Origin of the sequence: Thauera sp. GDN1 (assembly GCF_029223545.1) — a bacterium.
Lineage (GTDB): Bacteria > Pseudomonadota > Gammaproteobacteria > Burkholderiales > Rhodocyclaceae > Thauera.
This window is the reverse complement of sequence record NZ_CP097870.1, coordinates 1235104-1290209: the sequence shown is the minus strand read 5'-3', so window position 1 is coordinate 1290209 and position 55106 is coordinate 1235104. Positions and strand designations below refer to the sequence as shown.

The window sequence follows — 55106 nt, the reverse complement described above, 5'->3', positions numbered from 1 at the left end:
GCCTTCACGCAGGCGAGCTTCATCTCCTCGTTGATCGTGGTCGCGCCCACATCGAGCGCACCGCGGAAGATGAAGGGAAAGCACAGCACGTTGTTGACCTGGTTCGGGAAGTCCGAACGGCCGGTGGCGATGATGCAGTCCGGGCGCACCGCCTTGGCGTCGGCCGGCAGGATCTCGGGGTTCGGGTTGGCGAGCGCGAAGATCAGCGGCTTGTCGGCCATCTTCGCCACCATCTCGGGCTTGAGCACGCCCGCGGTGGACAGGCCGAGGAAGACGTCGGCGCCGACGATCGCGTCACCCAGCGTGCGTGCCTCGGTCGTCTGCGCATAGCGCGCCTTGGTCGGCTCCATGTTGGGCTCGCGGCCCTCGAAGATGACGCCCTTGGAATCGCAGACGGTGATGTTCTCGCGCTTGAGGCCGAGGCTGACCATCAGGTCGAGGCAGGCGATCGCCGCCGCGCCGGCACCCGAGCACACCAGCTTGACCGTGCCGATGTCCTTGCCGATGACCTTGAGACCGTTCAACAGGCCCGCCGCGGAGATGATCGCGGTGCCGTGCTGGTCGTCGTGGAAGACCGGGATCTTCATGCGCTCGCGCAGCTTCTTCTCGATGTAGAAGCACTCGGGCGCCTTGATGTCCTCGAGGTTGATGCCGCCCAGCGTGGGCTCGAGCGCGGCGATGATCTCGATCAGCTTGTCGGGGTCGTTCTCCGCCAGCTCGATGTCGAACACGTCGATGTTGGCGAATTTCTTGAACAGGCAGCCCTTGCCTTCCATGACCGGCTTGGAGGCGAGCGGGCCGATGTTGCCGAGGCCGAGCACCGCGGTGCCGTTGGTGACCACGGCCACCAGGTTGCCGCGACTGGTGAGCTCGAAGGCTTCGGCGGGATCGGCGACGATCGCGTCGCAGGCCGCGGCCACGCCCGGCGAGTAGGCGAGCGCGAGGTCACGCTGGTTGGTGAGGCCCTTCGTCGGCACGACCGAAATCTTGCCGCGCGTGGGCGAGCGGTGATAGTCGAGCGCAGCAGTGATGAAATCCTGATCCATGTTCTCCCCTCTCGGAACGCTGAGGTCTATGTTGTGGCTGTATGGTGAGGCCGCACCGATCCGCGCGGATCGGCGCAGCGCGTGCCGGCCGGGCAGCGCGGACACGGGTCCATCGTTCGGGATGTTCGCAAGGGCTTTCTTGTTGTGCACGCCGGAGCGGCGCGGGAACGGCCTCGATTGACGTCGCAGAAGTTTAGCGCAGCCACCCCCCCTTTGGCAGGGCCGCCGTGTAATGCCGCGTATCACGCGGCATGAAGGAGCCGCCCCGGCGTCCCCCGCTTTTGGCAGAATGCGGGCTCCGCGCGGCGATCGCACCGCGCCCGACAAAACAACATGGGGAGAGCTACATGCGGCGAGTGGTGTTCAATCAGAAGGGCGGCGTCGGCAAATCGACGATCACCTGCAACCTGGCAGCGATCAGCGCCCAAAAGGGCAAGCGCACCCTCGTCGTCGACCTCGATCCGCAGGGCAACTCCACCCAGTACCTGCTCGGCGCCAGCGGCGAGGACCTCGAGGCAACGCTCGCCGACTTCTTCGACCAGACGCTGAACTTCAAGCTCAACCCGCGCGACACCGCGGAATTCGTCGTCGCCACGCCCTTCGAGGGTCTGCACGTGATGCCCTCGCACCCGCAGCTCGAGGAGCTGCAGTCCAAGCTCGAATCGCGCTACAAGATCTACAAGCTGCGCGACGCGCTGGAAGAGCTCGCGGAAGACTTCGACTGCGTGTACATCGACACTCCGCCGGCGCTGAACTTCTTCACCCGTTCGGCGCTGATCGCCGCCGACGCCTGCCTGATCCCCTTCGACTGCGACGAGTTCTCGCGCAAGGCGCTGTACTCGCTGCTCGAGAACGTGCAGGAGATCAAGTCCGACCACAACCGCAAGCTCGCCGTCGAGGGCATCGTGGTCAACCAGTTCCAGCCGCGCGCCAGCCTGCCGCAGAAGATGGTGCAGGATCTGATCAAGGAAGGCCTGCCGGTGCTCGAGCCCTACCTGTCCGCCTCGGTGAAGATCAGGGAATCGCACGAGCAGGCCAAGCCGATGATCCACCTCGACCCGAAGCACAAGCTGTCGCAGGAGTTCGTCGCCCTGCACGACACGCTGGCGCGCAAGTACGGTACCTGAGGCGTCGCGAGCAGGCTTTCAGCGCGGCGGCGCGAGACGGTCGAGTTCGGACTCCTCCAGCCACTCGCGCCACACCGCCATCAGCACCGCCAGCACCACCGGGCCGAGGAACAGGCCGACCAGTCCGAATGCCGCCAGCCCGCCGAGCACGCCGAACATCACCAGCAGGAAGGGGATGCGGGTGGCGTTGCTGATCACCAGCGGGCGGACGAGGTTATCGACCCAGCTCACCACCAGCGTGCCCCACAGCAAGAGGCCGACGCCCTCGACGGTCTGCCCGCTCATCAGCAACCACACCCCGATCGATCCCCACGCGAACGGGGTACCGAAAGGAATCATCGCGATCACCGCGGTGATCGCGCCCATCAGCACCGGCGCCGGCACCCCCGCCCACCAGTACCCCAGCCCGGCGACGATACCCTGCCCGATCGCGGTCGCGATCAGCCCCCACACGACCGCCTTGGTCATGCCGCCCACCGCGGCGAGGTAGGAGTCGAGCCGCTCGCCGAGGAAGCGGCGCAGCACCGCCACCACCTGCTCGAGGACGCGCTCGCCGTCGCGATACAGGAAGAACACCGTGATCAGCGCGAAGCCGAGCTTGGCGGCGTTGCGCCCGACGTCGCCGATCAGCGCCACCACCAGGTTGCTGCCCTCGCGCACCCATTCGGTGAGCTGGGCGCGCAGCGCCTCGGGGTCGCGGGTGAGCTCGCCCACCATCGCCTGCAGGTCGTCGCCGATCCACGGCAGCGTGCGGATGAAGTCCGGCAGCACGAAGGCACCCTCGCGGATCTGCGTCGTGACCGCGGCGATCGCCACCCCGACCTCGGTGCGCAGCAACATGCCGATCCACAGCGCCGGCAGCACGAAGGCGGCACTCAACAGCAGCGTCATCAGCAGCGCACTCAGCGTCGGGTAGCGGCGCAGCCCGGCGCGCAGGCGGCGGAAAGCCGGCCAGGTCGCATAGGCGATGATCACCGCCCACGCCACCGGGACGATGAACATGTGCAGCACCGCATAGCTCAGCAGCAGCAGGCCGCCGAGCAGCAAGCCGAGGATGACGCGGCGGACGACCTTTTCCGCGACCTGGTCGATCATGCCTCGCCGTCCGGCTCGCCGGAGGCCGCCTCCTGCTCGGCACCGACCGCCTCCGCCGCATCGGGCAGACGGGTGGCCAGCACCTTGTCTATGCGCTTGCCATCGAGGTCGACGACCTCCAGCCGCCAGCTCTCCCAGGTGGCGACGTCGCCGGTGTTGGGCAGGCGGCCAAGCAGCCACATCACCATCCCCGACAGGGTGTGGTAGCGGCCCTTCTCCTCTTCCGGCACCGCCTTGATGCCCAAGCGGTCCTTGAGTTCGACGATCGGGATCAGGCCATCGAGCAGCCACGAGCCATCCTCGCGCTGCACCGCCCACGCCTCCTCGGTGTCGTGCGGCAGGAACTCGCCGGTCACCGACTCGATCACGTCGTGCAGCGTGACCATGCCCTGCACCTCGCCGTACTCGTCGATCACGAACACCGTGTAGGTGCCCGAGGCGCGGAACTGGTCGAGCAGCTCCATCCCGGTCAGCGATTCCGGCACGTACACGGCCGGCTGCAGGTTCCCGGTGAGGTCGATCGGTTCCTCGCGCAGCATCTGGGTGAAGATCTTCTTGGCGCTGACGATGCCGAGGATCTCGTCGAGCCCGCCGCGGCACACGGGGAAGCTGGAATAGGACGAGGACGCCACCAGCTCGAGGTTCTCCTCCAGCGGCCGGACGAGGTCGAGCGCGACGATGTCCGAGCGCGGCACCATCAGCGAGGCGATCTGGCGGTCGTCGAGGCGGAACACGTTGCGCACCATGTCGTGCTCGCTCTTCTCTATCACGCCCGCCTCGGAGCCCTCGACCAGCATGGCGTGGATCTCCTCCTCGGTCACGCTCGGCCCGCCCAGCTCGCGCTGGCCCATCAGGCGCAGCAGCAGCGCGGTCGAGCCGGCCAGCAGATGCACGAAGGGGCGCGAGGCGATCGACAGCACGTTCATCGGCCGCGCCACCAGGCGGGCAATGCCTTCCGGGTTGATCTGACCGATGCGCTTGGGGACGAGCTCGCCGACCACGATCGACACGTAGGTGATCACCACGACCACCAGCACGGTCGAGCCGACCTCGCTGGTGCGCCGCTCCATGCCCAGGGTCTGCAGCCACTCCGCAAGCGGGCCCGCGAGGGCCGCCTCGCCGACGATACCGTTGAGGATGCCGATCGAGGTGATGCCGATCTGGATCGTGGACAGGAAGCGGGTCGGATCCTCGCCGAGCTTGATCGCCACCTCGGCCGAGCTGTCGCCCTCCTCGGCAAGCCGCGCGAGCCGCGCCCGGCGCGCGGTGACGAGCGCGATCTCGGACATGGCGAAGACACCGTTGAGCACGATGAGTGCGATCAGAAAGACGATTTCCATGGAGTCGGGCAAGAGAAGGGGATGCGCCGGCCCCGCGCAGTGCCAAGCGGGCGATCCGGTCGCCATCGATCATGCCCCAGCCGGCACGGGGTGTCGACCTCGCGGCCGCAACGGCGTTCGCACGCATCGCTTGACATTACCGCAGCGCAACAGACACACTCGCGCCCATCAAGGGGAGTAGCTTTTCCGCTCCGGCATCGTCATCACGGCAGATCGGTCGCCAGACCGTCTCCCGGTGCCGGAGGCAACGGCCGTATCCGTTGCAAGCGAGACCTTGCCCGAGGGGCAAGGTCCGTGCAGCGCTGGCACGCAGGGGTCTGTGTCCTTCGGGAACAGGCCCTTTTTGTTTTTGTGTGCGGAGCGCGCGATGGAATCGATCGGAACGTGGTGGATGTGGGCGGCCTTTGCCGCCATCGTGGTAACGATGCTGCTGGTGGACCTGTTCGCCTTCGGCGGCGGCAAGCAGCACCGGGTGTCCCTGAAGGAAGCGGCGGGCTGGTCGCTCGCCTGGGTCACGGTGGCGATGCTGTTCGCCGCCGGGCTGTGGTGGTACCTGGACGGCACGCTCGGGCGTGCAGTCGCCAACGAGCAGACGACCGCCTTCGTCACCGGCTACCTGGTCGAGAAATCGCTCGCGGTCGACAACGTCTTCGTGTGGATGATGATCTTCAGCTTCTTTGCGGTTCCGCTGGAGCTGCAGCGCCGCGTGCTGCTGTACGGCATCGTCGGCGCGATCGCGCTGCGCACGATCATGATCTTCGCCGGCAGTTGGCTGATCAGCGAGTTCCACTGGCTGCTCTACGTCTTCGGCGCCTTCCTGATCGTCACCGGCATCAAGATGGCGTGGTTCTCCGAGCACGACCCGGACCTGGAGACGAACCCCCTCATCCGCTGGATCCGCAACCACTACCCGGTCACAGAGAAGCTCGAAGGCGAGCGCTTCTTCGTGATGCGTAACGGCGTACGCATGATGACGCCGCTCTTCCTCGCCCTGGTGCTGGTCGAGATCTCCGACGTGATCTTCGCGGTCGACAGCATCCCGGCGATCTTCGCCATCACCACCGACCCCTTCATCGTGCTGACCTCGAACCTGTTCGCCATCCTCGGCCTGCGCGCGATGTACTTCCTGCTCGCCGACCTCGGCGACCGCTTCGAGCTGCTCAAGTACGGCCTGGCGGCGATCCTGGTCTTCATCGGCACCAAGATGCTGATCGTCGAGTGGTTCAAGATCCCGGTGCTGGTGTCGTTGTCGGTGGTGGCCACCATCCTCGCGTGCTCGGTGTTCGCAAGCCTGTGGTACTCCGCGCGCAAGACCAGGGAAGCCGCCCCGACCCGCACGAGCTGAAGAAGATCGGGCGGGATGGCGTGGGGCGGGGGCTGCGCAAGGGCCGTCCCCGCCCGGCCATCGCACCACACCATCCCGCCCCTCATTCCTGAACCCCAAAGCATCCAACTCGCGAAATGACCGCAAGTCTTCAACGCCTCGTCGAATCTGCCGCCTTCCAGCGCTTCGTCATCATCGTGATCGTCATCAACGCGATCACCCTCGGCCTCGAGACCTCGTCCGCCGCCATGGCGACGGCCGGCGGCGTGCTGCTCGCGCTCGACCGCGCCGCGCTCGCGGTGTTCGTGGTCGAGCTCGCGCTCAAGCTCTTCGTCTATCGCCTGCGCTTCTTCCGCAGCGGCTGGAACGTGTTCGACTTCACCATCGTCGCGATCACGCTCGCCCCCACCGGCGAGGGCCTGCAGGTGCTGCGCTCGCTGCGCATCCTGCGCGCGCTGCGCCTGGTGTCGGTGGTGCCGTCGATGCGCAAGGTGGTGAGCGCGCTGCTCAGGGCCATCCCCGGCATGGGCTCGGTGATCACCCTGCTGCTGCTCGTGTTCTACGTCGCCGCGGTGATGACGACCAAGCTCTTCGGCGCCAGCTTCCCGGAGTGGTTCGGCAGCATCGGCGCCTCGTTCTACACCCTGTTCCAGGTCATGACCCTGGAGTCGTGGTCGATGGGCATCGCCCGCCCGGTCATGGAGGCCTACCCTTACGCGTGGATCTTCTTCGTGCTGTTCATCCTGCTGACCACCTTCGCGGTGCTCAACCTCTTCATCGCCATCGTCGTCGACTCGATGAGCGCGGTGGAGCACGAGGAGCAGGAGCAGACCCGGGAGCTGGTCAGTGTCGACCACGATGCAGTGCTCACCGAACTGCGCGCGATCCGCGCCGAGCTGGCAGAACTGCGGCACGCCGGCGACGGGCCCCCGCCGGGCGCATGAGCCACCCGCCCGCCTTCAGCGCTTCACTTCGAGCAGCTCGATGACGAAGTTGAGCGTGCTGTCGGGCGGAATCTTCCCAGCCACGCCGCGACTGCCGTAGGCCGTTTCCGGCGGGCACACGATGCGCACCGCGCCGCCCGGCGACATCTGCTGCAGCACTTCCTTCCAGCACGGAATCAGCGCCTCCAGCGGCAGCTCCGCCGGCCGCCCGCGGCCGTAGGAGCTGTCGAACTCCTTGCCGTCGGCGAGCGTGCCCTGGTAATGCACGCGCACGACGTCGGCCAGCGTCGGCGAGCGCGAGCCGTCGCCCTGGCGCCAGATTTCGACGCTGACGCCCGAAGGCAATATCGTCGTTTGTGGCCCTGCGGAAAAGGCAGGAGGCACTGCCAGTAATGCTAGAAACGCTATGAGTCGAGCCATGAGCCACCCCATAAATCTAACTGCGCAAGCCTGCCGACACCGCTGCTCTAGTCGCCTTCGAAATAGTCGGAGTCCACTTTCTTCAACTCATAGACACCGAGCATCGACACGCCGACATTGTGATCCACCATCAGCGTGGCAAGGCGTTCGCCGTCCAGCAGAATGATCTTCGTGTTGATGATGCTGGCGTACTCTTCCGCTTCTCGGCTGAAATTTGAAGTGGTGATGAAGACCCCTTTGGTCGCTCTTTGCCCTTGAAGGGCTCCAGCGAACTTCTGGATTTCAGGCCGACCGACAGTCCCCTCCCATCGCTTGGCCTGAATGTAGATCGCATCGAGTCCAAGCTTGTCCTCTTTGATGATGCCGTCAATGCCACCATCACCACTCTTGCCAATGGCTCGACCAGCATCACGCCGCGAACCACCGTAACCCATCGATACAAGCAGATCGATCACCAGCCGTTCAAAAAACGCCGGTGATGAGGCTTTTACCTGATCAAGCAGGTCGGCTTCGAGACTCTTCCGGAGCTTTTGATAGGCCGCGGCAAGCGCATCCTCCGGAGTGAGATCTTCGTTCACAGCTTCAGCCTGCTCGCGCGTTTCGCCTTCGCCTCGTTCGCGTCTTCGATTGCGAAATGCCAGGAAAGCCTCGTAGCGCTCAAGCGTCGAGGTATCAATTCGATCCGGCGCTCGGGCAAGTAGCTCAACCCCGGACTCAGTGATCCTGAAGATGCCCCGCTTTACCGACTTAATCAGACCAGCCTGCTTGAGGTAGGTCCTTGCCCAGCCCACTCGGTTATCGAAAATAGGCGCAGTACCACTCGGAAGAAGTTCGCCGCGCTCGGCATCCGTCAATCCGAACTGTGCAGCCAAGTACTCCACTGCATCACGAAAACGGTGTTCCCCGCCATCACCGGCGAGGCGCAGCAAAGGGAGCATTAGCGTTTGGTAGTCGGGAATCGGCATTGGCAATTTGGTGTTGGGGCTGGCATGAGCAAGCCCGCTCGGGTGCCCCACGGAGTGCCCGCTTGGCCTGAAAAAGGCATAGCTCAATTCGATCGCAGCTCCCCCACGACAGCGAGTGTCGTGGGGCTGTGCTCAAAGCAAAACGCTTACAGCTTCCCGGCGACCCACTCCTTGACCCCCGCCAGCGCCGCCGGCAGGTTCTCCGGCTGGGTGCCGCCGGCCTGGGCCATGTCGGGGCGGCCGCCGCCCTTGCCGCCGACCTGCTGGGCGACGAAGTTCACCAGCTCGCCGGCCTTGACCTTGGCGGTCTGGTCGGCGGTGACGCCGGCGATCAGACTGACCTTGCCCTCGGCCACGCTCGCCAGCACGATCGCGGCCGACTTGAGCTTGTCCTTGAGCTTGTCCATGGTGTCGCGCAGGGTGGGCACGTCGGCGCCTTCGAGCAGCGCTGCGAGCACCTTGATGCCACCGACCTCGACCGCCTGGCTCACCAGCTCGTCGCCCTGGCTGGCGGCGAGCTTGGCCTTGAGGCGGGCGAGCTCCTTCTCCAGCGCGCGCACGTTGTCGAGGATGCCGGCGACGCGCTCGGCGACCTCGTCGGGCTGGACCTTGAGCAGCGCGGACATGCCCTGCACGCGGCGCTCCTGCTCCTGTGCGTAGCGCAGCGCGTTCTCGCCGGTGATCGCCTCGACGCGGCGGACGCCGGCGGCGACGCCGCCTTCGGACACGATCTTGAACAGGCCGATGTCGCCGGTGCGTGCCACATGGGTGCCGCCGCAGAGTTCCTGGGTGCTGCCGATGGACAGCACGCGCACCTCGTCGCCGTACTTCTCGCCGAACAGCATCATCGCGCCGGTCTTCTGCGCCGCCTCCAGGGCCATCAACTCGGCCTTGGTATCCGTGTTGGCAAGGATCTCGCGGTTGACGATCTCCTCGACCTCGCGGATCTCCTCGGCGCTCATCGGCGCGGTGTGGGCGAAGTCGAAGCGGGTCTTGTCGGGGTCGACCAGCGAGCCCTTCTGCTGCACGTGGGTGCCGAGCACCTCGCGCAGCGCCTTGTGCATGAGGTGGGTGACCGAGTGGTTGCGCGCGGTGGCGGCGCGGGCGGCAACATCGACCCGGGCGACCACGCCCTGCCCCACGGAGAGCTTGCCGGTGCGCACCACACCGTGGTGGCCGAACACCGCGGCCTGGATCTTCTGCGTGTCCTCCACCCCGAAGATGCCGGCCGCAGCGCGCAGTTCACCGCGGTCGCCAACCTGGCCGCCGGATTCGGCATAGAAGGGGGTGTGGTCGAGCACGACCACACCCATCTCGCCCTCGAGCAGCTCATTGACTGGGGCGCCGTCCTTGTACAGCGCGAGGATGTTGCCTTTCTCCTCCAGCATCGTGTAGCCGTGGAAGGTGGTCTCTGGGCCGTCGTATTCCAGGTTGGCCGCCATCTTGAACTTGCCGGCGGCGCGCGCCTGCTCCTTCTGGCGCGCCATCGCGGCATCGAAGGCGACGGCATCGACGGTGACCTCGCGCTCGCGGCAGATGTCGGCGGTGAGGTCGAGCGGGAAGCCGAAGGTGTCGTGCAGCTTGAAGGCGGTGTCGCCGTCGAAGACCTTCTTGCCCGCGGCTTCCATCGCGGCGAGCTCGGACTCGACGATGGCCATGCCGTTCTCGATGGTGGCGAAGAAGCGCTCTTCCTCCTGGCGCAGCACGTCCATGATGCGGCGCTCGCCGTCCTTGAGCTCGGGATAGGCAGCGCCCATCTCGGCCACCAGGTCCGGCACCATCCTGTGGAAGAAGGCGGCGCGCGCACCCAGCTTGTAGCCGTGGCGGATGGCGCGGCGGATGATGCGGCGCAGCACGTAGCCGCGACCCTCGTTGCCCGGGATCACGCCGTCGGCGATCAGGAAGGAGCAGGCGCGGATGTGGTCGGCCAGCACCTTCAGCGAGGGCGAGTCCATGTCGGCGCCGGAGGTCTCGCGCGCCGCGGCCCTGATCAGCGCCTGGAACAGGTCGATCTCGTAGTTGGCGTGCACGTGCTGCAGCACCGCCGAGATGCGTTCCAGGCCCATGCCGGTGTCGACCGAGGGCTTGGGCAGCGGATGCATCACGCCCTGCTCGTCACGGTTGAACTGCATGAACACGTTGTTCCAGATCTCGATGTAGCGGTCGCCGTCTTCCTCGGGCGATCCCGGAGGGCCACCCCAGATGTGCGGGCCGTGGTCGTAGAAGATCTCGGTGCACGGGCCGCAGGGGCCGGTGTCGCCCATCATCCAGAAGTTGTCCGAGGCGTAGCGCGCGCCCTTGTTGTCGCCGATGCGGATCACGCGCTCGGCGGGCACGCCGACTTCCTTCGTCCAGATGTCGTAGGCCTCGTCGTCCTCGGCATACACCGTGACCCACAGCTTGTCCTTGGGCAGCTTGAAGACCTCGGTGAGCAGCTCCCAGGCGTACGAGATGGCGTCGCGCTTGAAGTAGTCGCCGAAGCTGAAGTTGCCCAGCATCTCGAAGAAGGTATGGTGGCGCGCGGTGTAGCCGACGTTCTCGAGGTCGTTGTGCTTGCCGCCGGCGCGCACGCACTTCTGCGAGGTGGTGGCGCGCGTGTAGGGCCGCTTGTCGAAGCCGAGGAACACGTCCTTGAACTGGTTCATGCCAGCGTTGGTGAACAGCAGCGTCGGGTCCTCGTGCGGCACGAGCGAGCTGGAGGCCACGATCTGGTGGCCCTTGGATTCGAAGAACTTCAGGAAGGCTTCGCGGATTTCGGCGGATTTCATGGAAGTTTGCGTGTTTTCTGGACGATATGCCCGGGCTGCAGGCGAATGCGCAAGTTTATCATGAGCTTAAGCGCACCAATTGGCGCGCCGCGGTGCACCGGCCTTCGCCTATAATTGACGCGAACGTCAACCAACCACGGGACACGAGCACACCATGGGTAATCGCCTCTCCAAGATCTACACCCGCACCGGCGACGCCGGCACCACCGGCCTGGGCGACGGCAAGCGCGTCTCCAAGAACAGCCTGCGCATCCACGCCCTGGGCGAGGTCGACGAGACCAACGCCATCATCGGCCTGCTGCTGTGCGAGGAACTGCCCGAGGATGTGCGTACGCTGCTGACCAACGTGCAGCACGACCTGTTCGATCTCGGCGGCGAGGTGTGCATCCCCGGCATGAGCATGATCACCGGCAAGCAGGTCACGCATCTGGAAGAGGAACTCGACCGCTTCAACGAGGATCTCGAGCCGCTGAAGGACTTCATCCTGCCCGGCGGCACCCGCGCCGCCGCCTACGCCCACCATGCCCGCACCGTGTGCCGCCGCGCCGAGCGCGCGCTGGTCGCGCTGGCGCTGGAAGAGGCGGTGAACGACGCCCCGCGCCAGTACCTCAACCGCCTGTCCGACCTGCTGTTCGTGCTCGGCCGCGTACTCAACCGCGCCGGCGGGCGCGGCGACGTGCTGTGGCAGAAGCGCAAGAACGCCTGATCGCCACCGCCGTCCGGCCCTGCGCAGCGCGGGGCTGGCGGCCTCAAGCCTGATCCGTGCCGCGAGCGCTCTGCCCGTCCGGCGCCCCCTGCTCCAGGTAATCGTCCGCCCGGTTCGGTGCCTGGCTGGCCGCCAGCTCGTCGGCGGGTTTCCGCGCACGGTCGCCCTCCTCCCCGCTCACCGCCTGCGCCGCGAGCAGTTCGCGGAACAGCGCGGAGGTCTGCGCCAGCTCCCAGGCGCGCCCGACCGCCTCGATCCGCCCGGCGCGCATCAGGATGACCTCGTCGAAGCGGTCGAGCAGGTGCAGGCGGTGCACCGAGGACACCAGCGCCGCGTCGGCGAAATGTGCGAACAGGCGCTGGTACACCCGCGCCTCGGTCTCCGGATCCAGGCTGCTGGTGGGCTCGTCGAGCAGCAACAGGCTCGCGCCCTCGGCGGCGAGCACGCCGCGCGCGAGCGCCAGGCGCTGGCGCTGGCCGCCGGACCAGTTGGCTCCGCCTTCCACCACCCGCGTCTGCAGCCGGTCCGGCAGGCCTTCGACCACGCTGTCGGCGCAGGCCGCACGCACCGCGGCGTCGACGCGCTCCGCCGCGATCGTTTCCCCGAGCAGCAGGTTTTCCCCCAGCGTGCCGTCGAACATCTCGGCCTGCTGCGGGATCAGGGTCGCCAGCGTGCGCAGCCGGCCCGGCATGTCGGGCTCGCCCCGGCCATCGAGCAGCAGGCGCCCGGCCGTAGGCGCATCCAGCCCGGCGAGCAGGCGCAGCAAGGTGGTCTTGCCGCCGCCGCTCGGGCCGACCAGCGCATAGCGCCGGCCACGGACGAGCTCCAGGCGATCGAGTTCCAGCGCGGCCGCGCGCGCGTCGCCGTGCGCGAAGCGCACGCCCTCGAGCGCCAGCGTCTGCCAGCGCGCGCCCTCCCCCGCCCCGGCGGACTGCGACGGCGCGGCGCCGGTCTGGGCGGCGGTGAACAGCGGCTCGGCCGCGGCGTAGTTGGCGCGCTGGCGGGCGAGCGACTGGAAGTGCGCGGCGATCGCGGTGATCACCCCGCCTGCCTGCTGCGAATACTCGTACACCATGAACACCTTGCCGAGCGCGATCGTGCCCGCAGCGGCCGCAGCGCCTCCTGCCGCGGCGCTGCCGAAGCCGAACACGCCGGCGGCTTCCGCCGCATACACCCCGACCAGCACGCACCACAGCGCGCTGGCGAGCAGGTCCACCGAGCACCACTTGGCCTCGTTGAGCACGATGCTCTTCTTCAGCGGCCCGAACACCGCCAGCAGGCGCTCGCCGATCAGGCGCGCGACGCCCGCCCCCCGGCGCAGCGCGAGCACCGACAGCACGTTGCCCAGCACATCGACCAGTGTTGCCGAATAGGCGCGCTCGGCGCGGTTCTCATCCACCGCGATGCGCATCATCACGCGGTCGAAGCGGGTGATCAGCAGCCCGATCAGCCCGTAGCCGACCATCGCCACCGCGCCCACCAGCGGCGAGATCAGCCACAGCGCGACGATCGGCCCCACCAGGCGCACGGTGTTCTGCAGGTAGATGAACTGGCTCTGCGCGAAGTCGTAGAGCGCGCTGGTGCTCTGCTGCACGCGGTGCGTGGTCTCGCCCGAATGGTGGCGCTCGTGCCAGGCCAGCGGCGCGGCGAGCAGTCGCCCGACCAGCAGCGCCGACAGGCGCTCGCGGACCTTGAGCGCGGCATTGCGCTCGAGGATCCGGCCCGGGCCGTGCAGCACCCAGCTCGCGACGATGACCGCGAACACCATCCCCAGCCAGCGCGCAGCCTCGCTCATCGCCTCCAGCCCGCCGGACTGGATCAGGTTGATCGCGTTGCCGGCGAGCCAGGGCACCGCCAGCTTGAAGAGCTGCGAGGCCAGCAGCAGCAGGAAGGCGAACAGCAGCAGGTGGCGCGCACCCGCAGCGTGCTGCCACAGTGCGCCGTACAGCGCGCCGAGGCTGACCGGGCGCTCGGGCGCGGGCTGCGTCGGGGGCGCGGCAACTGGGGTATCGGTGGCAGGCTGGACCGCAGGGGCGTCTGACATCGGGGCTCCGTCTCAGGGGTGCGCACCGGGCAGCGCGTGCGCCGGCGGCGAATCGAACAGGGAAATCTGCGCCAACCCCTCGCCGGCCATCTCCTCGGCGAAGCGCACGCCGACGCCGAGCAGGCGCACCGGCAGGGGCTTGCGCGCGTGCGCCTCGGCGAGCAGCGCCATCCACACCGTCTCGTCGGGCGCAGTGCTGACGCACTCCGCAGTGGTGCGGCTGAAGTCGGCGAAGCGGACCTTGACGAAGGCCTTGTGCACCGGGGGGCGGTCGCGCGCGCGTTCGAAGCGGCGGTGGAAATCCTCCAGCAGCGCACCCAGCGCCGCACGACAGGCCTCGAGGTCGAGCAGGTCCGGCGTGTAGGTCGTCTCCACCGACAGCGACTTGCGCACGCGGTCGGGTTGCACCGGGCGCTCGTCGATGCCGCGGCACAGGCGATGCAGGCTGGCACCGAAGCTGCCGAACTCGCGGGCGAGATCGGCCACGTTCCAGGCGCGCAGGTCGCCACAGGTGTTCACGCCGAGCCGGTTGAGCTTGCCCGCGGTGACCTTGCCGACGCCGAAGATCTTCTTGACCGGCAGCGCGGCGACGAAGGCGTCGACGTCCTGCGGGCGGACCACGAACTGGCCGTCGGGCTTGTTCCAGTCGCTCGCCACCTTGGCGATGAACTTGTTGGGCGCGATCCCGGCCGAGGCGGTGATGCCCACCTCGGCGCGGATGCGGTCGCGGATCTCCTGCGCCATCAGCGAGGCCGAGCCGCGGCAGCGGTCGACGCCGGTCACGTCGAGATAGGCCTCGTCGAGCGACAACGGCTCGACCAGCGCCGTGTAGTCGCGGTAGATGGCGAGGATGCGCCGCGAGGCCTCGCGGTAGCGCTCGAAGTCCGGCGGCAGCAGGATGAGCTGCGGGCACAGCTGCAGCGCTCGCGCGGTCGGCATCGCCGAATGCACGCCGAAGGCGCGCGCCTCGTAGTTGCAGGTGGCGATGACGCCGCGCGTCTCGGCACGCCCGCCCACCGCGAGCGGCCGCCCGCGCAGCGTCGGGTCGTCGCGCATCTCGACCGACGCGTAGAAGCAGTCGCAGTCGCAGTGGATGATCTTGCGCATGGGCGCGTTCATGCTGCCCGCCAGTGCTCGGTCACCGGTCCCTGGCGCGAAAAGGGCCTGCTCGCGGCAGGCCCTCTCGCAAGGCGGTCAAGCGGCGGGTCAGAACTCGGCAGCGCGCTTGACGCGGCGCTGGCGCACGCCATCGGCGAGGATGTCGAGCACATCGACGCTGTCTTCCCAGCCGATGCAGGCGTCGGTGATGCTCTTGCCGTATTCGAGGTCCTTGCCGGGGACGAGATCCTGGCGTCCTTCCTTAAGGTGGGACTCGACCATCACGCCCATGATGCGGTCGTCGCCGGCGGCGAGCTGGGCGGCGACGTCCTTCGCCACCTCGATCTGCAGGCGGTGCTGCTTGCGGCTGTTGCCGTGCGAGAAGTCGACCATGACCTTGTTGCACACGCCCGCCGCGGCGAGCGCATTCGAGGCCGCGTCGACGCTGGCGGCATCGAAGTTCGGTTCCTTGCCGCCGCGCAGGATGGCATGGCAGTCCTCGTTGCCGCGGGTGGAGACGATCGCCGAGTGCCCGGCCTTCGTGACCGACAGGAAATGGTGCGGCGCCTGCGCGGCCTTGATCGCGTCGGCGGCGATGCGCAGGTTGCCGTCGGTGCCGTTCTTGAAGCCGACCGGGCACGACAGGCCGGAGGCGAGCTCGCGGTGCACCTGGCTCTCGGTGGTGCGCGCGCCGATCGCGCCCCAGGCGATCAGGTCGGCGATGTACTGCGGGGTGATCATGTCGAGGAATTCGGTGCCGGCGGGCAGGCCGAGCTCGTTCACCTCCCACAGCAGCTTGCGCGCGAGGCGCACGCCGTCGTTGATGCGGAAGCTGTTGTCCAGCCCGGGATCGTTGATCAGGCCCTTCCAGCCCACGGTGGTGCGCGGCTTCTCGAAGTACACCCGCATCACGATCAGCAGGTCTTCCTTGACGCGCTCGGCCTCGGCCTTGAGCTTGTGCGCGTACTCCATCGCCGCCTTGGGATCGTGGATCGAGCACGGCCCGATCACCACCAGCAGGCGGTCGTCGGCGCCGTAGAGGATGCGGTGGATGGCCTGGCGCGCCTCGTAGGCGACTTCGGCCGCCCTGGGCGTGGCCGGGAACTCGCGCAGCACGTGTGCGGGCGGCAGCAGCTCCTTGATCTCCGCGATACGGACGTCGTCGATGTGCACTTTCATTGAGGCGGTCATGCGAGGGAACTCTTGGTCGATGCGTTGCGTGGAAGGACGATTCTAGCGGAAAGGGTTCCGGCCCGGGCGGCTCGGACTTGATGACCACCCTGGACTGAACCGATCGGCGTTCCCGACGTCTGTACGTACACCCTCCCACCCGCGACGGCAGCCGCCGTCCCCTGCACCGAGTTCCACCGCACCATGCTGATCCATGAACCCGCCGACGTCCTGTCCTCCGAGATCACCCCGCGCAGCCTGTTCGAGCGCCGGCGCGAATTCCTCGCCCGCAGCGGCGCGGGGCTGATCGCCGGCGCCGCGCTGTGGCACGGCCTGCCCGCAGATGCACGCGCGGCGACGAAACTGCAGACGACACCCTCGGCATCGAGCACCACCGAGCCACTGACCGACCACAAGGCGGTGACCACCTACAACAACTTCTACGAGTTCGGCACCGGCAAGAGCGATCCCGCGCGCAATGCGGGCCGGATGGCGGTGCGGCCGTGGACGGTGGCGGTCGAAGGCCTGGTCGGCAAGCCGCGCCGCTTCGACATCGACGACCTGCTCAAGCTCGCGCCGCTCGAGGAGCGCATCTACCGCATGCGCTGCGTGGAAGGCTGGTCGATGGTGATCCCGTGGGTGGGCTTTCCGCTTGCGGCGCTGCTCAAGGAGGTCGAGCCGCTGGGCAGCGCGAAGTACGTGGAGTTCCTGACCCACTACGACCGCGAGATCATGACCCGCCGCCCGGTGCTGGACTGGCCCTACGGCGAAGGCCTGCGCCTGGACGAGGCCCTGCATCCGCTCACCATCCTCGCCGTCGGCCTTTACGGCGAGGTGCTGCCGAACCAGAATGGCGCCCCGGTCCGCCTGGTGGTGCCGTGGAAGTACGGCTTCAAGAGCGCGAAGTCGATCGTCACCATCCGCCTCACCGAGCAGCAGCCGGCGACCGCGTGGAACAAGGCGGCACCGCAGGAATACGGCTTCTACTCCAACGTGAATCCGCAGGTCTCCCACCCGCGCTGGAGCCAGGCCACCGAGCGCCGCATCGGCGAACTGCGCAAGCGCCCGACGCTGATGTTCAACGGCTACGCCGAGCAGGTCGCCGGCTTGTACCAGGGCATGGACCTGAAGAAGTTCTACTGAAGCGCGCGAACGGCGCGCACCGAGACCCGCCCCTTTCACACGCCCGCAGATGAGCCTCTCCCTGAAAACTCCGTCCGCCGCCACGATCTCCGCGATCAAGGCGATCGTCTTCATCCTCTGCCTGCTGCCGGCCGCGGACCTCGCGCTTGGCTGGCGGGCGGATGCGCTCGGCGCCAATCCGATCGAGACCATCACCCGCGCCAGCGGTGAATGGACGCTGCGCTTCCTGCTGATCACGCTCGCGGTCACGCCGCTGCGCAGGCTGAGCGGACTGCACTGGCTGCTGCGCCTGCGCCGCATGCTGGGCCTGTTCGCCTTCGCCTATGCCGCGGCGCATTTCGCGACCTATCTGTGGCTGGACCAGTTCTTCGACTGGCGCGCGATCGCGCTCGACATCCTCGACCGCCCCTTCATCACCGTCGGCTTCGCCGCCTTCGTGCTGCTGATTCCGCTCGCGGCGACCTCGAACAGCTTCGCGATCCGCCGCCTCGGCGGGCGCCAGTGGCAAGCACTGCACCGCTCGGTGTACGGCATCGCGATCCTGGCGGTGGTGCATTACTGGTGGCTGGTGAAGGCCGACGTGCTCGAGCCGGCGATCTACGCGCTGATCCTCGCCATGCTGCTGGGCGCACGTGCCTGGTGGCGCGAGCTCGAGCGCCGCCGGCAGCTGTCGGTGCCGCCGCCGGCGAAGCACCTGCAGCGGCCGGTGATCAGGATCGTGCCGAAATAGCCAGGCGCCACAAGGACGTGACTTCCGCCGCGCGCGCGGCGTGCAGCGGATCGTCCGCATCGCTCGCCTTGGGGTGACGGGGACGGATGTCCTCGCGCCCGACCACCTTCAGCCCGGCGAACTCGATCCAGCCGAGCAGCTCCGCCCGCGTGCGCAGGCCGAGGTGCTCGGCGAGATCCGACAGGATCAGCCAGCCCTCGCCGCCCGCCTCCAGATGTGCGGCCAGGCCGGCGAGGAAGCCGCGCAGCATGCGGCTGTCGGGGTCGTAGACCGCATGCTCGATCGCCGAACTCGGCTTGGCGGGCACCCAGGGCGGGTTGCACACCACCAGCGGCGCGCGGCCGGGCGGGAAAAGGTCGGCCTGCATCAATTCGACGCATCCGGTATCGCCGCCACCGGCGGACGCCACCGCGTGATCATGCGCGCCCGCCAGCAGGCCCAGGCGCTCCAGGTTCTCGCGCGCGCAGCCGAGCGCGCGCGTCGACACATCGGTCGCCACCACCTTGCGCACCCCGCGGCGCGCGAGCAGTGCGGCGATCACGCCGGTGCCGGTGCCGATGTCGAAGGCCAGCGCGGTCGAGGGCAGCGGAACGCGCGCGATCAGGTCGAGATATTCGCCGCGGATGGGCGAATACACGCCGTACCAGGGATGGATGCGATCGCCGAGCGCCGGCACCAGCACGCCCTTTCGCCGCCACTCGTGCGCGCCGATCAGGCCGAGCAGCTCGCGCAGCGACATCACGAACGGGGCGTCGGCCAGATCCGCGTCCGGCGTGGTGTCGACAGCCTCTGCGATCACCTCCGCCACCGCGGGTGCGCGTCGCAACGGGATGTGCGCGCCAGCCTCGAAGGGGATCAGGAGCATGCCGAGGGTGCGCGCGCGCTGCGCCTGCGCCATGCGATGCAGGTGGAAGGCCTCGGCGGCGGACGCGGGCGCCTTGCCCGGCTTGCGCCGCGGACGGCCGTCGGCGCGGCGCGCCATCGCCTGCAGGAGCTGGCGGGCATTGTGGTAGTCGCCGCGCCACAGCAGGGCGGTGCCTTCGCAGGCCAGCCGCCACGCGGTGTCGGCCTTCATCGTGTCGTCGGCGGCCACCACCCGGCGCGGCGGCGCCTGGCCGCTTTCCGAGCGCCAGCGGGCGCTACGGGTGGTCAGCGTGCCGTCGGCACCCGCAGCCTCCTCCCACGCCAGTTGCGGCGGGCCCGTCTCGGCGCTCGTCTGCTGCGGGAGCGAGCGGGTCTGCGGCTTCGGGACAGCGGCGCCGTGCGCGGCGCGGGCGGTGGACTCGTTCACCGCTGCTCAGCCCTGCCTGGGCCGGATGGCGTGCTTCGGCCGGAAGGCCTTGATCACCGCGTCCTCGGTCTCGATGTAGGGGCCGCCGATGAGGTCGATGCAGTAGGGCACCGCGGCGAAGATGCCGAGGTGGCGCACCTTGCCGTCGGCATCGCGCACGCCCTCGAGGGTCTCGCGGATCGACTTGGGCTGGCCGGGGAGATTGATGATCAGGCACTTGCCGCGGATCACCGCGACCTGGCGCGACAGGATCGCGGTGGGCACGAAGTTGAGGCTGATGCGGCGCATCTCCTCGCCGAAGCCGGGCATCTCCTTGTCGCCGACGGCGAGCGTGGCCTCGGGCGTGACGTCGCGCACCGCCGGACCGGTGCCGCCGGTGGTCAGCACCAGGTTGCAGCCGGCGGTGTCGGCCAGGTCGACGAGGGTGCGCTCGATCAACGGGCGCTCGTCGGGGATCAGCCGCGTCTCGGCGGTCCACGGCGAACTCAGCGCCCTGCCGAGCCAGTCCTGAAGGGCGGGGATGCCCTGGTCTTCGTAGGTGCCGTCGGAGGCACGGTCGCTGATCGATACCAGGCCGATGCGGATGTGTTCGCTCATGGGGTTCGCTCTCTGTTCGGGTTGAGTCGGTGGGCGCTGCGGCGCGGACGCAGGCACGGAAGCGCCGACGCGGCTCGCGTTCCCGGCGGGGGCCCGCACCTCACTCCTGGGCGCGCTCCTCGCCATCGTCGGCGGCGGCAGCTTCCTCGGCGGCATCCTGCGCGTCCTGCAGCTCGCGCAGCACACGGAAGATCTCGCGGAAGGACTTCGGCGGCCTGGCGGCCTCGCGCTCCTTGAGCGCGTTGCGACGCAGCGTGCGCAGGTATTGCAGGTCGGCACCGGGCCAGGCCTCGGCAATGGTGCCGATGGTCTGCTCATCCTCGAGCAGCTGCTCGCGCAGGCGCTCGAGGCGGTGCATCTTCGCGATCTCGGCAGCGGAGTTGCCGGCGAAGATCTCGAGCTGGGCCTGGATCGGCGCCGGGTCGACCTTGCGCATCAGCTTGCCTACGTACTGGAGCTGACGGCGGCGGGCTTCCATCTTGAAGCCCTGCGCGGCGCGAATCGCCTCGTAGAGCGCATCGGGCAGCGGCACCTTCTTCAGGCGCTCGGGCGACAGGGCGACGAGCTGCTCGCCGAGATCCTGCAGCGCCTGCATGTCGCGCTTGCGGCTGCTCTTGCTCGGCGGCTCGAGGAAGTCGTCCTCGTCTTCGGGGGCGGAATGGCCGTGACGGCGCGAATCTGGGCGCATTGCGTGCGGGGGGTCTGGCTTGATCGGGTTAAGATTATAGCCTTTGCACGCATCCGCCCCGCCCATGTCCAGCCAAGGCTTTTCGTTCTCCCAGGCGCATCTCGCCGAAATCGCCACCGACATCCTCAAGCACGCGAAGAAGCACGGCGCCTCCGCCTGCGAGACCGACGTCTCCGAAGGCTTCGGCCAGTCGGTCGCGGTGCGCAAGGGCGAGGTGGACACCATCGAGTACAACCGCGACAAGGGCGTGGGTGTCACCGTCTATGTCGGCCAGCAGCGCGGCTACGCGAGCACGTCGGACTTCTCGAAGAAGGCGCTGAAGGCGACCGTGGATGCGGCGCTGTCCATCGCCCGCTTCACCGCGCCCGATCCCTGCGCCGGCCTGGCCGACGCCGCGCTGATGGCGAAGGCGAAGGACATGCCCGAGCTCGACCTCTTCCATCCCTGGAACATCGACGTCGCGCAGGCGATCGAGCTCGCCCGCCGCTGCGAGGACGCCGCCTTCGCGGTGAGCCCGAAGATCACGAACTCCGAGGGCGCCAACACCTCGATCCAGCAGTCGCACTTCGTGTCCGCCAACAGCCACGGCTTCATCGGCGGCTACGCGACCACCCGCCACGGCCTGTCGTGCTCGGTGATCGCCGGCGAGGACGAGGGCATGCAGCGCGAGTTCTGGTACGACTCGCGGCGCGACCCTGCGGAGCTGATGGCGCCGGAGGAAATCGGCCGCCTCGCCGGCGAGCGCGCACTGGCACGGCTCGGCGCAAAGAAGATCCGCACCTGCGAGGTGCCGGTGATCTTCGAGGCCCCGCTCGCGGTGTCGCTGATCGGCAACTTCGTGCAGGCGGTCAGCGGCGGCTCGCTGTACCGCAAGTCGAGCTTCCTGCTCGACAGTCTCGGCCAGCAGGTGTTCTCGCCGGAGGTGAGCATCGCCGAGCGCCCTCACCTCCGGAAGGCCTTCGGCTCCAGCCCCTTCGACAGCGACGGCGTCGTCACCCGCGACCGCGAGGTGGTCACCGACGGCGTGCTCCAGGGCTATTTCCTGTCCACGTATTCGGCGCGCAAGCTCGGCATGCAGACCACCGGCAACGCCGGCGGCTCGCACAACCTGATCGTGAAGCCGGGGGACGCGGACCTCGCGGGCCTGATCAAGCGCATGGACAAGGGTCTTCTGGTCACCGAGCTGCTCGGCCATGGCGTGAATTACGTCACGGGCGATTACTCGCGCGGTGCGGCAGGCTTCTGGGTCGAAAAGGGCAGGATCAAGCACGCCGTCGAGGAGATCACCATCGCCGGCAACCTGCGCGACATGTTCCGCAGCATCGTCGCGATCGGCAACGACGCGCTGCCGCGCGGCGCCAAGCTGTGCGGCTCGGTGCTGATCGAGCGCATGAAGATCGCCGGCCGCTGAGCCGGCATTGGGAGATACCCTGATTCCGCCGGGATGGAGGCGCCCCGCACCGTGATCGGGGTCTATAATCGTTCGCTGTAATTACACGCCACTCGCAAGGAGAAATCGTGGAACGTCGTTCATTCCTCAAGAAGGCCGGTGTCGGCCTGGCTGCCGGCGCCGCCGGTGTCGCCTCGACCGCCGCGGTCGCCGCCCCCGCGGTGCAGACCGGTCTGCCCGAAATCAAGTGGCGCATGACCTCGAGCTTCCCGAAGAGCATCGACACGCTGTTCGGCAGCGCCGAGCTGCTGACCAACCGCCTGCGCGAAATCACCGGCGGCAAGTTCGACATCCGCGTGTTCCCCGCCGGCGAAATCGTGCCCGGCCTGCAGGCGCTCGACGCCGTGCAGCAGGGTACCGTCGAGATGTGCCACTCGTGCTCGTACTACTACGTCGGCAAGGACAAGACCTTCGCCTTCGGCACCGCCATCCCCTTCGGCCTCAACGCCCGCCAGATGGACGCCTGGGTCATCGGCGGCGGCGGCCAGGAACTGCTCGACGAGTTCTACAGCAACTACAACGTGTACTCCTTCCTCGGCGGCAACACCGGCGTGCAGATGGGCGGCTGGTACCGCAAGCAGATCAACACCCTGGACGACATCAAGGGTCTGAAGATCCGCATCGCCGGCATCGGCGGCGAGATCCTGTCGCGGATGGGCGCCATCCCGCAGCAGATCGCCGGTTCGGACATCTATCCCTCGCTCGAGAAGGGCACGATCGACGCCGCCGAATGGGTCGCTCCGTACGACGACGAGAAGCTCGGCTTCTACAAGGTCGCGCCGCACTACTACTCGCCGGGCTGGTGGGAGCCGGGTCCCGCCGTTCACTTCTATGTGAACAAGGCCGAATGGGACAAGCTGCCGAAGGAATACCAGGCCGCGTTCCGCGCCGCCTCGCGCGAGGCGCACATCCAGATGACCGCGATGTACGACCACAAGAACCCGCAGGCGCTCGCCCGCCTGCTGGCGCAGGGCGTGAAGCTGCAGAGCTTCTCCAACGAGATCATGAAGAAGGCCTACGACGTGTCGCGCGAGCTGTACGCCGAGGAAGCCGCCAAGAACCCGGCCTGGGCCAAGATCTACACCGAGTTCGAGAAGTATCGCAAGTCGCAGAACGCCTGGTTCAGCGTCGCCGAGGCGGGCTTCGACCGCTTCATGCAGTCGGTGCGCTGAACGTCGCGAGGGCGGGAATCGCAACGTCCGCCGCGCCTGCGGGGCCGAGACATCGGTTGCGCAGGGGTGGCGGAAGGCGCGAACTTCCACCCTCTGCGCAACGAAAAAGCCGGGGCAAGCCCGGCTTTTTCGTTGCCTGTCGATGAAGCTCAGTTGCCCTGCAGCTGGCGCATGAGGTCGGCGTTACCTTCGCTGGCCGGCGCTGCGCCGCCGGCGCCCTGCAGCAACTGGTCGAGGTTGAGTTCCTGCTGCTCCGCCGGCTTGGCCCCCGCGTCCCCGTAGGACACCAGCCCCGGGAAGGCGATGATCAGGCCGACCATGACGAGCTGGATGATCACGAAGGGCACCGCGCCCCAGTAGATCGACGCCGTCTTGACCTTCTCCGACGCCACCGAGCGCAGGAAGAACAGCGCGAAGCCGAAGGGCGGGTGCAGGAAGGAGGTCTGCATGTTCACCGCGAGCAGCACGCCGAACCAGATCAGGTCGATGCCGAGCTTGTCCGCCACCGGGGCCAGCAGCGGCACGATGATGAAGGCGAGCTCGAAGTAGTCGAGGAAGAACGCGAGCACGAACACCAGCAGGTTCACCGCCACCAGGAAACCGGTCTGGCCGCCCGGCAGCGAGGTCATCAGGTGCTCGACCCACAGGTCGCCGTTGACGCCGCGGAAGGTGAGGCCGAACACGCTCGAGCCGATGAGGATGAAGACCACGAAGCACGACAGCTTGGTGGTCGAATCCATCGCCTGCTTGAGCAGTGGCATGGACAGACGCTTGCGCGCCAGCGCCATCAGCACCGCGCCGAGCGCACCCATCGCGCCGCCCTCGGTCGGCGTGGCCACGCCGATGAAGATGGTGCCGAGCACGAGGAAGATCAGCCCGAGCGGCGGGATCAGCACGAAGGTGACGCGTTCGGCCATGCGCGACAGCAGGCCGATGCCGAACAGCCGGTTGACCATCGCCGTCACGAAGGCGATGCCGATGCCGACCATGGCCGACACCACCACCACCTCGTCGCGCGGCGCGTCGGCACGATAGACCTGGCTGGCGAACAGCCACGCACCGGCGACCGACACCGCGGTGAGCACGGCCAGCGAACGCAGGCCGCTCGAGCCGTCGGCTTCGCGCAGCGTGCGCGCCTCCAGCGGCATCGCCGGCGCAAAGGACGGCCGGAAGATCGCCACGAGCGCAACGTAGCCCACGTACATGCTGGTGAGCACCAGGCCGGGCAGCAACGCGCCCTGGTACATGTCGCCGACGCTGCGGCCGAGCTGGTCGGCCATCACGATCAGCACCAGCGAGGGCGGGATGATCTGCGCCAGCGTACCCGAGGCGGCGATCACGCCGGTGGCCAGACGGTGGTCGTAGCCGTAGCGCAGCATGATCGGCAGCGAGATCAGGCCCATCGAGATCACCGAGGCCGCCACCACGCCGGTCGTCGCCGCGAGCAGCGCGCCGACGAAGATCACCGCGAACGCCAGGCCGCCGCGGATCGGCCCGAACAGCTGGCCGATGGTGTCGAGCAGGTCCTCGGCCATGCCGCTGCGCTCCAGGATCAGGCCCATGAAGGTGAAGAACGGCACCGCGAGCAGGGTGTCGTTGGCCATGATGCCGAAGATGCGCTCGGGCAGCGCCTGGAACAGCGCGCCATGGAGCAGGCCGAGCTCGATGCCGATCAGCCCGAACAGGATGCCGTTGGCCGCGAGCGCGAACGCGACCGGGAAGCCGAACAGCAGGAACAGCACCATGGACGCGAACATCAGCGGCGCCATGTTGGCGATGACGAACTCGGTCATTTCGCGCCCCCCTCGCGCTGCGCCTTGATCGCCGCGACCAGATCCCCGGTCGCCGCGCCCACCGATTTCTTCTGCAGCGGATTGGGGCCATGTCCGGTCAGGAAGGCGACGCGCTTGATCAGCTCGGACAAGGCCTGCAGCACGAGCAGGGCGAGACCGAGCGGCAGCAGCATCTTCACCGGCCAGCGGATCAGACCGCCCGGGTTCTGCGACATCTCGCCCGAAGCGACCGACATCATCACGATCGGCCACGACAGCCACAGGATCAGCCCGGCCATCGGCAGCAGGAAGAACAGGATGCCGAGGATGTCGACGATGTTCTGCCCGCGCGGCGACAACCGGCTGGTCAGGATGTCGATGCGCACATGCTCGTTGCGCAGGAAGGTGTAGCCTGCGGCGAGCATGAAGATCGCCGCGAACAGGTACCACTGGATCTCGAGCAGGGCATTGGAACTTGTGTTAAACAGCTTGCGGACGAGCGCGTTGCCGGCGCTGATCACGACCGCGATCAGCACCAGCCACATCACGCTACGGCCGACCCGTTCATTGATCCAGTCGATCAAGCGGGATAAGCGCAGCAGAGAGGACACGAAAGGACTCCACGACGAGGGGCCGCGCAACGCAGCCCCGGCGCCCGCAAGGGGCGCACATGAACGATCGGAAAGCCGAATTATCCCATACAGGGGCACGATCCCGCGCGGGATGCCCCATAAAACGATGAAATCGCGACAGACACCAATCTCATCCGACTCGTGCCGCATCTGCCTGGTGCGTCACGGCGAAACCGCCTGGAACACCGAGCACAGGCTGCAGGGGCACATCGACATCCCCCTCAACGACACCGGCCTGAGCCAGGCCGAGGCGACCGCGCGCACGCTCGCGCGCGCAGGCCTGCGCTTCTCCGCGCTCTACAGCAGCGATCTTCAGCGCGCCAGCCAGACCGCGGCGGCGATCGCCCGCGTGCACGCGCTGCCCACGAACCACGACGCACGCCTGCGCGAACGCCACTACGGCCACTTCCAGGGGCTCACCCACGACGAGGCCGAGAGCCGCCACCCGGACTGCTTCCGCCGCTTCAAGGCCCGCGAGCCGCAGTTCGCGCTGCCCGAGCGCGGCGAAAGCCTGACGGACCTGGCCACACGGATCCATGCGGCGCTCGAGGAGATCGCGCACCGGCACAAGGGAGAGGCGGTGGTGGTGGTCACCCACGGCGGCGTGCTCGACATCGTGCATCGCCTGGCAAGCGGCAAGGGACTGGAAGCCGCACGCGACTTCGCGATCCCCAACGCCGCACTGAACTGGATCGAGCACACCGCAGGCAGCTGGCACCTGCTGGCCTGGGCCGACGAAAGCCACCTCCGCGGCGCACTGGACGAGCTGCCGCACACCTGATGACAACTGAATCAAAAATGTCGGAAGCGGCCAGTATTAGGGTTTTCCGTGGATTCCGGCGACAGATCAACGCTCCCTATAATCCCATCGACGCTTTGGATTCCTCACACGTGACAAGGAGACACCGTGGAACGTCGTAAATTCCTGCAGGGCGCCGGCATGGCCGGCATTCTGGCGGCCGGCACCGCACCGGCCATCGTACACGCCCAGCAGCAGATCCGCTGGCGCCTGGCCTCCAGCTTCCCGAAGTCGCTCGACACCGTGTTCGGCGCCAGCGAAGCCTTCGCCAAGTACGTTTCGGAGGCGACCGGCGGCAAATTCACCATTTCGGTGCACCCCGCGGGCGAACTCGTGCCGGCCTTCGGCGTCGTCGACGCCATCCAGCAGGGCACGATCGAATGCGCGCACACCGCGCCGTATTACTTCTTCGGCAAGGACGAGACCTTCGCGCTCGACTGCACGATCCCGTTCGGCATGACCTCGCGCTCGATGAGCGCGTGGATGTTCGAGGGCAACGGCCTCAAGCTGATGCGCGAGTTCTACGCCCAGTTCAACATCGTCAACTTCCCCTGCGGCAACACCGGCACCCAGATGGGTGGCTGGTACCGCAAGGAGATCAAGTCGGTGAAGGACTTCGAGGGTCTCAAGTTCCGCGTCGGCGGCTTCGGCGGCCGCGTGCTCGCCAAGCTCGGCGCGGTGCCACAGAACATCCCGGCCGGCGAGATCTACCAGGCGCTGGAGAAGGGCACGATCGACGCCGCCGAGTGGATCGGCCCCTACGACGACCTCAAGCTCGGCCTGCACAAGGTCGCCCAGAACTACTACTTCCCGGCCTGGTGGGAGGGCAGCACGCAGTTCTCGGTCTACATCAACGACAAGCAGTGGAACAGCCTGTCGGCCGAGTACAAGGCGATCATCGAACAGGCCAGCCGTGCGGCCCACGTCGGCTGCCAGGCCCGCTACGACGCCCGCAACCCGAGCTCGCTCAAGCAGCTCGTCGCCGAGGGCGCCAAGCTGTCGCGCTTCCCGAAGGACTTCATGGACGCCGCGTTCAAGGCCTCGCGTGAGGTCTACGCCGAGCTCAACGAGAAGAACGCGAACTGGAAGAAGATCTACGCGGACTACAGCCGCTTCCTCGCGGACCAGGTGCAGTGGGAGTCGGTCGCCGAAGGCAACTACGCCCAGTACCTCGCGTCGCAGAAGCTGTAAGCCGACCGGCGCCGGGGGGCTCCAGCGCCTCCCCGGCGGCTTCACCCCCGTATCATCTGCAACACCTGCAATCCAATCCCGCCGAGCGCGCCACCCGCACAGCTCGGCTTTTTCGTGCACGCAAGGTTCCAGGCGACCCCAATGGATACCCTCCTCCGCTTTTCACGCATCGTCGATGCCGTGAGCCGATTCTTCGGCAAGTTCATCATCTGGCTCGTGCTCGCGGCGACGCTGATCAGCGCCGCCAACGCAATCGCACGCAAGGCGTTCAACATCGGCTCGAACGCCTTCCTCGAAATCCAGTGGTACCTGTTCGGCGCGGTCTTCCTGCTCGGCGCCGGCTACACCTTCCTGCAGAACGCCCATGTGCGGATCGACGTCGTCGCCGCCAGGCTGTCGATGCGCACCCGCATGTTCATCGACATCGCCGGCATCATCGTGTTCGTGCTGCCGATGTGCTGGTTCATGATCCAGTTCGCCTGGCCGGTGGTCGTGGGCGCCTACGCCTCGGGCGAGATGTCGTCCAATGCCGGCGGCCTGATCCGCTGGCCGGTGTATGCACTGGTGCCGCTCGGTTTCGCCCTGCTCGGCCTGCAGGCGATCTCCGAACTGATCAAGCGCTTCGCCTTCCTGCAGGGCAAGGCGCCCAATCCGCTGCTGCACGGCGCGCATGAAGGAAACGGGTCCAACGACGGGGCGCACGGCCAGGCCCATCACGACAACGCCGGCGAGGTGCAGAAATGATCGAACTGTTCGCCGCACACGCGCCCGAAATGATGTTCGGGTCCCTGCTGCTGTTCCTGCTCACCGGCTTTCCGGTCGCCTTCGCACTCGCCGCCTGCGGCCTGCTGTTCGGCTTCCTCGGCATGGAGGCCGGGCTGCTCTCGCCGAGCATATTCCAGGCACTGCCGCTGCGGGTATTCGGCATCATCCAGAACGATACCCTGCTGGCGATTCCCTTCTTCACGCTGATGGGCCTGATTCTCGAGCGCAGCGGCATGGCCGAGGACCTGCTCGACACCGTGGGCCAGGTGTTCGGGCCGATCCGCGGCGGTCTGGCGCTCGCGGTGATCTTCGTCGGTGCGCTGCTGGCGGCGACCACCGGCGTGGTCGCCGCGTCGGTGATCTCGATGGGCCTGATCTCGCTGCCGATCATGCTGCGCTACGGCTACAGCCCGGCGATCGCCAGCGGCGCCATCACCGCCTCCGGCACCCTGGCGCAGATCGTCCCGCCCTCGCTGGTCCTGATCGTGATCGCCGACCAGCTCGGCCGCAGCGTCGGTGACCTGTACAAGGGCGCCTTCATCCCGGCCTTCACGCTCATCGGCCTGTACGCGCTGTTCATCATCGGCCTGGCGATCTTCAAGCCGTCGCTGGTGCCCGCCCTGCCGCCAGAGGCGCGAACCTACCGCGAACCCGATGGCAGCTCCGGCATGCGCTCGCTCGGCGTGTTCGGCCTGTTCGTCACCATCATCTCGGTCGCGTTCGGCATGTACTACGGCGAGATCATGAGCGCGCTGAAAGGCACCGAGGTGAAGCCGGCGCTGGACGAGACCATCGTGGTGGCGCTCACCGGCGGCACGCTGTTCGCATCCTTCGCCGCGATGGTGAACAAGGTCACCGGCATGGGCCTGCTGTCGCGCATCACCGAACGCGTGACCTTCGTGCTGATCCCGCCGCTGGCGCTGATCTTCCTCGTCCTCGGCACCATCTTCCTCGGCGTGGCGACGCCCACCGAGGGCGGTGCGATGGGTGCGGTCGGCGGCATGATCATGGCACTGATGCGCGGCAAGCTCGACATGGGCCTGCTCAAGCACGCGCTGGAGTCGACCGCGCGCCTGTCCTGCTTCGTGCTGTTCATCCTGATCGGCTCGACGATCTTCAGCTTCACCTTCACCGCGATCGACGGCCAGATCTGGGTCGAGCACCTGTTCGACAAGCTGCCTGGCGGCGAGATCGGCTTCCTGGTGTTCGTGAACACGGTGATCTTCTTCCTCGGCTTCTTCATCGACTTCTTCGAGATCGCCTTCATCCTGATCCCGCTGCTGGCGCCGGTGGCCGACAAGATGGGCATCGACCTGGTGTGGTTCGGCGTGCTGCTGGCGATGAACCTGCAGACCTCCTTCCTCACCCCGCCCTTCGGCTTCGCGCTGTTCTACCTGCGCAGCGTGGCGCCGGCGAAGGACTTCATCGACCGCGTGACCAGCAAGCGGGTCGCGGGCGTGAAGACGATGGACATCTACCGCGGTTCGATTCCGTTCGTGATCCTGCAGATCGCGATGGTGGTCGCACTGATCATGTTCCCGGGCCTGGTGACCTTCAGCCTCGACAAGAAGGTGGAGGTCGACCTCGACACCATCCAGATCGATGTCCAGGGTGGCGGTGACGGCGGTGGCTGGGGCCAGCAGGGCGACAGCTGGGGCGGCGGCAGCGGCAGCGGCGAAACCCAGCCAGCGCCCGGCACCGACGCACCGGCCGGAGAGGGACAAGGCGACGCACGGGGCGGTGGTGGCGAGAACGCCCCCGCCAGCGGCAGCGAAGCCGCCACGCAGGGCTTCGGGACGCCCCAGCGCGGCTGGTAAGCCCCGCGCTCCACCTCACCGCAGCGCGCGCCCCCGGGCGCGCGCTGCCTTTTCGGGCAGCGCTGCATGCTAGAATCCGGCGCTCGAATCCATCGATTCCACCCCTTTCCCATTTCAGACGGGCAAGCCATGTTCTCCTCGCAAGACACCCTCGCCAAAGTCGATCCCGAGCTGTGGTCCGCCATCCAGGCCGAAAACAAGCGCCAGGAAGACCACATCGAACTGATCGCCTCCGAAAACTACGTCTCCCACGCTGTGATGGAAGCCCAGGGCTCCCAGCTCACCAACAAGTACGCCGAGGGCTACCCGGGCAAGCGCTACTACGGCGGCTGCGAGCACGTCGACGTCGCCGAGCAGCTGGCGATCGACCGCCTGAAGGCCCTGTTCGGCGCCGAGGCCGCCAACGTGCAGCCGAATTCCGGCTCGCAGGCCAACCAGGCGGTGCTGATGGCCTTCGCCAAGCCGGGCGACACCATCATGGGCATGAGCCTGGCCGAAGGCGGCCACCTCACCCACGGCATGCCGCTGAACATGTCGGGCAAGTGGTTCAACGTCGTCGCCTACGGTCTCAACGACAAGGAAGAGATCGACTACGACAAGATGGAAGCGCTCGCGCGCGAGCACAAGCCGAAGATCATCATCGCCGGCGCCTCGGCCTACGCGCTGCGCATCGACTTCGAGCGCTTCGCCAAGATCGCCAAGGAAATCGGCGCCATCTTCTGGGTCGACATGGCGCACTACGCCGGCCTGATCGCCGCGGGCTTCTACCCGAACCCGGTGCCGCACGCCGACGTCGTCACCTCGACCACCCACAAGACCCTGCGCGGCCCGCGCGGCGGCATCATCCTGATGAAGGCCGAGCACGAGAAGGCGCTCAACTCGGCGATCTTCCCCGGCCTGCAGGGCGGCCCGCTGATGCACGTCATCGCCGGCAAGGCGGTCGCCTTCAAGGAAGCGGCCTCGCCCGAGTTCCGCAACTACCAGGAACAGGTCATCGCCAATGCCCGCGTGATGGCACGCGTGCTGTCGGAAGAGCGCGGTCTGCGTATCGTCTCCGGCCGCACCGAGTCCCACGTCTTCCTGGTCGACCTGCGCAACAAGAAGATCACCGGCAAGGCCGCCGAAGCCGTGCTGGGCAGCGCCCACATCACGGTCAACAAGAACTCGATCCCGAACGATCCCGAGAAGCCCTTCACCACCTCCGGCATCCGCATCGGCTCGCCGGCGATGACCACCCGCGGCTTCACCGAGATCGAGGCCGAGAAGATCGCCCACCTGATCGCCGACGTGCTCGACGCGCCCGAAGACCAGGCGGTGATCGAGCGCGTGCGCGGCCAGGTGGCCGAGCTGTGCGCGCGGTTCCCGGTCTACGGCAAGTAAGCCGCCCGGCGGGACGGGCGCCGCAACGACGCCCGCCCCGCCCGCCACTGCCTCCCGGCCATGAAATGCCCCTTCTGCGGTGACCCCAACACCCAGGTCACCGACACGCGCGAGAACGAGGACGGCGACGTCGTCCGCCGCCGCCGCCGCTGCGTGAAGTGCGACAAGCGCTTCACCACCTACGAGCGCATCGACCTCAAGATGCCGCACATCGTCAAGCGCAACGGCAATCGCACCGAGTTCGACCACGCCAAGCTCGCCGGCAGCATGAAGCTGGCGCTGCGCAAGCGCCCGGTGACCATCGAGGCCATCGACGCCGCGGTGGACCGCATCGAGGCGCGCCTGCTGTCGCTCGGCGAGCAGGAAGTGCCGAGCGAGAAGATCGGCGAACTGGTCATGAAGGAGCTGAAGAAGCTCGACAAGGTGGCCTACATCCGTTTCGCGTCGGTCTATCGCAACTTCGCCGACGTCGACGAGTTCTCCGAGGTGATCCGCGAGGTGCAGGCCCGTCCGCGGCGCGGCAAGGCCGGGAAAGCCGATCCGGACCCCGAGCATGACCTTTTCGGCCGCTGACCATGCAGCGATGGCGCGCGCGCTGCAGCTCGCCGCCCGCGGCCTGACCACGACCGCGCCCAACCCGCGGGTCGGCTGCGTGCTGATGCGTGACGGTCGCATCGTCGGCGAAGGCTGGCACGCCCGCGCCGGCGAAGCCCACGCCGAGATCCACGCGCTGCGCGCCGCCGGCGACGCCGCCCGCGGCGCCACCGCCTACGTCACCCTCGAGCCCTGTTCGCACTTCGGCCGCACCCCGCCATGCGCCGACGCGCTGATCGAAGCCGGCGTCGCGCGCGTGGTCAGCGCCATGGAAGACCCCAACCCGCTGGTCGCCGGGCGCGGCCTGGCGCGCCTGCGTGCCGTCGGCATCGTCACCGAGCACGGCCTGCTCGAAGCCGAAGCGCAGGAGCTCAACATCGGCTTCGTGGCGCGCATGCGCCGCGGCCGCCCGTGGGTGCGCCTGAAGGCGGCCGCGACCCTGGACGGCAAGACCGCACTCGACAACGGCGTAAGCCAGTGGATCACCGGCCCTGCGGCGCGCGCCGACGGCCACCGCTGGCGCGCCCGCGCCTGCGCGATCCTCACTGGCATCGGCACGGTGCGCGCGGACGACCCGCAACTGACGGTGCGCGACGTGCCCTGCTCCCGCCAGCCCTTGCGCGTGCTGGTCGACGCCGGGCTCGCCGTCTCGCCCACGGCCCGCATCCTGCAGGGCGAGCCGATCCTGATCGCGGCGGCGACGGCCGATACTGCGCGTGCCGATGCGCTGCGCGCACACGGGCATGAAGTGCTGGTGCTGCCGAACGCCGCCGGCAAGGTGGATCTTCCACGCATGATGGCCGAACTCGGCGCGCGCGGCCTCAACGAGGTACATGTCGAGGCCGGCTTCAAGCTCAACGGCTCGCTGCTGCGTGAAGGCTGCGTGGACGAACTGCTGCTCTACCTGGCGCCGATGCTGGTGGGCGATGCCGCGCAGGGACTGTTCAACCTGCCCGAGCTGCGCAGCCTGCAGGGCGCGACTCGGCTCGACGTCCGCGACCTGCGCTCGATCGGACCCGATCTGCGCCTGATCGCCCGTCTGCGCGCGACGAGCTGAACCCGCCCCGCATCGCCTTCAGGCGCGCTCGGCGCATACCGGGCAACCCGGATCGCGCCCGAAGGACACGCTGCGCCACTCCATCGCCAGGCCGTCGAGCAGCAGCAGGCGGCCATCGAGCGACTGCCCGCAACCGATCAGCAGCTTAAGTGCTTCGGCCGCCTGGGTGGCGCCGATGATGCCGACGATGGGCGCGAACACGCCCATGACCGCGCAGCGCACCTCCTCGATGTCCTCGCCCTCGGGGAACAGGCAGTGGTAGCAGGCGCTGTCGGGCGTGCGCAGGTCGAACACCGCCGCCTGGCCATCGAAGCGGATCGCCGCGCCCGACACCAGGGGCTTGCGATGGCGCACGCAGGCGCGATTGATGGCATGGCGGGTGGCGAAGTTGTCGCTGCAGTCGAGCACCACGTCGGCGCGCGCCACCTCGGCATCCAGTTCCTCGCCCGCCAGACGGCGCTGGATCGGCTCGATACGGGTCTGCGGATTGAGCCGGTGCAGCGTCGCCTGCGCCGAGGCCACCTTCGGCAGGCCGACCATCGCGGCCGAATGCATGATCTGGCGCTGCAGGTTGGTCAGGTCGACGCTGTCGTCGTCGGCGATCGCGATCGTGCCCACCCCGGCAGCCGCCAGGTACATCGCCGCCGGCGAGCCGAGCCCGCCCGCGCCGATGATCAGCGCCCGCGCATCGAGCAGTCGCTGCTGGCCGTCCACATCGATCTCGGGCAGCAGGATGTGCCGGCTGTAACGCAGGAGCTGGTCGTCGTTCATTGCAGATGCGTGGTGGCTTACTTGTATTCGCGCAACTCGGGCGGAGTGTCGTCGTGGTCGCCGTGCACCTGATGGTCCCAGGCCTGGATGTAGACCTCGTTGGACTGCTTGATCAGGCGTTCGGGCGAGAGCAGGTTGTGACGCTGGGTTTCCTCGCTGAAATACACGATGGCACGGACCAGCTTCACATAGAGCGAATTCTCGAGCGCGAAGCCGGCATCGCGCAGCGCATCCTCGAGCGACTCGAGCGAATAGTCGAGCACCGAATAGCGCACGACGATGGTCAGCGGGTCGTGGGCACGCTCGATGCGCAGGCCCTTCAGCAGCTGCAGTGCCTTCCACGCGTGCTCCACCTGGCCCGGCGGCAGACTCTTGAAGCGGAGCTCACGCTGCTTGTGGATGTCGGCCCCGGGCACGGGACGGTCATGATGCCTGCCGGCCAGCTTGTAGGCGGTCTCCCTGCGCATCATCTCCCTCCCGGCATCATGGTCTAGTTGACCTGATTCTGGACGATCTGCTCACCCTTGAGAAGGCGCACGGCCTGCTGCAGCTGGTAGTCGTCCGCACCGCCGAACTCGAAGCGCGTCGGCTCGCCCTCCTCGGTCTCGACACCGGGCACCGGAGCACCCTTCGCATCCGCCGCCTCCTTGGCCGCTTCGCCCTCCTTGTCGTTGCCGAGGTGGCGCAGCAGGTCGGCCTCGCGCACACGGCGGCTGGAGCCATTGGCCGTTTCCTCGACCACGATGTCGGGCTCGATGCCCTTGGCCTGGATCGAGCGCCCGTTGGGGGTGTAGTAGCGCGCGGTGGTCAGCTTGATCGCGGTGTTGTTGTTGAGCGGCAGGATGGTCTGCACCGAGCCCTTGCCGAAGGTCTGAGTGCCGATCACCTTCGCGCGCTTGTGGTCCTGCAGCGCACCGGCGACGATCTCCGAAGCCGAGGCCGAGCCCGCGTTGACCAGCACGACCATCGGCACATCCTTGGCCATCTCGGGCAGGCGACGCACGAAGTCGTCACGCGTCCCGCGCAGGTAGTCGGCCGGCGTCGCCCGGTACTCGCGCTTGGCATCCTCGGTGCGACCGTCGGTCGACACCACCAGCGTGTCGGTGGGCAGGAAGGCGGCGGACACGCCCACCGCGCCATGCAGCAGGCCGCCCGGATCGTTGCGCAGGTCCAGCACCAGCCCCCGCACCGGCCCCTGTTCGGCGAGCTTGTTCAGGTGATCGACCACCGACGCGGCGGTGTTCTCCTGGAACTGCGCGACACGCAGGTAGCCGTAGCCGGGCTCGATCACCTTGGACTTCACGCTCTGCACCTTGATGACTTCGCGCGTAAGCTTGATCACGATCGGTTGCGGCTGGCCCTTGCGCATGATCGTCAGGGTGATGTCGGTCCTGGGCTTGCCACGCATGCGCTTGACCGCGTCGTTCAGGCTCATGCCCTTGACCGGGGTGTCGTCGAGCTTGACGATCAGGTCGCCGGCGAGCACGCCGGCACGGAAGGCGGGGGTGTCCTCGATCGGCGAGATCACCTTGACGAAGCCGTCCTCCATGCCGACCTCGATGCCGAGGCCGCCGAACTCGCCCTGGGTGCCGACCTGCAGGTCCTTGAAGGCCTCGGCATCCAGATAGGCGGAATGGGGATCCAGCCCCGACAGCATGCCGCTGATCGAGTCGGTGATCAGCTTCTTGTCTTCCACCGGCTCGACGTAGCCCTGCTTGATCGCATTGAAGACGTCGGCGTATGCACGCAACTCCTCGACCGGCAGCGGCACCTGCGTGCTGCGGTCGGCATTGGCGGAAAAATTGAGGCTGATCATGACCCCGGCCACCATGCCGGTCATCACGAGGCCGAACTGTTTCAGCTTGCTGCTGCGCATGAGAACTCCACTGGTGCGCCGGCCTCCATTGCCGGTCGGACCGCCATGACTAGTTGAGCCGCACCCATTGCATGGGATCGAGCGGCTGCCCCTGATGGCGGATTTCGAAGTATAAACCCGATTCGCTGCCGACCCCGCCAGCGCCCACGCTGGCGATGGCGTCCCCGCCGGAGACCCGATCGCCCACCTCCTTCAGCAGGGCATCGTTGTTGCCGTAGATCGACAGGTAGTCGCTGCCGTGGTCGACGATGATCAGGTTACCGTAGCCACGCAGCCAGTCGGAGAAGACCACCTCTCCGCCCGCCACCGCGCGCACATCCCCCCCCTCTCCGGCGCGGATGAACACGCCCTTCCACGTCGTTCCGCCTTCGGCCCTTGGAGCACCGAAACGGCCGACGAGTTCGCCGCGCACCGGGAAGCGCAGCTGGCCGCGCAGCTGGCTGAAACGCACGCCGGTCGGCGTCGGCCCTGCGGTATCGCGCACCTCGCCGACCACCGGCTCCGGCGCACGTGGGGCCGGTGCCGCGGCCCGGCTGGAGGGCTGCGCCGGGCTCGTCTGCGCTGCGCGCGCCTGGGCGGCACGCAGCTCGGCGGCCCGCGCCTCGGCCGCCCGCCGCTCCGCTTCGCGCTGCGCTGCGAGCCGCCGCGCCGCCTCGCGTGCCGCGGCCTCGCGGGCGCGCTTGACCAGGGCGTCGATCACCACCCCGAGCCGCTGCTCGTCCTGCTGCAGGCTGCCGACCTGCTTCTTCTGTTCCTGCAGTTGCCGCGACGCCTCGGCGAGCGCCTGCTTGCGCCGCGCCTGTTCCGCCTGCAGCTCGCTGCGCCGGCTGCGCTGCTCGAGCTCGAGCGCGGCGAGCCGGTCCCGGCGCGACTGGATGTCCTGCGCGCGGAGCCGGGTCTGCTCGAGGTCGGCACGCAGGCCGTCGATGAGGGCGAGGCGCGCGCGTCCGAGGTGCTCGAGGTAGTGCGCGTCACGCGCGAGCTGATTGGGGTCGCGCGCCGACAGCAGCGGCGCCATGCTGTCGGCACCGCCATGCACGTAGTGCCGGCGCAGCCACTCGGCGAGTTCGCCGCGCCGCGCGTCGATCCGTGCGCCGGTCGCGCGCTGCTCGGCCTCGAGTTCAGCCAGCTTCTTCTCGGCATCGCGACGCTCGCCGTCGAGCCTGGCCAGCTCGCGCATCACGCGCGACACCGCACGCTCGGACTCGGCCACCGACTTCACGGCGCTGGAACGGTTGGCCTCGGTGCGCGCCATCTCCTGCTGCAGGTCGCGGATCCGCTTCTTGAGGTCGTCGAGATCGGAGCGCTTCTCGGCGATCTCGCCCGCAGGCTGGGCCATCGCGGCGCCAGAGAGGGCGCCACCCAGCATCGCCGCCATCACGACGAGCGCGGTCCCGGTATGTCGATGCAGCATGTCGTGCGGCGTCCCCGTGTTCCCGGACACTCAGACCGACATCGCGCACTGCGTGTCGACGCGACTTTCCCGGTCGCGGACGGGCGCCTGGAGGCAGACTGGGGCGATTGCGTGCATGGGCTTCCGCTCGATCAGCGATGCAGGGCCGGACACCGTCCGGCACGATCGCCTGCATCGGGACAACGCAATATTTTATACTATTGCTTTGCTCGATCCGGTCCCTCTTGTGAACAAAGACGACATCTTCACGCTCATCGACAAGCATGAGCACATCGAAACCGCGGCACGCGCACTGAAGGCGATCGCCCACCCGCTGCGGCTGAAGATCCTGTGCGTGCTCGGCAACGGTGAGGAATGCGTGCAGGACATCGTCGAGGCGGTGGGCACCTCGCAGAGCAACATCTCCCAGCACCTGGCGATCCTGCGCGACAAGGGCGTGCTGCGCACGCGCAAGGATGCCAACCGTGTCTATTACAGCGTCTGCGACGAACGCACCCTGCAGCTGATCGTGCTGATGCGCGAGGTCTTCTGCGGCGTCGAGCCGGACGAGCACTGATCCCCACCACCCCAACCGGAGCACCCCCTTCAGTGGAATTCCTGCAACAGAACTGGTACTGGGCCGCACTGGCCGCCGTCTCGGGCGCCTGGCTGATGGCCGACTTCATCCGCAACCGCGGCGACACGAGCCAGCTTTCGCCGGTCGAGGCGACCCTCCTCGTCAACCGCGAGGATGCGGTCGTGATCGACGTCCGCGAACAGGGCGAGTACGCCCAGGGCCACATCCCCAATGCGCGCCACATCCCGGCGGGCGAGATCGAGCGCCGCGGCAAGGAGCTGGAAAAGTGGAAGGACCATCCGGTCATCCTGTGCTGCGCCAGCGGCGCACGCTCGAGCAGCGCGGCCAGCCAGCTCAGGAAGGCCGGCTTCAGCAAGGTCTACAACCTGCGCGGCGGCATGATGGAATGGCAGAAGGCGGGCCAGCCGGTGAGCCGCAAGAGGAAATGAGCATGCAGCCCCACGTCCGCATGTACGCGACCGCCACCTGCCCCTACTGCATCCGTGCCGAGCAGCTGCTGCAGCACAAGGGGGTCAGCGGGCTGGAGAAGATCCGCGTCGATCTCGAGCCTGCCCGCCGCGAGGAAATGATGAAGGCGAGCGGCCGGCGGACGGTTCCACAGATCTTCATTGGCGACTACCATGTCGGCGGCTGCGACGACCTGTACGCGCTCGAACGCGCCGGCAAGCTCGATCCGCTGCTGCACGGCGAGCCGGCCTGAACCTCGCTGGAACCGCTTTCCAGGGCGTGCCGCGGTCATCGCGCCGCGACCGCCTTCAACTCTCACCGGACCCCTTTCATGGCCGAAAACAACCAACCCGTCTTCTCGATCGAAAAGCTCTACGTCAAGGACCTGTCGCTGGAAGTCCCCGGTGCGCCGCAGATCTTCCTGGAGCGCGAAGCGCCCCAGATCAACGTGCAGCTGCGCACCAGCGGCCAGGGCGTCGACGACGGCGTCTTCGAAGTCACCCTGACCGTCACCGTCACCGCGAAGATCGGCGAGGACCGCAACCTGTTCCTGGTCGAAGTGGCCCAGGCCGGCATCTTCCAGATCCGCAACCTGCCCGAAGCCGACCTCGAGCCGGTGATGATGATCGGCTGCCCGAACATCCTCTTCCCCTATGCCCGCGAGGCCGTCTCCGACGCGGTGACGCGCGCCGGTTTCCAGCCGGTGCTGCTGTCGCCGGTGAATTTCGAATCGCTCTACCAGGCCCAGCGTCAGCAGGCCGCGGGCGAAGTCCCCGTCCAGTGAGCCTGCCAGCATGAACCGCGAGCGCCGCATCACCGCAATACCTTCGCCGGGGCTGTCCGCCCTGGCCGTCGTCGTGCTGTGTGCGGCCTCCGGTTCCGTGGCTGCACAGGCAATCGAATACCGCTCGGCCGGCCCGGAGCTGATCGTGCGCGACGCGCCGTCGCCTCAGGGGCGGCAACTGTTCCGCCTGCACCCCGGCACCCCGGTCGAGATCGTCGTCAGCCAGGACGGCTGGGTTCGCGTGCGCGAACCGGGCGGCTCCCTCAACTGGGTCGAGCAGCAGGCGCTCAGCAATCGCCGCACCCTCATCGTCACCGCCGAGCGCGCCACCATCCGGCGCGAGGCGCGGACCGACGCCCCCGCGGCCTTCCAGGCGCTGAGGAACGTCGTGCTCGAGCTCATCGCCCCGCCCACCCAGGGCTGGGCACGGGTACGCCACCGCGAGGGACTGGAAGGCTACATCCACGCCAGCGAGGTCTGGGGGCTGTGAGCCGCTGCCGCATCACCGTGTTCGGTGCGGGCGCCTGGGGCACGGCGCTCGCCCAGGCCTTCGCCAACACCCACGAGGTCGTCCTGTGGGGGCGCGACCGCACCCAACTGGACGAGCTCGCCCGCCTGCGCGAGAACCGGCGCTATCTGCCGGGCGTGCGCCTGCACGACACGCTCGCGGTCGAGGCGGATTTCCGCACCGCCGCCGAGCAGGCCGACCTGCACCTGGTCGTCACCCCGCTGTCCGGCCTGCGCGACACCGTCCGCGAGTTGCGGCGCATCCGCCCCGACACCCCGCTGCTGTGGGCGTGCAAGGGCTTCGAAGCCGGCACCGGCCGCCTGCCGCACGAGATCATCGCCGAGGAACTCGGCCTCGACGCGCCCAGCGGCGTGCTGACCGGCCCGAGCTTCGCCGCCGAGGTCGGACGCGGCCTGCCGGCGGCGATCACGCTCGCCGCCCGCGATCCCGCCTTCGCCCGCCACTGGGTCGCCGTGCTGCACCAGCCGCGACTGCGCATCTACGCCAACACCGACCTGGTGGGCTGCGAGGTCGGCGGCGCAGTGAAGAACGTGATGGCGATCGCCGCCGGCGTCTCCGACGGCATGGGCTTCGGCCTCAACGCCCGCGCCGCGCTGATCACCCGTGGCCTGGCCGAGATCGCCCGCCTCGCACGCGCGCTCGGCGGCCGCAGCGAGACCCTGATGGGCCTCGCCGGCATGGGCGACCTCATCCTCACCTGTACCGGCGACCTGTCGCGCAACCGCCGCGTCGGCCTCGCGCTCGCCGAGGGCAAGAGCCTGGCCGACATCCTGCGCGAGCTGGGCCATGTGGCCGAAGGCGTGTCCACCGCGCGCGAGGTCGTCCAGCTCGCCCACCGCCATGGCGTCGAGATGCCGGTGTGCGAGGCCGTCGACGCCCTGCTCCACCACGGCCTGAACGCACGCACCGCGGTCGAGCGCCTGCTCGCGCGCGACCCGCGCGAGGAGTGAGCGCCGCCGGGCCGACGGTCCGCGCGCTCGCCGCCCTGTTTCAGATCCCCGCTGCGCCGGCGAAGCCGTGCTGCCGCCAGCCCTCGTAGACCACCACCGCCACCGCATTCGACAGATTCACGCTGCGGTTGGTCGGCCTCATCGGGATCCGGATGCGCGCATCGGAGGCGAAGCCCTCGAGGACTTCTTCGGGCAGCCCCCGGCTCTCCGGACCGAACACCAGCGCATCCCCCGGCTGGTAGGCCACATGGTCGTGACGGCGGCTGCCGCGCGTGCTGAGCGCGAACATCCGCCGGCCCTCGAGCGCGGCGACACACTGCGCCCAGTCGGGATGCACGGTCAGGCAGGTCAGGTCGTGATAGTCGAGGCCGGCACGCGCGAGCTGCTTGTCCGACAGGTCGAAGCCGAGCGGCGCCACGAGATGGAGCCTGGAGCCGGTATTGGCGGCCAGGCGGATGATGTTGCCGGTATTGGGCGGGATTTCGGGCTGGTAGAGGACGATTTCGAACATCGGTGGCGGGACTCGGGACAATGCCGGCGCGAGGGGCCGGACACGGCGCCGGAGTCTACCGCCCGCCGGCCGCTTCAGTAAGGGGCGGGCGTGCGCGCGACGACCAGGTTGCCCACCCAGCTCGCCCCGTGGCGCTTGAGCGTGCGGGCGAGTTCGTCGAGCGTGGCGCCGGTCGTCATCACGTCATCGACCACGATCACCCGCTGCCCATGCAGGACGGCATCGCATTCGAAGGCGCCGCGCGGGTTGCGCAGGCGCGCCTCGCGATCCAGTCCGGCCTGAGCCGGAATGTCCCGCCGCTTGCGCACCACCGCCAGCCCGAGCGGCAGGCCGCGCGCTTGCGCCAGCGGCCGCGCCAGCTCCACCGCCTGATTGAAGCCGCGCTCGGCCAACCGGCGCGGGTGCAGCGGCATCGGCAGGACGAGGTCGACCGCGCCACCGAAGTCCCGCGCGCGCGCCGCCAGCGCCGCCCCGAAGAACGCGGCCATCGCCAGGCGGTGGCGGTACTTGAGCGCATGGACCATGGCATCGACAGGGAACACGAAGTCGTACAGGGCCAGCGTCGCGTCGTAGGCCGGCCGCTCGCGTTCGCACGCGGCACAGCGTCCTCCCCCCAGTCCCGGCAGGCCGCAGCAGGGACAGGCCGTCGGCGGACGCTGCGGCAGCGCACGTGCGCAGGCTGCGCACACGGCCTCGCCCGCCGATTCCGCACCGCACACGAAGCAGTCCTGCGGCGCGAGCACATCCACCAGATGCAACCACAGCGTGTGAAGGGAACGCGGGGAATTTGACAAGATTTCGGTCCATGGAAGAACATGCAGACCTCGTAATTACAGCCCGGAATGCCTGAAATGACAATGACTTCAGCCACGCTCGACCGCAATCCCGCCACGCTGCAGCCCTCCGGGCGCAAGCGCTGGACCGTGGCCGAAGTGCAGGCCCTGTTCGAACTGCCCTTCTTCGACCTGGTGCACCGCGCGCAGCTGGTGCACCGCGAGCACTTCGACCCCAATGCCGTGCAGCGCTCGACCCTGCTGTCGATCAAGACCGGCGGCTGCTCGGAAGACTGCGGCTACTGCTCGCAATCCGCGCGCTACGACACCGGCCTCGAGCGCGAGCGCCTGATGCCGATCGACGAGGTGCTGGAGAACGCCCGCGCCGCCAAGGCCAAGGGGGCGAGCCGCTTCTGCATGGGCGCCGCCTGGCGCGGCCCGAAGGACAAGGACCTCGAGCCGGTGCTGGAGATGGTGCGCGAGGTCAAGAAGCTGGGCCTGCAGACCTGCGTGACCCTGGGCATGCTCAAGGAAGGCCAGGCCGAACGTCTCGCCGATGCCGGCCTCGACTACTACAACCACAACCTCGACACCGCCCCCGAGTTCTACGGCCAGGTGATCACCACCCACACCATGCAGGACCGCCTCGACACCCTAGACGAGGTCCGCTCCGCCGGCATCAACGTGTGCAGCGGCGGCATCGTCGGCATGGGCGAGTCGCGCGCCCAGCGTGCCGCGCTGATCGCCCAGCTCGCCAACCTGCCCACCCCGCCGGAGTCGGTGCCGATCAACAACCTGGTGCAGATTCCCGGCACGCCGCTCGCCGGCGCCGGCGCGCTCGACCCCTTCGAGTTCGTGCGCACCATCGCCGCCGCGCGCATCACCATGCCGGCGAGCTACGTGCGCCTGTCCGCCGGGCGCCAGCAGATGAGCGAAGAACTGCAGGCCCTGTGCTTCATGGCCGGCGCCAACTCGATGTTCTACGGCGACCGCCTGCTCACCACCGACAACCCCGACGCCGACCGCGACGACCGCCTGTTCGAGCGCCTCGGCCTGCGCTCGATCTGAGCGCCGGCGCGATGGCCGAACACGCCGGCGAGGCCGCTCGCAGCCCGGACTTCGCGCTCGACCGCCGCCTGCTGCGGCGGCGCTTCGAGCGCGCCGCCGCGACCTGCGACAGCGCCGACCTGCTCGCGCGCGAGGTCGCCCGGCGCATGGACGAGCGCCTCGACTACATCCGCGTCGCCCCGCGCCGCGTGCTCGACCTCGGCTGCGGCACCGGCGCCGATCTGGCGCGGCTCGCCGAACGCTTCCCGGACGCCACCGTCCTCGCCGCCGACTTCTCGCCGGCGATGCTTGAACGCGCCGGCGCACGGCTGCGCCCTGCGCGCAGTGGCGGCCTGCTGCGCCGCCTGCTGTCCGCGGCCCCGCTGCCGCTGCCGCAGCTCGCGGCACAGGCCGACGCCCTGCCGCTGGCGCGCGCCAGTCTCGGCCTGGTGTGGTCGAACCTGATGCTGCCGGCGCTCGACGACCCGCTGCCGACCTTCCGCGAGATCCACCGCACCCTGGAAGTCGACGGCCTGCTGATGTTCTCCACCCTCGGTCCGGACACCCTGCGCGAACTGCGCGCCGCCCTGCCCGCCCGCCGCGGCGACCGGGTGCACCGCTTCATCGACATGCACGACATCGGCGATGCACTGGTGCAGGCCGGCTTCGCCGATCCGGTCATGGACATGGAGATCGTCACCCTCACCTATCCCGACCTCGACACCCTGCTGCAGGATCTGCGCCACAGCGGCGGCGCCAATGCCGCCACCGGCCGTCCGCGCGGACTGTCGGGGCGCCGCGAGTGGGCCGAGGCGCGCGCCGCCTACGAGCGCCTGCGCCACGACGGCCGCCTGCCCGCCACCTTCGAGATCATCCAGGGCCATGCCTGGAAGGTCGCACCAAAGACCACGGAAGACGGACGCAGCATCGTGCGCTTCCAGCCCCGCACGGCGCCACGCTAGGCCATCGCGCAGGCGCATGACGACGATGCCCACCGCCCCTGTCTGGCTGTTCGACCTCGACAACACGCTGCACAACGCCAGCCCGCACATCTTTCCGCACATCAACCGCAGCATGACGCGCTACCTCGAGCAGCACCTCGGGCTCACGCTCGACGAGGCCAACGCACTGCGCATGCACTACTGGCACCGCTACGGCGCCACCCTGCTCGGCCTGATGCGGCACCACGGCACCGACCCCGACCACTTCCTGGTCGAGACCCATCGCTTCGACCGCCTGCACGAGATGATGGTGTTCGAGCGTGCGCTGCGCGGCATGCTGCGGCGGCTGCCGGGGCGCAAGATCGTGTTCTCCAACGCGCCGCGTCACTACGCCCGGGCAGCACTGGCGGTCATGGGGATCGACCGCTTGTTCGAGGACGTGGTCGGCATCGAGGATCTCGGCTACCAGCCCAAGCCCGGCATCCGCGCCTACCGCAGCCTGCTGCACGCGCAGCGCCTGCGTCCCGAGCAATGCATCATGCTGGAGGATTCGGCGGTCAACCTGCGCACCGCCAAGCGCCTGGGCATGCGCACCGTGCTCGTCGGCGGGGGACTGCGCACGCCGGCCTACGTCGATCTGCGCATTCCGAACATCCTCGCGCTGCGCCGTCAGCTCGGACGCCTGGGAGTGCGTTGAGGGGGCACCGTTGCCCTGGAGGCGGCGGCTCAGTCCTGGCGCTCGAGGAGCACGCGCTCCATCAGGCAGGCGCCATCGCCGTAGGCCGCGGGCAATTCGGCAGGCAGTGCGCTGAAACCCTGGCGCGTCCAGAACGGCACCGCATCGCCAAGCGCGACCAGACGCAGGCGACGATGGCCGGCAGCACGCGACCAGTCCCGCACGCGTCCGAACAGCGCCGCGGCCACCCCGAGCCCGCGTGCGGCGGGCGACACCGCCAGGTCATGGACGAAACCGCGGTCGGCCCCGGCCGGCAGCGCGGCCAGCGCCACATGCAGCGGTGGCGCCCCGCCGCCGTCCCAAGGGTGGGCGAAGACGTAGCCGAGCGCATCGTCGCCGCGGTGCGCGAGCCAGCACGCCTGTGGAGCGAGCGCGAGCTTGCGCGCGAGCACCGCGGCCGACTCCTGGTAGCCGTCGCCGTAGGCCGCGCGCTGGATCGCCAGCACCGCCGGCAGATCGGTGGCGCGCAGCGGGCGCAGCGCCAGCCGCGGCGTCGACGCCGCAGCGCGGCCCCTGCCCGCCATCAGGCCCCGGCTTTCAGCCAGCGCGCCGCGTCGAGCGCGAAATAGGTCAGGATGCCGTCCGCACCCGCGCGCTTGAAGGCGAGCAGCGCCTCGAGCGCGCACGCCTTCTCATCCAGCCAGCCGTTGGCGGCGGCGGCCTTGAGCATCGCGTACTCGCCGCTGACCTGGTAGGCATAGGTCGGCACTTCGAGTTCCTGCTTCACCCGGCGCACGATGTCGAGGTAGGGCATGCCGGGCTTGACCATGAACATGTCGGCGCCCTCCGCGATGTCGAGCGCGACCTCGCGGATCGCCTCGTCGCTGTTGGCGGGGTCCATCTGGTAGGTGTACTTGTTGCCCTTGCCCAGGTTGCCGGCCGAGCCCACCGCGTCGCGGAAGGGGCCGTAGAAGCTCGATGCGTACTTCGCCGAGTAGGCCAGGATGCGGGTGTGGATGTGGCCGGCGCGGTCGAGCTCGCTGCGGATCCGGCCGATGCGCCCGTCCATCATGTCGGACGGCGCGACCACGTCGGCGCCGGCCTGGGCGTGGCACAGGGCCTGCTTGGCGAGCGCCTCCAGGGTCTCGTCGTTCATCACGTAGCCGCGCGGGTCGGCAGGATCGATCAGGCCGTCCTGCCCGTGGCTGGTGTAGGGATCGAGGGCGACGTCGGTGATCACGCCCAGCTCCGGGAAGCGCGCCTTGAGCGCCCGCACTGTGCGCGGCACCAGGCCCTCGGGGTTCCAGGCCTCCTCGGCGCCGTCGGTCTTGCCGGACGCGTCGATCACCGGGAACAGCGCCAGCGCGGGCACGCCGAGCGCGAGCGCCTCTTCGGCCACGCGCAGCAGATTGTCGATCGACACCCGCTCGACGCCCGGCATCGAGGGCACGGCCTCGGTGCGCGCCTGGCCGTCGAGCACGAACACCGGATAGATCAGGTCGTTCGCGGTCAGCACGTGCTCGCGCATCAGGCGGCGGGAAAAGTCGTCGCGGCGCATACGGCGCATGCGGATCGAGGGAAAGGCTCCAGTGGGTCGCATCGTGGTTTCTCTCAGGTCGTCGATCGGAGATCGGTGGATCGTGCGCCCGCGCGCCGCAAGGGCAGCGGACGAAAACTCGAAGGCGGGACGCGGATCGCGCGCCGGGTGCGCGGAACTTTCCCGGCCAGACCGGCATCTTAGCAAGCAGATGGCACCCGGCCGCTTTGCCGGCCCCTGCGGTTCGCCATCTCCCGCTTCACCTCCCTGAGCGGGTGCCTCACGCCCGGTGAGGCATTTTTGCCCCCGACTACGTCCCCTGGTCGGGGGCTTTTGTTTGGTCGGCGGCAAGCTCGCCCGCAGCCAGCGACGGCGCCACCTCACCCGCCGGCGACACCCCGGTCTCGCGCGTCAGCCAGCCGCCGATCACCGCCTCCACCTCCTCCACCCCGCTCTTCTTCAGGCTGGAGAAAAGCTGCACGGTCACCTGCGGGCCGAGCGGCTGCAGGGCGCGGCGGACGTCCTGCAGCACCGCCGCCGCGGCGCCGCGGGAGAGCTTGTCGCTCTTGGTCAGCAGCACGTGCATCGGCCGGCCGGAGTATGCGAACCAGTCGATCATCTGCCGGTCCAGCGGGGTCAGCGGGTGGCGCGAATCCATGATCAGCACCAGGCCGATCAGGCTCTCGCGCTTCTTCAGGTAAGTCTCGATCAGGCCCGCCCACTGCCGGCGGATCTTCTCCGGCACGGCGGCGTAGCCGTAGCCGGGCAGGTCGACGAGGAGCGCGCCCGAATTGAGGCGGAAGAAGTTGATCAGCTGCGTGCGGCCCGGCGTCTTGGAGACGTAAGCCAGCCGGACATGGCCGGCGAGCGTGTTGATCGCGCTCGACTTGCCGGCGTTGGAACGTCCCGCGAACGCGATCTCCGGCCCCGAGGGTGGAGGCAGGCCGGACGGCTTGGCGATGGAAATCTCGAATTGTGCGTTGCGGAACAGGGGCATGAAAAAGGCGGCGAAAATCCGGTTGGCTGCGGGAGAAAGCCCTCATCGCATCGCGCAATCGGGCTTTCGTGTTATAGAATACCGCGTTTGAAAAAATCACTCACGGCTTTCCGAGGACACCATGATCAAGCGTTCCCTGCTGCTCTCGTCGTTGTTGCTTCTCGCTGGCAGCCTTCAGGCCCAGGACCAGGCTCCGGATCTCGACAAGGCGAAACAGACCGCCGAGACGCTCTGCGTCGCCTGTCACAATGCCGATGGCAACAGCCAGCTCCCGGCCAACCCCAAGCTGGCCGGCCAGCATGAAGACTATCTCTTCAAGCAGCTGCGCGAGTTCAAGGGCTGGAACGGCAATCCGCCGGTGCGCGAGAACGCGATCATGGGCGGCATGGTCGCTGCCCTCGAGGAGCCGGACATGCGCGCCCTGGCGAAGTACTTCGCCGCGTTCGAGCTGCAACCCGAACCCGCCAAGAACCTCGACACCATCGAGCTCGGCCAGCAGATCTGGCGTGCCGGCATCGCCGCGAAGGGCGTGCCCGCCTGTGCCGGCTGCCATGGTCCGGCCGGCGCCGGCATGCCCGCGCAGTACCCGCGCCTGTCCGGCCAGTTCGCCGACTACATCGACGCACAGATGAAGGCCTTCCGCGACGGCGTGCGTGCCAACGATCCGAACAGCATGATGCGCACGATCGCGCTCAAGATGACGGATCCGGAAATCAAGGCCGTCGCCGACTACGCCGCCGGCCTGCGCTGATCGCGGCCGGGCATGCAGGACGACAGGGCGGCTACGGCCGCCTTGTTCATTCTCCGCCCCGCTCCACGCGATCCGGCGCAGTCGAAGGCCGCGCCGACACACTCGCTGGACATCGGCGCCAGCGCGGCAACCACCAACCGGGAGTCCGCCCCATGACCACCTCCTCCGCAGACACCGGCAACGGCCGCAGCTTCCTCCCCGTCGACGAAGCTCGCGCCGCCATCCTCGACGGCCTGAGCCCGATCGCCGGCTGGGAGCGGGTCGCCGTGCGCGGTGCGCTCGGCCGCGTGCTCGCCGAGGACATCATCGCGCCCTACAACGTCCCCGCGCACGACAACTCGGCCATGGACGGTTACGCGCTGCGGGCCGATGATCTGGCGGCAGACGGCGAGACCGCGTTCGCGGTGGTCGGCACCGCCTTCGCCGGGCGGCCGTTTTCCGGCATCGTCGGCGCCGGCCAGGCGGTGCGCATCATGACCGGCGCCTCGATCCCGCAGGGCGCCGACACCATCGTGGTGCAGGAGATCGCCCGCCGCGAACACGACCGCGTGTTCGTTCCCGCCGGGCAGAAGAAGGGCCAGAACCTGCGCCATGCCGGCGAGGATCTCGCCGAGGGCGGCGTGGCGCTGGCGGCCGGATGCCGCTGCGGCCCGGCCGAGCTCGGGCTGATCGCCTCGCTCGGCATCGCCGAGGTTGCGGTACGCCGCCGCCTGCGCGTCGCCATCCTGTCCACCGGCGACGAGATCGCCTCGATCGGCCGTCCGCTCGGGCCGGGCGAGGTCTATGACAGCAACCGCTACACCCTCTTCGGCGCGCTGTCGCGCCTGGGCTGCGAGCTGCTCGACATGGGCGTGGTGCCCGACCGCCCCGAGGCGCTCGAAGCCGCCTTCCGCGACGCATCGCAGGCCGCCGACGTGGTCATCACCAGCGGCGGCGTGTCGGTCGGCGAGGCCGACTTCATCCGCGAGATGATGGCCCGCCTGGGCGAGGTCGCGTTCTGGAAGCTCGCCATCAAGCCCGGCCGGCCGATGGCCTTCGGACGCATCGGCGACGCGGTGCTGTTCGGCCTGCCCGGCAACCCGGTGGCGGTGATGGTGACCTTCTACCAGTTCGTCCAGGATGCGCTGCTGAAGCTGATGGGGGTGAGCCCGCTGCCGCCCGTCGAGCGCTTCCCGGCACGTGCCGGGTTCGCGCTGCGCAAGCAGCCCGGTCGCGTAGAGTACCTGCGCGGCCGCCTGCAGCGCGACGCCGACGGCCTCTCGGTCGCCCTCGCCGGCGCCCAGGGCTCGGGCGTGCTGCGCTCGATGTCCGAAGCCGACTGCTTCGTCGTGCTGCCCGAGGACTGCACGGCGGTGCAGATCGGCGACACGGTCCACGTTCAACCCTTCCACGGCCTCGTCTGAGCGCCGCCACCCGGAACGGCATTCCCATGACCCAGGACGAACTCAAGAAGGCCGCCGCCCACGCGGCGCTCGACTACATCATCGATGGCAGCATCGTCGGCGTCGGCACCGGCTCGACGGTCAACCACTTCATCGATGCGCTCGCCGGCATGCGCGACCGCATCCGCGGCGCGGTGTCCAGCTCCGAGGCCAGCTCGCAACGGCTCGCGGCACATGGCATCGAGGTCTTCGACCTCAACGGCATCGAGTCCCTGCCCGTCTATGTCGACGGTGCCGACGAGATCGACGGCGGCTTCGCGATGATCAAGGGCGGCGGCGGCGCGCTGACGCGCGAGAAGATCGTCGCTGCGGTGTCGGAGCGCTTCATCTGCATCTGCGACACCAGCAAGCGGGTGGACGTGCTCGGCCGCTTCCCGCTGCCGATCGAGGTGATCCCGATGGCGTGCAGCCATGTGACCCGCGAACTGCGCAAGCTGGGCGGCGAACCGAAGCTGCGCGAGGGCTTCGTGACCGACAACGGCAACCTCATCGTCGACGTCCATGGGCTGCGGATCACCGATCCGGTGGCAACCGAGACCCGCATCAACCAGATCGTGGGCGTGGTCACCAATGGCCTGTTCGCCGAGCGCGGCGCCGACGTGCTGCTGCTGGCCGGTGCCGGTGGCGTGGAGCGGCTGCAGGCGCGCTGAGCGCGGATTTCAGCCGCGTTGCACGCAACAAAAGCTTAACAATGAGCTGCTAGCGTGCACGCTTCCTCCGAACAGATCATGGCAAAGATGACCGAACACACTCTCAGGAAGTTCGACACCGAACTGGAAGAAATCCGCCGCGGCGTGCTGCAGATGGGCGGTCTGGTGGAAGCGCAGGTGACGAAGGCGCTGGAGGGGCTGCGCAACGGCGACATCGCGCTGCTCGAGACGGTCATCCAGGGCGACAAGGAGGTCAACCTCGCCCAGATCAAGCTCGACGACGCGTGCACCCACATCATCGCCCGCCAGCAGCCCGCCGCCGGCGACCTGCGCCTGGTGCTCGCCACCATCAAGGCCGCATCCGACCTCGAGCGCATCGGCGACGAGGCGAAGAAGATCGCCAAGGCGGCCCGCCGCCTGCATCAGGCCGAGATCAAGTTCGTTCCGCGCGTGGGCCTGTCGCAGGCGACCGAGACCGCGATCGAGATGCTGCGCACCGCGCTCGACGCCTTCGCCCGCGTCAATGCCGACAACATCGAGGAGATGCGGCGCAAGGACGCCGAAGTCGACAGCGGCTTCAAGGGCACGATGCGCCAGCTCATCACCTACATGATGGAAGATCCTCGCACGATCTCGAACAGCCTGGAGATGCTGTTCATCGCCAAGTCGATCGAGCGCATCGGCGACCACGCGATGAACATCGCCGAACACGTCGTCTATGTGGCCCACGGCCAGGACGTACGCTTCGAGAAGTCGCAGGCCGCGCGCGCCGACAAGCGCTGAACGGGCGACGGCCCGCCCGTCCACGAAAAAGGGGATGCAGTGCGCATCCCCTTTTTCGTTGCCGCCGCGCCGGAGCCGGCGCACGGATCACTGCTGCGGCGGAACGTAACCGGCGACCTGGTCGGCGCCGCCTTCGAAGAAGTGCTTCTCCATCTGCTCGGCCAGGTACTTGCGCGCACGGGCATCCATCAGGTTCAGGCGGTTCTCGTTGATCAGCATGGTCTGGTACTTGACCCACTGCTGCCAGGCTTCCTTGGACACGTTGTCGAAGATGCGCTTGCCGAGCGCGCCGGGCACCGGCGGCAGGTCCAGGCCTTCGGCCTCGCGACCCAGTTTCACGCAGTTCACCATGCGAGCCATTTTCAATCCTCTCTGCTGTCAGGTTCATCGGAACTCGAAGCCGGCATTCTAGCCGATTCGCCGGCCGCGCTCGCCGCGACCGGCGCGCACCGCCGGTTCACAGCGTCTTGACGAAGACCTTCGAGCGGCGCTGGAAGTTGTACAGCTCGCGCTTCTGCCGCGGCAGCGCCTCGGGACCGATCTCGCTGAAGCCTCGCTCGCGGAACCAGTGTGCGGTGCGGGTGGTGAGCACGAACAGGCGCTCCAGGCGCTGCACGCGCGCACGACGCTCGATGCGCTTGAGCAGCTGGTCGCCGAGGCCGGCGCGGCGATACTCGGGCGTCACCGCAAGGCAGGCGAGCTCGGCGGCGTTGTCCTCGCTGAACGGATACAGCGCCGCACAGCCCACCAGCACGCCATCGTGCTCGACCACGGTGAAGCGCTCGATCTCCTGCTCGAGCAGTTCGCGCCCGCGCCGCACCAGGGTGCCGTCGGCCTCCATCGGCGAGATCAGCGCCACCAGGGCGGCGACGTCGTCGATCGTGGCCTCGCGCAGGCGGAACAGCGGATCGCGCGACACCACGGTGCCGACCCCGGCGTGGGTGAAGAACTCGAGCAGCAGGCCGCCGTCGAGGTCGCGGTCGATCAGGTGGCAGCGCGCCACGCCCTTGCGCACGGCCCGGATCGCGCACGGCAGGAAGAGATCGAGGTCCTCGGTGAGCCCCTCGCCGGTGTCGAGCTTGCTCTGCGCCTCGTCGGCGGTCACCGATTCGACGAGCTGTCCGTCGCCGCCGAGCAGGCCGGGGGCGTCGCACAGGTAGATCAGCTTCTCGGCCTTGAGCGCCACCGCCACCGCCTCGGCCACCTCCTCCATCGCGAGGTTGAAGATCTCGCCAGCGGGCGACACGCCGAGCGGGGTGATCAGCACCACGTTCTGCTGGTCGAGATCGGCATTGATCTCCTCGGCGATGATCTTGCGCACCGCGCCGGTGTATTGGTAATCGACGCCGTCGACCACACCGAACGGACGCGCGGTGATGAAGTTGCCGCCGGTGACGCGGATGTAGCTGCCCGCCATCGGCGTGTTGGGCAGGCCCTGCGACAGCAGCGCCTCGACCTCGAAGCGGGTCACCGCCATCGCCGACTTGACGCATTCGAGCGCATCGGCGTCGGTGACGCGCAGGCCGTGGTGGAAGCGCGGCTCGAGTCCACGGCGCGCGAGTTCGGCGTCGATCTGCGGACGCGCCCCATGCACCAGCACGAGGCGGATGCCGAGCGCGGCGAGCAGGTTGCAGTCGTAGGCGAGGCTCTGCGCACGCTCGCCGGCCGCCACCTCGCCGCCGAAGCCGACGACGAAGGTGCGGCCGCGGAAGGCGTGGATGTAGGGTGCCGCACCGCGCACCCAGGCGACGAATTGCGCCGTGGCGTCATCGACGCGCGGAACGGCCGGGGAATGGGCAGAAGTGGGGGAAGTCTCGGGACTGGAACTGCTGTTTTCGGCGCTCACGCATTCACCGCTGTTGGAGCCGGGCACACACGGGGCGAGCCGGCGGACTGGAATCGATGACGGATTCTAGCCCGGTCGCGCGCCGGCGTGGGACGAGGGCGCGCGCGCTCAGCCCTTGTACGGTCCTGCGCCGAGCCCGATCGGCGCCGGGGCGGCGGCGACGAGCTTGGAGAAGATCTGCGCGAAGTCCTCCTCGCCGGCCTTGGCGGTCGCCCGCGTGCCGGAGAGCGGATCGTCGGCGATGAAGCCGGCGTTGGCACGGTCCCAGTCCTCGGCGGTGAAATGCTTGCGGATCTGCGGCAGCACCTCGCGCTCCTCGGTCATCATGTGGGTGCGGTAGAAGGCGGCGTAGTCGTTGAAGGCGGTCTTGAAGGCCTCGAAGCCACCGGCCGGGTCCTGCGCGTAGGCCTTGACCGCGGCCTCCAGCACGGCGATGCGGGCGTCGGCCTGGGCGTGCTCGGCCTCGAGCCTGTCGAGCGCGGCGTCGGCGTCGTGCGTGCGCGCGCGCAGCGGGCCGAAGAGGAATTCGTCCTCCTTCGGGTGGTGGCGCTTCTCGGGATAGGCGTCGAGGTAATGCACCATCGCCTCGAGCAGCTTGTGGTCGGGCTGCAGGCGGCCCGCGCCGATCTCGCCGATCATGTGGCGGATGGCGTGGATGATCGCCGCCAGCGACTGGTGTTCGTCCATCAGGATGCGCATCGCGTCCATGGGGGTGTCCTTTTCGGTTGAATCGGGCTCAGGTCGACAGCATCGCCTGGTGCTTGCCGCCGAAGCCCAGGTAGGCCTCGATCACGCGCGGATCGTCCGCCAGTTCGTGCGCCGGGCCCTGCATGGCGATCTGGCCGGTCTCGAGCACGTAGGCGTAGTCGGCCACCTGCAGCGCGGCGCGCGCGTTCTGCTCGACGAGCAGGATCGACACGCCCCGTCGCCGGAGTTCGCTGATGATGCGGAAGATCTCGCGCACGATCAGCGGCGCCAGCCCGAGGCTGGGCTCGTCGAGCATCAGCAGCTTCGGTTTGGCCATCAGCGCGCGGCCCACCGCCAGCATCTGCCGCTCGCCGCCCGACATGGTGCCGGCGTGCTGGTCGCGGCGCTCCTTGAGGCGCGGAAACAGCGCATAGACCTCTTCCAGCGTCTGCGCGTGGTCGCGCTTGCCCATGCGGTAGCGCTGGAAGGCGCCGAGGATCAGGTTGTCCTCGACGCTCATCTCGCCGAAGAGCTCGCGCTTCTCGGGCACCAGGTTCATGCCGCGCGCGACCATGCGCTCGACCTCGGGCACGACTTCCAGGCTGCCGTCGAAGGCGACACGCCCCTTGCTGCCGAGCACGCCCATGATCGCGGAGAGCATCGTCGTCTTGCCCGCGCCGTTGGGGCCGATCACGGTCACGATCTGGCCCTCGCCCACGGTCAGGCTGGCACCGGTAAGCGCCTCGACCTTGCCGTAGGACACGGTGAGGTCCTTGACCTCGAGCACCGGGTTCTTCGCGCCCGCGTTCGAGGCTACGGCTTGCGTTTGTTGTGTCATCGCGTTCTCCTCGCTCACTCCACGCCGCCCAGATAGGCTTCGAGCACCGCCGGGTTCTGCTGGATCTCGTCGGGCAGGCCCTCGGCGATCTTCTGGCCGAACTCCATCACCACCACGCGATCGACCAGGTTCATCACGAAGTCCATGTCATGCTCGACGATCAGCGTGGCCATGCCCTCCGAACGCAGCTTTCGCAGCAGCTCGCCGAGCGCTTCCTTCTCCTTGAAGCGCAGGCCGGCGGCAGGCTCGTCCAAGAGCAGCAGGCAGGGGTCGGCGCACAGCGCGCGCGCGATCTCGAGGATGCGCTGCTGGCCCAGGGCCAGGCTGCCGGCTTCGTCGAACATGTGCTCCTTCAGGCCCACGCGCTCGATCTGGTAGGCGGCTTCCTTGAGGATGCGCGCTTCTTCCGCCCGGTCCAGGCGCCAGGCCGAACTCAGCACGCCCTTGCCGCTCCTCAGGTGCGCGCCGATGGCGACGTTCTCGAGCACGGTCATGGTCGGCAGCAGCTTCACATGCTGGAAGGTGCGGCTCATGCCCAGGCGGGCGATCTCGCGCGAGTCGTGGCCGGCCACCGGCTTGCCCAGGAACAGCACCTCGCCCGAGGTCGGGGTGTCGACGCCCGAGATCTGGTTGAACATGGTGCTCTTGCCCGCGCCGTTGGGACCGATCAGCGCCAGGATCTCGCCCGCGCGCACCTCCAGGCTCATGTCGTTGTTGGCCACCAGGCCGCCGAACTTGCGGGTGACGTTCTTCGCCTCGAGGATGAGCTCGCCGGCCTTGGGGAGCGTGCGCCGCGGCAGGTTCTCGGCCTTGGGGTCGATCTGCTTGTGGATGGCGCGCACCGGCACCAGCTTCTTGAGGATCGGCCACACGCCCTCGCGGGCTCGGTGCAGCACCAGCACCATCAGGATGCCGAACACGATCATCTCGAAGTTGCCGCTCGCGCCCAGAAGCGTCGGCAACCAGTCCTGCAGCCACTGCTTGAGCACGGTGATGACGCCGGCGCCGACGATCGCGCCCCACACGTAGCCGGCACCGCCGACCACCGCCATGAAGAGGTACTCGATGCCGATGTGCACGCCGAACGGGGTCGGATTGACGAAGCGCTGCATGTGCGCGTACAGCCAGCCCGAGGCACAGGCGAGCAGTGCGGC

General features: G+C 68.3%; 56 protein-coding genes (2 of these 56 only partly in view). 28 read left to right on the top strand and 28 right to left on the bottom strand.

The features are described 5' to 3' along the window. A protein-coding gene (locus CKCBHOJB_RS05870) for an NADP-dependent malic enzyme (RefSeq protein WP_281051079.1) crosses the window boundary here: on the bottom strand, positions 1-1046 show its 5' portion. It extends 1249 nt beyond the left edge of the window; the window shows 1046 of its 2295 coding nt (coding positions 1-1046); it begins with the start codon at positions 1044-1046; the stop codon falls past the left edge of the window. A gap of 347 nt (positions 1047-1393) precedes the next feature. Between CKCBHOJB_RS05870 and CKCBHOJB_RS05865 the strand changes: the two genes are divergently transcribed. Continuing rightward, complete coding sequence (locus CKCBHOJB_RS05865; RefSeq protein WP_281051078.1) at positions 1394-2173, top strand: ParA family protein; 780 nt, start codon at positions 1394-1396, stop codon at positions 2171-2173. Between the two features lie 18 nt (positions 2174-2191). Here CKCBHOJB_RS05865 and CKCBHOJB_RS05860 read toward each other — a convergent pair whose 3' ends face one another. Then, positions 2192-3268 (bottom strand): AI-2E family transporter, encoded by a 1077-nt coding sequence (locus CKCBHOJB_RS05860; RefSeq protein WP_281051077.1) that lies wholly within the window; start codon positions 3266-3268, stop codon positions 2192-2194. Then, on the bottom strand, positions 3265-4608 hold the full coding sequence (locus tag CKCBHOJB_RS05855) for a hemolysin family protein (protein WP_281051076.1): 1344 nt from the start codon (positions 4606-4608) through the stop codon (positions 3265-3267). Before CKCBHOJB_RS05855 ends, CKCBHOJB_RS05860 begins: the two co-directional genes overlap by 4 nt. Before the next feature lie 367 nt (positions 4609-4975). Here CKCBHOJB_RS05855 and CKCBHOJB_RS05850 point away from each other — a divergent pair, with 367 nt between their 5' ends. Beyond that, the gene (locus tag CKCBHOJB_RS05850; RefSeq protein ID WP_281051075.1) at positions 4976-5953 is read left to right on the top strand and encodes a TerC family protein; all 978 of its coding nucleotides are present in this window, start codon (positions 4976-4978) and stop codon (positions 5951-5953) included. A gap of 116 nt (positions 5954-6069) precedes the next feature. Next, positions 6070-6876, top strand: a complete 807-nt coding sequence (locus tag CKCBHOJB_RS05845; protein ID WP_281051074.1) for an ion transporter — start codon at positions 6070-6072, stop codon at positions 6874-6876. Between the two features lie 15 nt (positions 6877-6891). Here CKCBHOJB_RS05845 and CKCBHOJB_RS05840 read toward each other — a convergent pair whose 3' ends face one another. From CKCBHOJB_RS05840 to alaS, 3 genes are all read right to left on the bottom strand, one after another. Beyond that, positions 6892-7221 (bottom strand): FKBP-type peptidyl-prolyl cis-trans isomerase, encoded by a 330-nt coding sequence (locus CKCBHOJB_RS05840; protein WP_281051073.1) that lies wholly within the window; start codon positions 7219-7221, stop codon positions 6892-6894. Between the two features lie 122 nt (positions 7222-7343). Beyond that, positions 7344-8261: a restriction endonuclease gene (locus tag CKCBHOJB_RS05835; RefSeq protein ID WP_281051072.1), complete on the bottom strand. Its 918-nt coding sequence runs from the start codon at positions 8259-8261 to the stop codon at positions 7344-7346. 146 nt (positions 8262-8407) lie between these two features. Further along, positions 8408-11029 carry an alanine--tRNA ligase gene (gene alaS, locus CKCBHOJB_RS05830; RefSeq protein WP_281051071.1) on the bottom strand — a complete coding sequence of 874 codons (2622 nt, stop codon included), beginning with the start codon at positions 11027-11029 and terminating at the stop codon, positions 8408-8410. Between the two features lie 154 nt (positions 11030-11183). Between alaS and CKCBHOJB_RS05825 the strand changes: the two genes are divergently transcribed. Further along, positions 11184-11735: a cob(I)yrinic acid a,c-diamide adenosyltransferase gene (locus CKCBHOJB_RS05825; RefSeq protein WP_281051070.1), complete on the top strand. Its 552-nt coding sequence runs from the start codon at positions 11184-11186 to the stop codon at positions 11733-11735. Positions 11736-11778: 43 nt separating this feature from the next. Here the strand turns inward: CKCBHOJB_RS05825 and CKCBHOJB_RS05820 are convergent, their stop codons facing one another. From CKCBHOJB_RS05820 to aroG, 3 genes are all read right to left on the bottom strand, one after another. Next, on the bottom strand, positions 11779-13779 hold the full coding sequence (locus tag CKCBHOJB_RS05820; protein ID WP_281051069.1) for an ABC transporter ATP-binding protein: 2001 nt from the start codon (positions 13777-13779) through the stop codon (positions 11779-11781). A 12-nt stretch (positions 13780-13791) separates the two neighbouring features. Further along, positions 13792-14886 carry a DNA polymerase IV gene (gene dinB / locus CKCBHOJB_RS05815; RefSeq protein WP_281051630.1) on the bottom strand — a complete coding sequence of 365 codons (1095 nt, stop codon included), beginning with the start codon at positions 14884-14886 and terminating at the stop codon, positions 13792-13794. A gap of 99 nt (positions 14887-14985) precedes the next feature. Beyond that, entirely contained in the window at positions 14986-16068 is a 1083-nt protein-coding gene (gene aroG, locus CKCBHOJB_RS05810; RefSeq protein WP_281051068.1) for a 3-deoxy-7-phosphoheptulonate synthase AroG, read from the bottom strand. Positions 16069-16251: 183 nt separating this feature from the next. Here aroG and msrP point away from each other — a divergent pair, with 183 nt between their 5' ends. Together msrP and CKCBHOJB_RS05800 are read left to right on the top strand one after the other, a co-directional pair. Next, positions 16252-17190 carry a protein-methionine-sulfoxide reductase catalytic subunit MsrP gene (gene msrP, locus CKCBHOJB_RS05805; RefSeq protein WP_281051067.1) on the top strand — a complete coding sequence of 313 codons (939 nt, stop codon included), beginning with the start codon at positions 16252-16254 and terminating at the stop codon, positions 17188-17190. A 49-nt stretch (positions 17191-17239) separates the two neighbouring features. Further along, positions 17240-17920, top strand: coding sequence for a protein-methionine-sulfoxide reductase heme-binding subunit MsrQ (locus tag CKCBHOJB_RS05800; RefSeq protein ID WP_281051066.1), 681 nt, complete (start codon positions 17240-17242; stop codon positions 17918-17920). Here CKCBHOJB_RS05800 and CKCBHOJB_RS05795 read toward each other — a convergent pair. The 3 genes from CKCBHOJB_RS05795 to yjgA form a co-directional block, all read right to left on the bottom strand. Beyond that, positions 17901-19109 carry a class I SAM-dependent methyltransferase gene (locus CKCBHOJB_RS05795; protein ID WP_281051629.1) on the bottom strand — a complete coding sequence of 403 codons (1209 nt, stop codon included), beginning with the start codon at positions 19107-19109 and terminating at the stop codon, positions 17901-17903. The two genes, CKCBHOJB_RS05800 and CKCBHOJB_RS05795, sit on opposite strands and share 20 nt — an antisense overlap. A 108-nt stretch (positions 19110-19217) precedes the next feature. Then, positions 19218-19808 carry a molybdopterin adenylyltransferase gene (gene mog, locus CKCBHOJB_RS05790; RefSeq protein ID WP_281051065.1) on the bottom strand — a complete coding sequence of 197 codons (591 nt, stop codon included), beginning with the start codon at positions 19806-19808 and terminating at the stop codon, positions 19218-19220. Between the two features lie 100 nt (positions 19809-19908). Beyond that, positions 19909-20496: a ribosome biogenesis factor YjgA gene (yjgA, locus tag CKCBHOJB_RS05785; RefSeq protein ID WP_281051064.1), complete on the bottom strand. Its 588-nt coding sequence runs from the start codon at positions 20494-20496 to the stop codon at positions 19909-19911. Positions 20497-20560: 64 nt separating this feature from the next. On the opposite strand from yjgA, the gene pmbA reads away from it, so the two are divergent. Then, complete coding sequence (gene pmbA, locus CKCBHOJB_RS05780) at positions 20561-21907, top strand: metalloprotease PmbA (RefSeq protein ID WP_281051063.1); 1347 nt, start codon at positions 20561-20563, stop codon at positions 21905-21907. 107 nt (positions 21908-22014) lie between these two features. Beyond that, a complete protein-coding gene (locus CKCBHOJB_RS05775) occupies positions 22015-23118 on the top strand; it encodes a TRAP transporter substrate-binding protein (RefSeq protein WP_281051062.1) in 1104 nt (367 codons plus the stop codon). Between the two features lie 149 nt (positions 23119-23267). Here CKCBHOJB_RS05775 and CKCBHOJB_RS05770 read toward each other — a convergent pair whose 3' ends face one another. Together CKCBHOJB_RS05770 and CKCBHOJB_RS05765 are read right to left on the bottom strand one after the other, a co-directional pair. Continuing rightward, positions 23268-24911: a TRAP transporter large permease subunit gene (locus CKCBHOJB_RS05770; RefSeq protein WP_281051061.1), complete on the bottom strand. Its 1644-nt coding sequence runs from the start codon at positions 24909-24911 to the stop codon at positions 23268-23270. Next, positions 24908-25501, bottom strand: coding sequence for a TRAP transporter small permease subunit (locus tag CKCBHOJB_RS05765; protein ID WP_281051060.1), 594 nt, complete (start codon positions 25499-25501; stop codon positions 24908-24910). The genes CKCBHOJB_RS05770 and CKCBHOJB_RS05765 overlap by 4 nt, the downstream gene beginning before the upstream one ends. 127 nt (positions 25502-25628) lie before the next feature. Here CKCBHOJB_RS05765 and CKCBHOJB_RS05760 point away from each other — a divergent pair, with 127 nt between their 5' ends. The 7 genes from CKCBHOJB_RS05760 to ribD all read left to right on the top strand — a co-directional run bounded on the left by CKCBHOJB_RS05760 (position 25629) and on the right by ribD (position 33125). Beyond that, positions 25629-26303 (top strand): histidine phosphatase family protein, encoded by a 675-nt coding sequence (locus tag CKCBHOJB_RS05760; protein WP_281051059.1) that lies wholly within the window; start codon positions 25629-25631, stop codon positions 26301-26303. A gap of 126 nt (positions 26304-26429) precedes the next feature. Continuing rightward, positions 26430-27512 carry a TRAP transporter substrate-binding protein DctP gene (gene dctP, locus CKCBHOJB_RS05755; RefSeq protein WP_281051058.1) on the top strand — a complete coding sequence of 361 codons (1083 nt, stop codon included), beginning with the start codon at positions 26430-26432 and terminating at the stop codon, positions 27510-27512. A gap of 141 nt (positions 27513-27653) precedes the next feature. Continuing rightward, positions 27654-28256 (top strand): TRAP transporter small permease subunit, encoded by a 603-nt coding sequence (locus CKCBHOJB_RS05750; RefSeq protein ID WP_281051057.1) that lies wholly within the window; start codon positions 27654-27656, stop codon positions 28254-28256. Further along, on the top strand, positions 28253-30094 hold the full coding sequence (locus CKCBHOJB_RS05745) for a TRAP transporter large permease subunit (RefSeq protein WP_281051056.1): 1842 nt from the start codon (positions 28253-28255) through the stop codon (positions 30092-30094). The genes CKCBHOJB_RS05750 and CKCBHOJB_RS05745 overlap by 4 nt, the downstream gene beginning before the upstream one ends. A gap of 129 nt (positions 30095-30223) precedes the next feature. Then, complete coding sequence (glyA, locus tag CKCBHOJB_RS05740) at positions 30224-31474, top strand: serine hydroxymethyltransferase (protein ID WP_281051055.1); 1251 nt, start codon at positions 30224-30226, stop codon at positions 31472-31474. A 60-nt stretch (positions 31475-31534) separates the two neighbouring features. Next, entirely contained in the window at positions 31535-32047 is a 513-nt protein-coding gene (nrdR, locus tag CKCBHOJB_RS05735; protein ID WP_281051054.1) for a transcriptional regulator NrdR, read from the top strand. Further along, the gene (ribD, locus tag CKCBHOJB_RS05730) at positions 32028-33125 is read left to right on the top strand and encodes a bifunctional diaminohydroxyphosphoribosylaminopyrimidine deaminase/5-amino-6-(5-phosphoribosylamino)uracil reductase RibD (protein WP_281051053.1); all 1098 of its coding nucleotides are present in this window, start codon (positions 32028-32030) and stop codon (positions 33123-33125) included. Before nrdR ends, ribD begins: the two co-directional genes overlap by 20 nt. Before the next feature lie 18 nt (positions 33126-33143). Here the strand turns inward: ribD and moeB are convergent, their stop codons facing one another. From moeB to CKCBHOJB_RS05710, 4 genes are read right to left on the bottom strand one after another with little or no spacing between them, the layout of a single operon-like run. Next, entirely contained in the window at positions 33144-33896 is a 753-nt protein-coding gene (gene moeB / locus CKCBHOJB_RS05725) for a molybdopterin-synthase adenylyltransferase MoeB (RefSeq protein WP_281051052.1), read from the bottom strand. A gap of 17 nt (positions 33897-33913) precedes the next feature. Next, positions 33914-34363: a hypothetical protein gene (locus CKCBHOJB_RS05720; protein WP_281051628.1), complete on the bottom strand. Its 450-nt coding sequence runs from the start codon at positions 34361-34363 to the stop codon at positions 33914-33916. A 23-nt stretch (positions 34364-34386) separates the two neighbouring features. Beyond that, positions 34387-35772, bottom strand: coding sequence for a S41 family peptidase (locus tag CKCBHOJB_RS05715; RefSeq protein WP_281051051.1), 1386 nt, complete (start codon positions 35770-35772; stop codon positions 34387-34389). Between the two features lie 49 nt (positions 35773-35821). Next, complete coding sequence (locus CKCBHOJB_RS05710) at positions 35822-37186, bottom strand: peptidoglycan DD-metalloendopeptidase family protein (protein WP_281051050.1); 1365 nt, start codon at positions 37184-37186, stop codon at positions 35822-35824. A 226-nt stretch (positions 37187-37412) separates the two neighbouring features. Here CKCBHOJB_RS05710 and CKCBHOJB_RS05705 point away from each other — a divergent pair, with 226 nt between their 5' ends. From CKCBHOJB_RS05705 to CKCBHOJB_RS05680, 6 genes are all read left to right on the top strand, one after another. After that, positions 37413-37742, top strand: a complete 330-nt coding sequence (locus tag CKCBHOJB_RS05705; RefSeq protein WP_281051049.1) for a metalloregulator ArsR/SmtB family transcription factor — start codon at positions 37413-37415, stop codon at positions 37740-37742. Positions 37743-37774: 32 nt separating this feature from the next. Continuing rightward, the gene (locus tag CKCBHOJB_RS05700; RefSeq protein ID WP_281051048.1) at positions 37775-38191 is read left to right on the top strand and encodes a rhodanese-like domain-containing protein; all 417 of its coding nucleotides are present in this window, start codon (positions 37775-37777) and stop codon (positions 38189-38191) included. 2 nt (positions 38192-38193) lie between these two features. Next, the gene (gene grxC, locus CKCBHOJB_RS05695; protein WP_281051047.1) at positions 38194-38463 is read left to right on the top strand and encodes a glutaredoxin 3; all 270 of its coding nucleotides are present in this window, start codon (positions 38194-38196) and stop codon (positions 38461-38463) included. A 78-nt stretch (positions 38464-38541) separates the two neighbouring features. Beyond that, the gene (gene secB, locus CKCBHOJB_RS05690; RefSeq protein ID WP_281051046.1) at positions 38542-38994 is read left to right on the top strand and encodes a protein-export chaperone SecB; all 453 of its coding nucleotides are present in this window, start codon (positions 38542-38544) and stop codon (positions 38992-38994) included. Positions 38995-39004: 10 nt separating this feature from the next. Next, the gene (locus CKCBHOJB_RS05685; RefSeq protein WP_281051045.1) at positions 39005-39484 is read left to right on the top strand and encodes an SH3 domain-containing protein; all 480 of its coding nucleotides are present in this window, start codon (positions 39005-39007) and stop codon (positions 39482-39484) included. After that, the gene (locus CKCBHOJB_RS05680; RefSeq protein WP_281051044.1) at positions 39481-40473 is read left to right on the top strand and encodes an NAD(P)H-dependent glycerol-3-phosphate dehydrogenase; all 993 of its coding nucleotides are present in this window, start codon (positions 39481-39483) and stop codon (positions 40471-40473) included. Before CKCBHOJB_RS05685 ends, CKCBHOJB_RS05680 begins: the two co-directional genes overlap by 4 nt. Positions 40474-40513: 40 nt before the next feature. Here the strand turns inward: CKCBHOJB_RS05680 and CKCBHOJB_RS05675 are convergent, their stop codons facing one another. Both CKCBHOJB_RS05675 and CKCBHOJB_RS05670 read right to left on the bottom strand, forming a co-directional pair. Further along, on the bottom strand, positions 40514-40984 hold the full coding sequence (locus tag CKCBHOJB_RS05675) for a tRNA (cytidine(34)-2'-O)-methyltransferase (protein ID WP_281051043.1): 471 nt from the start codon (positions 40982-40984) through the stop codon (positions 40514-40516). A gap of 74 nt (positions 40985-41058) precedes the next feature. After that, a complete protein-coding gene (locus tag CKCBHOJB_RS05670) occupies positions 41059-41778 on the bottom strand; it encodes a ComF family protein (protein WP_281051042.1) in 720 nt (239 codons plus the stop codon). 57 nt (positions 41779-41835) lie between these two features. On the opposite strand from CKCBHOJB_RS05670, the gene bioB reads away from it, so the two are divergent. The 3 genes from bioB to CKCBHOJB_RS05655 are packed head-to-tail and all read left to right on the top strand — an operon-like array spanning position 41836 to position 44442. Next, a complete protein-coding gene (gene bioB / locus CKCBHOJB_RS05665) occupies positions 41836-42825 on the top strand; it encodes a biotin synthase BioB (protein ID WP_281051041.1) in 990 nt (329 codons plus the stop codon). 11 nt (positions 42826-42836) lie between these two features. After that, positions 42837-43766 (top strand): methyltransferase domain-containing protein, encoded by a 930-nt coding sequence (locus tag CKCBHOJB_RS05660; RefSeq protein WP_281051040.1) that lies wholly within the window; start codon positions 42837-42839, stop codon positions 43764-43766. 25 nt (positions 43767-43791) lie between these two features. Beyond that, on the top strand, positions 43792-44442 hold the full coding sequence (locus tag CKCBHOJB_RS05655; RefSeq protein ID WP_281051039.1) for a pyrimidine 5'-nucleotidase: 651 nt from the start codon (positions 43792-43794) through the stop codon (positions 44440-44442). 29 nt (positions 44443-44471) lie between these two features. On the opposite strand, the gene CKCBHOJB_RS05650 is transcribed toward CKCBHOJB_RS05655, so the two are convergent. The 3 genes from CKCBHOJB_RS05650 to yihA form a co-directional block, all read right to left on the bottom strand. Next, positions 44472-45005 carry a GNAT family N-acetyltransferase gene (locus CKCBHOJB_RS05650; protein WP_281051038.1) on the bottom strand — a complete coding sequence of 178 codons (534 nt, stop codon included), beginning with the start codon at positions 45003-45005 and terminating at the stop codon, positions 44472-44474. Continuing rightward, entirely contained in the window at positions 45005-46021 is a 1017-nt protein-coding gene (gene hemB, locus CKCBHOJB_RS05645) for a porphobilinogen synthase (RefSeq protein WP_281051037.1), read from the bottom strand. The genes CKCBHOJB_RS05650 and hemB overlap by 1 nt, the downstream gene beginning before the upstream one ends. Positions 46022-46268: 247 nt before the next feature. Further along, a complete protein-coding gene (gene yihA, locus CKCBHOJB_RS05640) occupies positions 46269-46955 on the bottom strand; it encodes a ribosome biogenesis GTP-binding protein YihA/YsxC (protein WP_281051036.1) in 687 nt (228 codons plus the stop codon). A 121-nt stretch (positions 46956-47076) separates the two neighbouring features. Between yihA and CKCBHOJB_RS05635 the strand changes: the two genes are divergently transcribed. The 4 genes from CKCBHOJB_RS05635 (at position 47077) to phoU (ending at position 50581) form a co-directional block, all read left to right on the top strand. After that, a complete protein-coding gene (locus tag CKCBHOJB_RS05635; protein WP_281051035.1) occupies positions 47077-47706 on the top strand; it encodes a c-type cytochrome in 630 nt (209 codons plus the stop codon). Between the two features lie 152 nt (positions 47707-47858). After that, positions 47859-49109: a gephyrin-like molybdotransferase Glp gene (gene glp / locus CKCBHOJB_RS05630; protein ID WP_281051034.1), complete on the top strand. Its 1251-nt coding sequence runs from the start codon at positions 47859-47861 to the stop codon at positions 49107-49109. 26 nt (positions 49110-49135) lie between these two features. Next, entirely contained in the window at positions 49136-49798 is a 663-nt protein-coding gene (gene rpiA / locus CKCBHOJB_RS05625) for a ribose-5-phosphate isomerase RpiA (RefSeq protein ID WP_281051033.1), read from the top strand. A gap of 87 nt (positions 49799-49885) precedes the next feature. Beyond that, a complete protein-coding gene (phoU, locus tag CKCBHOJB_RS05620; protein ID WP_281051626.1) occupies positions 49886-50581 on the top strand; it encodes a phosphate signaling complex protein PhoU in 696 nt (231 codons plus the stop codon). Positions 50582-50668: 87 nt separating this feature from the next. Here phoU and CKCBHOJB_RS05615 read toward each other — a convergent pair whose 3' ends face one another. The 5 genes from CKCBHOJB_RS05615 to CKCBHOJB_RS05595 all read right to left on the bottom strand — a co-directional run. Next, a complete protein-coding gene (locus CKCBHOJB_RS05615; protein WP_281051032.1) occupies positions 50669-50941 on the bottom strand; it encodes an oxidative damage protection protein in 273 nt (90 codons plus the stop codon). 97 nt (positions 50942-51038) lie between these two features. Then, positions 51039-52322: an amino-acid N-acetyltransferase gene (argA, locus tag CKCBHOJB_RS05610; RefSeq protein ID WP_281051625.1), complete on the bottom strand. Its 1284-nt coding sequence runs from the start codon at positions 52320-52322 to the stop codon at positions 51039-51041. Positions 52323-52535: 213 nt separating this feature from the next. After that, complete coding sequence (locus tag CKCBHOJB_RS05605; RefSeq protein ID WP_281051031.1) at positions 52536-53135, bottom strand: hemerythrin domain-containing protein; 600 nt, start codon at positions 53133-53135, stop codon at positions 52536-52538. Positions 53136-53163: 28 nt separating this feature from the next. After that, positions 53164-53952, bottom strand: coding sequence for an ABC transporter ATP-binding protein (locus CKCBHOJB_RS05600; RefSeq protein WP_281051030.1), 789 nt, complete (start codon positions 53950-53952; stop codon positions 53164-53166). A 14-nt stretch (positions 53953-53966) separates the two neighbouring features. Then, a protein-coding gene (locus CKCBHOJB_RS05595) for a branched-chain amino acid ABC transporter ATP-binding protein/permease (protein ID WP_281051029.1) crosses the window boundary here: on the bottom strand, positions 53967-55106 show its 3' portion. 654 nt of this gene lie beyond the right edge of the window; 1140 of the gene's 1794 nt are visible here — the last part of the coding sequence; the start codon falls outside the window, past its right edge; it ends in the stop codon at positions 53967-53969.

Coding starts and splice junctions, on each gene's coding strand:
- glp (WP_281051034.1), top strand. CDS start 47,859: ATGACCACCTCCTCCGCAGACACCGGCAACGGCCGCAGCTTCCTCCCC.
- pmbA (WP_281051063.1), top strand. CDS start 20,561: ATGTCCAGCCAAGGCTTTTCGTTCTCCCAGGCGCATCTCGCCGAAATC.
- moeB (WP_281051052.1), bottom strand. CDS start 33,896: ATGAACGACGACCAGCTCCTGCGTTACAGCCGGCACATCCTGCTGCCC.
- ribD (WP_281051053.1), top strand. CDS start 32,028: ATGACCTTTTCGGCCGCTGACCATGCAGCGATGGCGCGCGCGCTGCAG.
- CKCBHOJB_RS05835 (WP_281051072.1), bottom strand. CDS start 8,261: ATGCCGATTCCCGACTACCAAACGCTAATGCTCCCTTTGCTGCGCCTC.
- hemB (WP_281051037.1), bottom strand. CDS start 46,021: ATGCGACCCACTGGAGCCTTTCCCTCGATCCGCATGCGCCGTATGCGC.
- CKCBHOJB_RS05860 (WP_281051077.1), bottom strand. CDS start 3,268: ATGATCGACCAGGTCGCGGAAAAGGTCGTCCGCCGCGTCATCCTCGGC.
- phoU (WP_281051626.1), top strand. CDS start 49,886: ATGACCGAACACACTCTCAGGAAGTTCGACACCGAACTGGAAGAAATC.
- CKCBHOJB_RS05660 (WP_281051040.1), top strand. CDS start 42,837: ATGGCCGAACACGCCGGCGAGGCCGCTCGCAGCCCGGACTTCGCGCTC.
- CKCBHOJB_RS05635 (WP_281051035.1), top strand. CDS start 47,077: ATGATCAAGCGTTCCCTGCTGCTCTCGTCGTTGTTGCTTCTCGCTGGC.
- CKCBHOJB_RS05720 (WP_281051628.1), bottom strand. CDS start 34,363: ATGCGCAGGGAGACCGCCTACAAGCTGGCCGGCAGGCATCATGACCGT.
- CKCBHOJB_RS05650 (WP_281051038.1), bottom strand. CDS start 45,005: ATGGCGGGCAGGGGCCGCGCTGCGGCGTCGACGCCGCGGCTGGCGCTG.
- CKCBHOJB_RS05855 (WP_281051076.1), bottom strand. CDS start 4,608: ATGGAAATCGTCTTTCTGATCGCACTCATCGTGCTCAACGGTGTCTTC.
- CKCBHOJB_RS05770 (WP_281051061.1), bottom strand. CDS start 24,911: ATGACCGAGTTCGTCATCGCCAACATGGCGCCGCTGATGTTCGCGTCC.
- CKCBHOJB_RS05605 (WP_281051031.1), bottom strand. CDS start 53,135: ATGGACGCGATGCGCATCCTGATGGACGAACACCAGTCGCTGGCGGCG.
- CKCBHOJB_RS05745 (WP_281051056.1), top strand. CDS start 28,253: ATGATCGAACTGTTCGCCGCACACGCGCCCGAAATGATGTTCGGGTCC.
- msrP (WP_281051067.1), top strand. CDS start 16,252: ATGCTGATCCATGAACCCGCCGACGTCCTGTCCTCCGAGATCACCCCG.
- CKCBHOJB_RS05615 (WP_281051032.1), bottom strand. CDS start 50,941: ATGGCTCGCATGGTGAACTGCGTGAAACTGGGTCGCGAGGCCGAAGGC.
- yihA (WP_281051036.1), bottom strand. CDS start 46,955: ATGCCCCTGTTCCGCAACGCACAATTCGAGATTTCCATCGCCAAGCCG.
- aroG (WP_281051068.1), bottom strand. CDS start 16,068: ATGACCGCCTCAATGAAAGTGCACATCGACGACGTCCGTATCGCGGAG.
- CKCBHOJB_RS05685 (WP_281051045.1), top strand. CDS start 39,005: ATGAACCGCGAGCGCCGCATCACCGCAATACCTTCGCCGGGGCTGTCC.
- yjgA (WP_281051064.1), bottom strand. CDS start 20,496: ATGCGCCCAGATTCGCGCCGTCACGGCCATTCCGCCCCCGAAGACGAG.
- mog (WP_281051065.1), bottom strand. CDS start 19,808: ATGAGCGAACACATCCGCATCGGCCTGGTATCGATCAGCGACCGTGCC.
- CKCBHOJB_RS05865 (WP_281051078.1), top strand. CDS start 1,394: ATGCGGCGAGTGGTGTTCAATCAGAAGGGCGGCGTCGGCAAATCGACG.
- CKCBHOJB_RS05800 (WP_281051066.1), top strand. CDS start 17,240: ATGAGCCTCTCCCTGAAAACTCCGTCCGCCGCCACGATCTCCGCGATC.
- CKCBHOJB_RS05675 (WP_281051043.1), bottom strand. CDS start 40,984: ATGTTCGAAATCGTCCTCTACCAGCCCGAAATCCCGCCCAATACCGGC.
- alaS (WP_281051071.1), bottom strand. CDS start 11,029: ATGAAATCCGCCGAAATCCGCGAAGCCTTCCTGAAGTTCTTCGAATCC.
- CKCBHOJB_RS05850 (WP_281051075.1), top strand. CDS start 4,976: ATGGAATCGATCGGAACGTGGTGGATGTGGGCGGCCTTTGCCGCCATC.
- CKCBHOJB_RS05600 (WP_281051030.1), bottom strand. CDS start 53,952: ATGACACAACAAACGCAAGCCGTAGCCTCGAACGCGGGCGCGAAGAAC.
- CKCBHOJB_RS05825 (WP_281051070.1), top strand. CDS start 11,184: ATGGGTAATCGCCTCTCCAAGATCTACACCCGCACCGGCGACGCCGGC.
- dinB (WP_281051630.1), bottom strand. CDS start 14,886: ATGCGCAAGATCATCCACTGCGACTGCGACTGCTTCTACGCGTCGGTC.
- CKCBHOJB_RS05750 (WP_281051057.1), top strand. CDS start 27,654: ATGGATACCCTCCTCCGCTTTTCACGCATCGTCGATGCCGTGAGCCGA.
- CKCBHOJB_RS05710 (WP_281051050.1), bottom strand. CDS start 37,186: ATGCTGCATCGACATACCGGGACCGCGCTCGTCGTGATGGCGGCGATG.
- CKCBHOJB_RS05760 (WP_281051059.1), top strand. CDS start 25,629: ATGAAATCGCGACAGACACCAATCTCATCCGACTCGTGCCGCATCTGC.
- glyA (WP_281051055.1), top strand. CDS start 30,224: ATGTTCTCCTCGCAAGACACCCTCGCCAAAGTCGATCCCGAGCTGTGG.
- grxC (WP_281051047.1), top strand. CDS start 38,194: ATGCAGCCCCACGTCCGCATGTACGCGACCGCCACCTGCCCCTACTGC.
- nrdR (WP_281051054.1), top strand. CDS start 31,535: ATGAAATGCCCCTTCTGCGGTGACCCCAACACCCAGGTCACCGACACG.
- bioB (WP_281051041.1), top strand. CDS start 41,836: ATGACAATGACTTCAGCCACGCTCGACCGCAATCCCGCCACGCTGCAG.
- CKCBHOJB_RS05715 (WP_281051051.1), bottom strand. CDS start 35,772: ATGCGCAGCAGCAAGCTGAAACAGTTCGGCCTCGTGATGACCGGCATG.
- secB (WP_281051046.1), top strand. CDS start 38,542: ATGGCCGAAAACAACCAACCCGTCTTCTCGATCGAAAAGCTCTACGTC.
- CKCBHOJB_RS05820 (WP_281051069.1), bottom strand. CDS start 13,779: ATGTCAGACGCCCCTGCGGTCCAGCCTGCCACCGATACCCCAGTTGCC.
- CKCBHOJB_RS05655 (WP_281051039.1), top strand. CDS start 43,792: ATGCCCACCGCCCCTGTCTGGCTGTTCGACCTCGACAACACGCTGCAC.
- rpiA (WP_281051033.1), top strand. CDS start 49,136: ATGACCCAGGACGAACTCAAGAAGGCCGCCGCCCACGCGGCGCTCGAC.
- CKCBHOJB_RS05845 (WP_281051074.1), top strand. CDS start 6,070: ATGACCGCAAGTCTTCAACGCCTCGTCGAATCTGCCGCCTTCCAGCGC.